The organism is Micromonospora siamensis (assembly GCF_900090305.1).
GTDB lineage: Bacteria > Actinomycetota > Actinomycetes > Mycobacteriales > Micromonosporaceae > Micromonospora > Micromonospora siamensis.
Genome location: NZ_LT607751.1, coordinates 793,512 through 850,523 on the forward strand (window position 1 = coordinate 793,512; position 57,012 = coordinate 850,523).

Consider the following 57,012-nt stretch of genomic DNA (forward strand, 5'->3'; position numbering starts at 1 on the left):
CTCCGGCTGCCCCGCCGCCTGCTGGGCGGCTCCGGCCTGCTCGTGCGGCGGCCCCGGCTGGTGCTGGGCGGCTCCAGCCTGCTGGTACAGAGGTTCGGCGTGGGGTTGGGCGGCCCCGGCCTGCTCGTGCGGCGGCCCGGCCTGGGGGTGGAGAGGTCCGGGCTGTTGGGTCGGCGGCCCGACCTGGTGCTGGGGAGGTCCGGCCTGCGGGTGGGGTGGGGCGAGCTGTGGATGCGGCAGCCCGGCCTGCGGGGGGAGCGGGCCCGGATGCGGTGGCTGCTGTTGCGGCGACCTGGCCTGGGCGGGGCCGGCGTGCGGGGGCGCGGCCTGCGGCCCGTGGACCGGCTCCTCCCCGGGCGGCCCGGCGGTGCCCGGCGGTCCGTCCGCCGGCTCGCCGGTGGTGGTGGCCCGCTGCGGCGGCTGCGCCCAGGGCGACTCACCGGCGTTCCGCGCGCCGTTCGCTGTCGCGCCGGCGACTCCCGGCTGCGCCTCGGCGGCCGACCGGCCGTCGGCCGGAGTCGCCGGGGCCGTCGCCGGGGCCGTCGCCGCGACCGTCGCCGGGGCCGTCGCCGCGACCGTCGCCGGGGCCGTCGCCGGGGCCGGGGCCGGGGCCGGGGCGGGAGCCGGGGTGACCGGGGCCGGGGGTGGCGTCTCCGGCGGGTTCTGGGCGGGTGCGCCGGCAGCCCGGGGCGGCGCCGGGGACTCGGCCACGACCGGCCAGGCCGGTGCCCCGGGCCCGGGCCGGGGCGGCGTGGGCAGCGGCTGGTCCAGGGTGAACGGCTGGTCGAGGTCGACCGGCGCGGGCCCCGGTGGGCCGACCCGGGGGGTGGGCACCGCCGGCGCAGGTGGGCCGAGCGCGGGCTGGGTGGTCATCGCCCACGGCTGCGCCGCGAGGGCGTCAGCAGGGTCAGGTTCCGGGGGCCAGAGCGGCTCGACGTCCCGTTCCGGCACCCCCTGCTGACCCGGCCCGTGGACCCGGTCCGCGTTGTCGTCCACCACGGTTCCTCCCCATTCCTCCCGCCCGAGGATAGGCCGTCCGATCCGGCGGTGGACGGTGACGGGACCGCGACGCTGGGTCAGGCCGTCCAGACCGCCCAGGCGCCGGGCTCGATCCACCACGACCGCTTCCGGCTCAGCTCACCCTCGACGCCGTCGTCGAGGTAGGGCACCTTCTCGTCCCGCGGGACGACGGCGACGGCCCGGCCGCGGGCCCGGCGTACCTCGAACCGGACCTTCTTCCTGCCCAACGCCGAGCGGGTGACCACGGGCACGGCCACCGCCACCTCGACGAGGCCGTCGGCCGGGTCGGGCGCGGTGAGCAGCGGCAGGCCGTCCAGGACGGCGTACCCGCCGGCGTTGCCGACCGCGCAGGCCAGGATCGGGTCCTCGCCGTGCGAGAGCACCGCGTCGTCCACCTCGACCCGGCCGCGCCAGTGCAGCGGCCGACCGGCGTCGTCGGCGGCGCCGAGCAGGGCGCCGTCCAGGGTCACCGAGCCGCCGTCGTTGCGCAGCAGGTCCAGCCGGCGCGGGGCGCCGTCCAGCACCGCGGCGGCCACCGCCGCCGGATCCCGGGGCAGGCCGAGCTGCGCGGCCAGGTCGCGCTGCGTGCCGCCCCGCGCCGGATCGAGCGGGAGCACGCCCACCGGCGGCAGGTCCGGCACGGTTCGGTTGCCGGGCAGGTCGGCGGGACGGCGGCTGGGCGGCGGGGCGTACCGGCGGACCAGCCGGCGCACCACGGCCCGTAGCTGCGCGTCACTGGCCGTGGCGACGACCAGCCGGGTCTTGGAATCCGGGTCGGGCCAGGGGAGACCGTCCGGGCGCGGCGGCCCGTCCAGCCGGGCCAGCACCTCGTCGACCTCGGCATCGGAGCGGGCGGTCACCGTCTCCACCCGGGCACCCCGGGCGGTCAGCGCATCCGCGCAGGCCAGCACCGGTACGCGCGGGGTCTCACAGCGCTCGTCGGTGGTCTTCGGGGCGGCCTCGTCTTCGGTGTTCGGGTTGGTCCCGTCGGCGCCACCGCAGCAGGCTCCGCCGCTGCCGCAACCGCCGCCGGGAGCGTCCCGCTCCGAGCCGAGGGTGAGCAGCACCACGTCGTACACGAAGGAGCCTCCTGCTTCTCGACGAACCCCTGCCGGTCCCGCCGTCACTACTTGTTAGCCTGACACCCCGGGCTCGCTGACCGGTCGCCACCTGGCACCCGAGCCTTCTGGAGGCGAGAAGATGCCAGCGATCGTGCTGCTCGGTGCCCAGTGGGGCGACGAGGGCAAGGGCAAGGTTACCGACCTGCTGGGTGGGCGGGTCGACTACGTCGTGCGCTACTCCGGCGGCAACAACGCCGGGCACACCGTGATCACCCCCGACGGGCAGAAGTACGCGCTGCACCTGATGCCGTCGGGCGCGCTCTCCCCGAGCGCGATGATCGTCATCGGTAACGGCGTGGTGGTCGACCCGAAGGTGCTGCTGGAGGAGATCGACGGCCTCGCCGAGCGCGGCGTCGACGTCTCCCGGCTGCGCATCTCCGGCGACGCGCACCTGATCATGCCGCACCACCGGGCGCTGGACCGGGTGGTCGAGCGCTACCTGGGCAGCTCCCGGATCGGCACCACCGGCCGGGGCATCGGTCCCGCGTACGGCGACAAGGTCGCCCGGATGGGCATCCGGCTCCAGGACCTGCTCGACCCGGGCATCCTGCGCAAGAAGCTGGAGCTGGCGCTCCGCGAGAAGAACCAGCTGCTGTTCAAGATCTACAACCGCAAGGCGATCGACGTCGAGGAGACCGTCGAGGAGTACCTGCGGTACGCCGAGCGGCTGCGGCCGTACATCGCCGAGACCCGGGTCATGCTCTGGGACGCGCTGGACCGCGGCGAGACGGTGCTGCTGGAGGGCGCCCAGGCCACCATGCTCGACATGGACCACGGCACGTACCCCTTCGTCACCTCGTCGAACCCGACGGCAGGCGGGGCGTGCGTGGGCGCGGGCATCCCGCCGACCGCGATCACCAAGGTCATCGCGGTGAGCAAGGCGTACACCACCCGGGTGGGCGCGGGTCCGTTCCCGACCGAGCTCTTCGACGACAACGGCCGGCACCTGGTCAAGATCGGCCACGAGTACGGCACCACCACCGGCCGGGAGCGCCGGGCCGGCTGGTTCGACGCCGTCGTCGCCCGGTACGCCTGCCGCCTCAACGGCGTCACCGACCTGGTGGTCACCAAGCTGGACGTCCTCACCGGCCTGCCGAAGGTCCCGATCTGCGTCGGCTACGAGATCAACGGCGAGCGCTTCGACGACATGCCGATGACCCAGACCGACTTCCACCACGCCAAGCCGATCTACGAAGAGCTCGACGGCTGGTGGGAAGACATCACCAAGGCGAGGACCGAGGACGAGCTCCCCGAGAACGCCAGACGCTACATCGCCAGGATCGAAGAACTCGTCGGCACCCGCGTGAGCGTGGTGGGCGTGGGCCCCGGCCGAGAAGAAAACGTCCTCCGCCACCCCCTCCTCCCCTAACCCCCACCCCCACCCCTACCCCCAGCCTCGTTGATCAAGAAGTTTTGGTCGGGAATGACGCCGAATCCTGACCAGAACTTCTTGATCGACCGCTGCTCTCAGTGGGGCCGGGGTGGAGTTGTCCACAGGGAGGGCGGGGTTTTCCACAGGGGTGGAGCAGGGGTCGGGTTCTCCGCCAGGGTGGGCTGGTGGGTGAACTGCAGGACCTGGCGCGGGCCTTGGTGCCAAGCGGTGGGGTGGTCACGGCGGGGGAGGCGCTGGCTGCGGGTCTGACCCGTGCCCAGATCCGCTCGCTCTACCGGTCCGGTCGTTGGGTCCGGGTGGCCCGCGGTTGCTTCGTAGCGGCTCCCGGCGATGACGTCGCCCGGATGAGGCGGGCTCGGATCGTCGCTGCGGTGGCCAGCCTGGGGCCCTCGGCGGTGGCGGTTCTGGACACTGCCGCCGAGTTGCACCGGATGCAGGGGTTGCGATTGACGTCGGCCATCCACGTCTCGGTCCCTGTGGACAGTCCACGTCCGCAGCGTCTCGGTGACCCCGATCTGGTGGTGCACCAGTTGACCCTGGGCGCGGCGGACGTGTGCACCGTGGCCGGCGTACCGGCGACCACACCGGCGCGCACGGCGGCCGACGTGATCCTTCGGGTCGACCGGTACGCCGCGGTCTGCGTGCTGGACTCCGCGATGAACCGGCGGCTGCTCACGCCGGAGGATCTGGCCGCACTTCCGGAGCGGATCGCCCGACGCCGGGGTGCGGTCGCCGCCAGGAAGTGTCTGGTCGAGGTGGACGGACGGGCGCAATCCCCGCTGGAGACCAGGTCTCGACTTCGCTGCGTGGACGGCGGTGTGCCGCCCGAGGATCTTCAGGTGGAGGTCCGGGACGAGGACGGCTACCTCCTCGGAGTCGGCGATCTTGGCTGGCGGTCCGCTCGGGTGCTCGCCGAGGCCGACGGCCAAGGGCCCCACCGCACGCCGCAGGCGGTCTTCGAGGACCGGATGAGACAGAACCGCCTGGTCAACGCCGGCTGGAAGGTCCTCCGCTTCACCTGGGCCGACACCCTCCGCCCCGACTACATCCCAGAAACCGTCAAGCGCGCCCTACGAACCCCCTAACCCCCCACCCCCCGGCTCCGCCCGGTTGATCAAGAGGTTCTGGTCGTGATCCGGCCGAAAATGAGACGCAAACTCCTTGATCAACGGGGTGGGGGTGGGGGTCAGTAGGATGCGGGGTCGTGCGGGTTCTTTTGGTGGGTGGTGGTGGGCGGGAGCATGCGCTCGCGCTCGGGTTGGCTTCCGACGAGGCCGTTGAGGCGTTGATCGCGGCTCCCGGTAATCCGGGGATCGCCTCCGTGGCGCAGGTGCGGCCCGTCGACGCGGCCGATCCGGCGTCCGTTGCGGCACTCGCCGTGGAGGTCGGCGCGGACCTGGTGGTGGTCGGGCCGGAGGGGCCGCTGGTGGCGGGGGCCGCCGACGCGGTCCGCGCCAAGGGGATCGCCGTGTTCGGGCCGTCCGCCGAGGCGGCCCGGCTGGAGGGGTCCAAGACGTTCGCCAAGGACGTGATGACCGCCGCCGGTGTGCCGACCGCCCGCGCGTACACCTGCACCGACGCGGAGAGCACCGCCCGGGCGCTGGACGAGTTCGGCGCGCCGTACGTGGTGAAGAACGACGGCCTCGCCGCCGGCAAGGGTGTCGTGGTGACCGACGACCGGGCCCGGGCGCTGGAGCACGCCGCCGAGTGCGGCCGGGTGGTGGTCGAGGAGTACCTCGCCGGCCCCGAGGTGTCGCTCTTCGTGGTCACCGACAGCGAGGCGGCCGTGCCGCTGCTGCCGGCGCAGGACTTCAAGCGGGTCGGTGACGGCGACACCGGCCCGAACACCGGCGGCATGGGGGCGTACGCGCCGCTGCCGTGGGCGCCGTCCGGCCTGGTCGACGAGGTGATGCGGGACGTCGTGCACCCCACCCTGGCCGAGATGCGCCGCCGGGGCACCCCGTTCGCCGGCCTGCTCTACGTCGGCCTGGCCATCACAGCCGCCGGACCTCGGGTGATCGAGTTCAACGCCCGCTTCGGCGACCCGGAGACCCAGGTCGTACTCGCGTTGCTGGAGACGCCGCTGGCCGGGCTGCTGCACGCGGCGGCGACCGGCACGCTGGCCGGGCATCCGCCGCTGCGGTGGCGGGACGGTGCGGCGGTGACCGTGGTGGTCGCCGCCGAGGACTACCCGGCGGCGCCGCGCACCGGCGACCCGATCACCGGCGCCGAGCGCCCGGGCGTCATCCACGCGGGCACCCGCCGCGACCCCGACGGCACGTTGCGCTCCGCCGGGGGCCGGGTCCTCTGCGGTACGGCCACCGGCGCCGACCTGACCGCCGCGCGGGACGCCGCCTACGACCTGGTACGCGGCATCGAGCTGGCCGGTTCGCACCACCGCACCGACATCGCCGCCGCCGCGATCGAGGGCCGGATCACCGTCCCCCGCTGAGCCGCTACCGCTGAGCCGCTACCGCTGCTCGGCGGGGTCGCGGGGCCCGGTGGGGATCGACTGCTCGCTCACCGGCAGCTCCGGTTCGGCCGTCTCACCGGGCGGCGCCGGCGGATACAGCGGCTCGGAGTCCAGCTCACGCAGCACCGGCAGCAGTGCGGCGACCACGGCGGCGGCCAGCACCGAACCGGCCAGCCACAGGAACGCCGTCCGGATGCCCAGCGCCTCGACGAGCGGCCCGGCGAGCAGGTAGCCGGCCGGCCCGGCCGCGTACGCGAAGGAGGTCACCACCCCGACCACCCGGCCGCGCAGCCGCTCCGGGGTGCGGGTCTGCATGGCGTAGTTGGAGAGCGGCCCGACCGGCCCGTACGCGATCCCGACCAGCGCCGCGCAGGCGATCATGGCCGGGTACGGCGGCAGGAACGCCAGGCCGAGCAGCGCGCCGCCGGTGGCCACCAGCGCCACCGCGAGGAGGGTACGGCGGCGGATCAGCCGCCCGGCCACGCTGGAGGCGAGCGAGCCGACCACGGTGCCGACGCTCATGGTCATCAGGATCGAGCCCAGCCGCGCCGGCTGGCTCTGCTCGACGAACCAGGCCGGCAGGAGCACCCCCTCGACGGGCAGGTAGAGCGCCACCAGCACCATCATGATCAGCGCGATGGCGCGTAGCAGCGGGTCCCGCCAGACGAACCGCAGGCCCTCCACGGTGCCCGTCCAGAGCCCGGCCGGCGGCTTCTCGGGGCGGCCGGCGCCGGGCAGCCGGACGGCCGCGATGAGCAGCACCGCGATGGCGAAGCCGGCGGCGGTGACCCAGAGCGTATTGCCGGGGCCGACGGCGGCGATGAGCACGCCACCGACGCCGGGCCCGAAGAGGAACGCCAGGCCCCAGACCGCCTTGTGCACCCCGTTGGCCTGTTCGAGGCGCCAGCCGGCGGCGTGCGCGGCGGCGGGGAGCATCGTCTCCCGCGCGGCCAGGCCGGCGGGGTCGAATACGGCGCCGAGGGCGGCCAGCACGACGACCCAGCCGATGTTCAGCCCCAGCAGGGCGTCCACCACCGGGATCAGCGCGACCGAGACGGCGGAGAGCGCGTCGGACACCACCGCCGTACGCCGCCGGCCGATCAGGTCGACGACGGTGCCGGAGAAGAGACTGGAGACCAGCAGGGGCAGCGCCGTGGCGGCGGCCACGACGCCCGCGGCGGTGGCGCTGCCGGTGCGTTCCAGCACCAGCCAGGGCAGCGCCACGGTGGCCACCCCGTTGCCCGCCCCGGAGAGCAGGGTGGCCGCCTCGAGCAGCACGAGCGGGGTGCGGCGACGCGTCCCGTCAGTGGTCATGGTGTTCCCGGCTTCAGGCCTCATCGTCGATCGACCCTAGCCAGAATCCACCAAAGTGGATAGTCCTGCCGGTCAGCCGTAGTAGCGGCGCAGCTCCCGGGCGAGGACCTTGCCGGTGGCATTGCGCGGCAGGTACTTCACGAAGACCACGTCCCGGGGTACGGAGAACCGGGCCAGGTAGTGGCGCACGTACTCGCGGACCGCCTCGGGGTCGAGCGTCTCGCCGGGGTGCAGGGCGAGGAACGCGGCCAGCCGCTGGCCGTACTCGTCGTCGGGGACCCCGATCACGGCCGCCTCGCGTACCTGGGGAAGCTGGGCGATCAGGTCCTCCACCTCGGACGGGAAGACGTTCTCCCCGCCCGAGACGATCATGTCGTCGGCCCGCCCGTCGACGAAGAGCAGCCCGTCGGCGTTGATCCGGCCCAGGTCACCGGTGTCGAGCAGGCCGTCGTGGGTCTCCCGGCGTACGCCGGAGGTGTAGCCCTCGAAGAGCATCTCGTTGCCGACCAGGATCCGCCCGACCCGCCCGTCCGGCACCGGCGCGCCGGTCTCGTCGAGGATCGCCAGCCGGGTGCCGTGCGGTGGCCGGCCGGCGGTGGTGGGCGCCTGCCGCAGGTCGGGCGGGGCGGCGATGGAGGCCCAGGAGACCTCGGTGGAGCCGTACAGGTTGTAGAGGACGTCGCCGAAGGCGTTCATGAACCGGTGGGCCAGCCCGCCGGGCAGCGCGGAACCGCTGACCGCCACCACCTTGAGTGTCGGCCGGGGCTCCGGGATCGGCACCTCCAGCAGTCGTTGCAGCATCACCGGTACGGCGAAGAGCGCGTCGCAACCCTGGTTGCCGAGCGCGGTGAGGGTGGCGCCCGGGTCGAAGCGGCGGTGCAGCACGATGGTGGCCCGCAGCGCGAAGGAGACCTGGAGGGCGGCGTACCCCCAGGTGTGGAAGAGCGGCGCGGCGATCATCACCCGGTCCCGGGCGTGCAGCGGGATCCGGTCGATGATGGAGACCAGCGGGCCGAAGCCGTTGGGGGTGGGCCGGCGGGCGCCCTTGGGCGTGCCGGTGGTGCCGGAGGTGAGCACGATGGTCCGCCCGTCCCGGTCCGGCGGTTGCAGCTCACCGGGGGGCGCGGCGGTCACCAGCTCGGCCAGGCCGCGCTCGTCGATGCGGGGCAGTTCGGCGGGGAGCCCGAGCAGCCGCTCGGTGAAGTCGTCGTCGTGCACCAGCACCCGCAGCGCCTGTTCCTCGGCGACGGTGGCCAGCTGCGCCGCGGAGAGCCCGGTGTTGACCAGCACCGCGTCCGCGCCGAGCAGGGTGGCCGCCACCACCGTCTCGATCAGCCCGTGGTGGTTGCGGCAGAGCACCCCGATCCGGTCGCCGGCCTGTACGCCGAGCCCGGCCCGCAGTGACCGGGCCACCCGCTCGGAGCGGTCGAGCAGCTCCTGGTAGGTCAGTTCGGCGCCGTGCTCGTCGATGACGGCGGGCCGGCCGGGGTCGCGGGCGGCGGCCTGGCGCAGTTCGCCGGCGAGACTCCAGCCCCACTTGCGCAGCGCGCCGAGCTGGGAGGCGACCCGGATGGGTCGGCCGGGGGTGAGCAGCCCGCGACGCGTCAAGGTGGCGACGACGAACGGCAGGTCCATGGCCGTGAGCCTCCTCAGGGGTGCGGGAAGGCCCGGCCGGGGCCCTCCAGGGGCGTCGTCTTCCGATCATGCCCGCTGGCGGCGCGGGGGCGCAGGGCGCCGTGGGCCGTCCCACGTCGTTGGTCACCCTCCGTCGTGGCAGAGGTGACCCAGAGGTGAGATGGGTGGGTCGGGCCGCGGGAAGCCGACGCCGGTCGGTCCGACCGCCGCCGGGCCGGCCGACCGGGATGGCGGGTCAGCGGATCTGGACGCCCGAGATGGCCCGGGAGATGACCAGCCGCTGGATCTCGGAGGTGCCCTCGAAGATGGTGTAGATCTTGGCATCCCGGTACCAGCGTTCCACCGGGTGGTCGCGGAGGAAGCCGGCGCCGCCGAGCAGCTGCACCGCCTTCTCGGTGACCGACACGGCCACCTCGCCGGCCTTCAGCTTGGACATCGAGCCTTCCCCGGCGCTGAACGGCCGGTTGTTGCGCCCCATCCAGGAGGCCCGCCAGACCAGCAGCCGGGCCGCGTCGATCTCCGTCTTCATGTCGGCCAGCGCGAAGGCGACCGCCTGGTTGGTGATGATCGGCCGGCCGAACTGGACGCGCTCCTTGGCGTAGTCCAGGGCGTACTCGTAGGCGGCCCGGGCGACGCCGAGCGCCTGCGCGCCGACGGTCGGCCGGGAGAGCTCGAAGGTCCGCATGGCGGCCTGTCCGGCGGCCCGCTGTCCGGACCGGGCGCGGGCCAGCCGCTCGTCGAGCGCTTCCTTCTCGCCGAGCAGGCAGCGGCCGGGCACCCGGACGTCGTCGAGGAAGACGTCGGCCGTGTGCGAGGCGCGCAGCCCCAGCTTGCGCAGCTTGCGGGTGGCGGTGAGCCCCGGCGTCCCCGGCGGTACGACGAAGGCGGCCTGCCCGCGCGAGCCGAGCGTCGGGTCGACCGAGGCGGTGACCACGTGCACGGCGGCGATCCCGCCGTTGGTGGCGTACGCCTTCTGGCCGCTGAGCACCCACTCGTCGGTGGCCTCGTCGTAGCGGGCCCGGGTGCGCATGGCGCCGACGTCGGAGCCGGCCTCGGGTTCGCTGGTGCAGAACGCGGCGACGGCCGGTTCGTCCACCGTGCCGAAGCACTGCGGCACCCACTCGACGAGCTGGTCGGGGGTGCCGGCGCCGAAGATGGCGGCCACCGCGAGGGAGGTGCCGAAGATGCTCATCCCGATGCCGGCGTCGCCCCAGAAGAGCTCCTCGCTGGCGATCGGGAGGGAGAGGCCGGTGGGGTCGGCCCAGCAGGTGGCGAGGAACTCGAAGCCGTAGAGCCCGACCTTCGCCGCTTCCTGGACGATCGGCCAGGGAGTCTCCTCCCGGGCGTCCCACTCGGCCGCGGCCGGGCGCACGACGTCGGCGGCGAAGCCGTGCACCCAGTCGCGGAGGTCCCGCTGTTCCTCGTTCAGGTCGAGCGAGAACTCGGCCATGGTCAGGCCTTGGGGATGTCGAACAGGTTCGCGATGTTGGCGGCCAGGCCGAGGTCGCCCTTGGCCTTCAGCTTGCCGGTCATGAACATCATCACCGGGTTGGCGCCACCGGAGACGATCTTCAGGAACTCGACCGGGCCCATGGTGAGGCTGAGCTTCGGGTCGCGGGTGGCGCCCTCGTTGACCGTGCAGGTGCCGTTCTCGACGACGACCTCGTAGGTGTCGGTGCCACCGTCGGGGCGGCCGGTGATGTTCCAGTGGATCACCGCGTTGGTGTTGCCGGCCTTCTCCGGGCGGAACAGCGACGGCATCCGGCTGAAGACCTCGCTGAGGATCTTGCCGCGCTGGTCGCCGGACATCACCTGGGCGATCTTGTCGTCCGGGGTGGACTTGACCAGCTGGGCGAACTCCTTGGGCCCGACGTTGGCGAAGTTGGCCGGGTCGAAGTCAGTCATGGGGGAGACACCTTCCGGGGGAGGCGATTTGGTTACTGAAGCGTAACCTTACGCACGAGTAGGTATGCTGGCAAGAGTGTCCAGCGCACCCGCCTACAAGCGCCTGCCCCGCGCCGTACGCGAGCAGCAGATGCTCGACGCGGCGGTCAAGGTCTTCTCCCGTCGCGGCTTCCACGCCGCCAGCATGGACGAGATCGCCGACGACGCCGGCATCTCCAAACCCATGGTCTACGCCTACCTGGGGACCAAGGAGGAGCTCTTCGTCGCCTGCCTGCACCGCGAGGGCACCCGGATGACGGAGGCCATCGCCGGAGCGGCCGCCCCCGACCTCCCCGCCGACGTCCGGCTCTGGCGGGGGCTGCGCGCATTCTTCAGCTTCGTCGGCGCCCACCGGGACGGCTGGGCGGTGCTCTACCGGCAGGCCCGCGGCTCCCAACCGTTCGCCGGTGAGCTGGCCGCCATGCGCGCCCGGCTGGTCGAGGTGGTCGCCGGGATGCTCGGCCACGCGTTGCGCGCCGAGGGGCGCGAGGTGGGCGAGACCGAGCTGGAGGTCGTCGCGTACGCGCTGGTGGGCGCCTCGGAGTCGCTCGCCGACTGGCTCGCCGACCACCCCGAGGCCGATCCGGAGAAGACCGCCACCCGGATGATGAACGCCGCCTGGCTCGGTGCCGGCCAGCTCCTGCGCGGCGCCACCTGGCGGCCACCCCACGCCTAGACCCGCTCAGCGACGCAGGGCGGCGCGGGCCCTGGCCCGGCGGCGGGCCCAGCGGGCCGCCTCGAAGAGACCGGAGACGGCCAACGACAGGCCGACGCCGACGAGGAGCCCCTTCACCGGATCCCGTTCGAAGGCCAGCCCGCCGAAGTAGCCGAGCAGCCCGCAGTAGAGCGCCCACGTCCCGCAGGCGAGCACGTCGTACCCGAGGAAGGAGCGCAGCGGATAGCGGACCGCGCCCATGGTCAGGGTGACCGCGGTCCGGCCGCCGGGGACGTACCGGGCGGTGGTCAGGATCATCCCGCCGCGCCGGTCCACGGCCCGGCGGGCCCACTCCGAGCCCGACCGGCGCCGGCTGTCCGCCGGCAGCCGGGCCAGCCGGTGCGCCCCGCCGCCCCGGCCGATGCCGTAGGAGACGTGGTCGCCGAGCAGCGCGCCGACCGCCGCCGCGACGATCACCCCGGCCAGGTGCGGCTCGCCGCCCGCGGCGAAGACCGCGGCGGTGATCACCACGGTCTCCCCGGGTACGGCGGGGAAGAACGCGTCGACCGCGGTGACCACGATGATCACCAGGTACACCCACGGCGACGTCACCGTCTGGTGCAGCAGGTCGAGCACGTCCCCCATGCCCTCATGCTTCTGCCCCGCGCTGTCGGGAGGGGGCCCTTCCTGCACAAAAGGCGTCAGGCGACGGTGCTTCCCTCGTCCCGGACGGTGCCGGCGAGGTGCGGGCGGCCGTCACGGGCCGCGTGCAGCCCGAAACTCCAGCCGTCGGCCACCGGCGCGGCGTGGAACGCCACCGTCGAGGGCAGCGGCACCGGCAGCTTGAAGGCCACGTCGACCGTGTACGCCTCGGGCAGCCGGTTCTCCAGCGCCGCCAGGCAGCGCGCCTTGCTCCACATGCCGTGCGCGATCGGCCGGGGGAACCCGAACAGCCGGGCGCCGAGCCGGGAGGTGTGGATCGGGTTGTGGTCGCCGGAGACCCGGGCGTAGTCGGTGCCCACCCGCGGGGTGAGCGGCCACCGCGCGCTGTCGGCCGGCGCGGCGGGCCGGTCGCCCCGGTCGCGCCGCCCACCGCCGTCGGGCCGCTTCTCCCGGCTGAGGTACGTCGAGACGCCGCGCCACACCTCCTCCCCGGCCACCGACGCGACCAGCACCACGTCGAGCTGCCGGCCCCGGTCGTGCGGGCGCAGGTTCTCGGCGTACGTGACGAAGTCCAGCGTCTCGCCCGCCTCGACCGGCCGGCGCACCGTGATCCGGTTGGCCACGTGCACGATCCCGGTCAGCGGCACCGGGAAGTCCCGCGCCGTCATCAGCCGCAGCGACAGCGGAAAACCCAGCACGTGCGGGTACGTCCCGGGCAGCCGGTCGGCCAGCCGGAAGCCGCACACCCGGTCGTAGTCCGCCAGGTGGGCCCGGTCGACGGCCACCCCGTGCACGGTCAGCTCGCGAGCGGGGATCCGGTCGCCGCGCCGGCCGCCGAGGCCGGGCAGCGCGCCGAGCAGCGCCCGCCGGTACAGCGCGCCGGGGGCGGGCAGCTGGAGCAGCGCGACCCGTTCCGGTCCGGCCGGCTCGGTCGCCTCGGGGTGCGCCGACAGGTCCTGGGTGGCGTAGACCGAGAGGTCGTGGGTGGCCTCCAGGCTCACGTCGTGCCCGTCCGGCTCGCGGGCCGGGGGCCGGGGCAGGTCGGGACCGGAGATCACCTGGGTGGGGCCGTCGATCAGGTCGTGGACCGACAGCTCCTCGGCGGGACCGTCCTCGGATCGACGCTTCCGGATCGCCATCACGCCCCCAACAGGCTCTGGCCGCAGACCCGTACGACGTTACCGGTGACCGCGCCGGAGGCCGGCCAGGCCAGCCAGCCGATCGCCTCGGCCACGTCGACCGGCAGGCCGCCCTGAGCCATGCTGTTCATCCGGCGACCCGCCTCGCGCAGCGCCAGCGGGATCCGGGCGGTCAGCCGGGTCTCGATGAAGCCGGGGGCGACGGCGTTGACGCTGACCTGCCGCTCGCGCAGGACCGGGGCCAGCGAGTCGACCAGCCCGATCACGCCGGCCTTGCTGGTGGCGTAGTTGGTCTGGCCCCGGTTGCCGGCGATCCCGGCGATCGACGAGACCGCGACGATCCGCCCGCCGGCCGGGATCAGGCCGCGCTCCAGCAGCACGTCGTTGATCCGTTCCTGGCTGGACAGGTTCACGTCGATGACCTGGTCCCACCGGTCGGCGTCCATCCGGCCGAGGGTCTTGTCCCGGGTGATGCCGGCGTTGTGCACCACCACGTCGACCCGGCCCTGCCGGGCGGCCAGGTGCTCGGCGAGCCGGGTGGGGGCGTCCGGGGTGGTCAGGTCGAGCTGCACGGCGGTGCCGCCGATCTCGTTGGCGACCGCGGCGAGTGCGTCCCCGGCCGCCGGGACGTCCAGCGCCACCACCTGCGCGCCGTCGCGGGCGAGCACCTTGGCCAGCGCCGCTCCGATGCCCCGGGCGGCGCCGGTGACCAGGACGACCTGGCCGTCGAGCGGGCGGTTCCAGTCGGCCGGGGCGGTCGCCGTGCCGGCGCCGACCTTGACCACCTGCCCCGAGACGTACGCGGACCGGCCCGAGAGCAGGAAGCGGAGAGTGGACTCCAGGCTGGTCAGGGTGCCGGCGTCGCCGTTCTTCGTCACGTAGACCAGCTGGGCGGTGACGCCCCGGCCGAACTCCTTGCCGATGCTGCGGGTCAGCCCCTCCAGGGCGCGCTGGGCGGTGGCCTCGCGGGGCGTGGCGCACTCGGCCGGCGGGGTGCCCAGCACGATCACCCGGCCGCTGGGCAGCACCGAGCGCGCGTGCGGGTGGAAGAAGTCGTAGAGCTGGCGCAGGCCGGTGGAGTCGGTGATCCCGGTGGCGTCGTAGACCAGCGCGCCGTACCTCTGCGGGGTGCCGTCGGCGGCGGTGGTGCCGGCGACCGGGTCCCGTGGCTCGACCCCGGCGAAGGTCAGGATCTTGGTGACCGGTTCGGCGAGCCGGCCGCCGTCGGCCGCCCCGACCAGGGCGGGACCGGGCAGCAGCGGATCGCCGGGGGTGAACCGGCGCAGCCGAGGTGGATCGGGCAGGCCGAGGCGCTTCACCAGCGCACGGCCGGCCCCCGATTGGACGAAGCTCGCGTACCTGTCGGTCATAGGCGTAGCCTACTGGCGAGTAGGTTCAGGGCAAACCTTTCAGGAGGCGGGATCGTGCAGAACATCCGGCGGGTCGCGGTCATCGGCGGCAACCGCATCCCCTTCGCCCGCTCCAACTCCCGGTACGCCGGCGCGTCCAACGCCGACATGCTCAGCGCCGCCCTCGACGGGCTGGTCGCCCGGTTCGGGCTGGCCGGCCAGCGGGTCGGCGAGCTGGTCGCCGGCGCCGTCCTCAAGCACTCCAAGGACTTCAACCTCGCCCGCGAGGTGGTGCTCGGCTCGAAGCTCGACCCGCACACACCCGCGTACGACATCCAGCAGGCCTGCGGCACCGGGCTGGAGGCCGCCATCCTGGTCGCCAACAAGATCGCCCTCGGGCAGATCGACGTCGGCATCGCGGGCGGCGTCGACACCACCTCCGACGCCCCGCTCGCGGTCAACGAGGACATGCGCCGCACCCTGCTCAAGCTCAACAGCGCCCGTACGGTCGGCGAGCGGCTGAAGATCGCCGCCAAGCTCCGCCCGCACCAGCCGTTCAAGCCGGAGATCCCGCGCAACGCGGAGCCACGTACCGGGCTGTCGATGGGGGAGCACGCCGCCCGCACCGCGCTGCGCTGGGAGATCGACCGGCAGTCCCAGGACGAGCTGGCGCTCCGCTCGCACCAGCGCCTCGCCGCCGCGTACGACAAGGGGTTCTTCGACGACCTGGTCACCCCCTACCTGGGGCTGACCCGCGACCAGAACCTGCGACCGGACACCACCCTGGAGAAGCTCGGCTCGCTCAAGCCCGTCTTCGGCAACCGGGGCGCGGACGCCGGCCGGGCCACCATGACCGCCGGCAACTCCTCCCCGCTCACCGACGGCGCGTCGACCGTGCTGCTGGCCTCCGAGGAGTGGGCGCGCGAGCACCAGCTCCCGGTGCTGGCCTGGTTCTCCTGGTCGGAGAACGCCGCCGTCGACTTCGTGCACGGCGACGAGGGACTGCTGATGGCCCCCGCGTACGCGGCGCCCCGGATGCTGGCCCGCGCCGGGCTGACGCTGCAGGACTTCGACTACTACGAGATCCACGAGGCGTTCGCCTCGCAGGTGCTGGCCACCCTGGCCGCCTGGGAGTCCCCGGAGTTCTGCAAGGACCGGCTCGGCCTGGACGCCCCGCTCGGCGCGATCGACCGGAACAAGCTCAACGTCAACGGCTCCTCGCTGGCGGCCGGGCACCCGTTCGCGGCGACCGGTGGGCGGATCGTGGCGACGCTGGCGAAGCTGCTCGCCGAGAAGGGCAGCGGGCGGGGGCTGATCTCCATCTGCGCGGCAGGTGGGCAGGGCGTGACGGCGATTCTGGAGCGCTGACCCGGACGCGCCGACGCCCGCCCCGCCGGGATGCGGGGCGGGCGTCGGTTGGGGTGTACGTGGGTCAGCCGAGGGTGTACTGGTCCCACGAGGTGATCGCGGTGTGCTTGGTGATCAGCGGGCTGGCGCCGGCGTTGTCGGCGGTGACGTAGCGGCTGTTGCCGACCGAGCGGAGGCTGAGTGAGCCGTCGCTGTTGGTGATCCGGGTGAACTTCTCCCAGGTGCCGGGCACGACGTTGGTGTTGATCAACGGCAGGGTGCCGGCGTTGGTGGCGGTGACGAAGCGGTTGTTGGCGCGGGCGAAGATGGCCCACTGGCTGTTGCCGAGGTCGACCAGGTCGTACTTCTGGGCGACGCCGATCCCGGTGGCGTTGGCGATCAGCGGGCTCGCGGCGGTGTTGGAGGCGGTGACGTAGCGGGCGTTGGCGCGGGCCTTGAGGGTGCGGTTGGAGTCTGTGACGTTGACCAGGTGGAACTGCTCGAACCGGCTGATCGTCGTGCCCTTGGCCTGGAGGATGCCGCCGTAACCGGAGGTGCTGAGGTACGTGTCGGTGCCGGCGCGCAGGCTGATCGAGCCGTCACCGTTGCGGATCGAGGTCAGCTGGCTCTCGGCGGACAGGGACGGGTCCCCCGCATAGACGTCTCCGGACTTCTGGACGTTGACGTACCCCTGGGCGGAGCGGGAGTAGAGCGCGATCTTCCCACCGCCGGCGTCGGCCACGTCGAACTTGTCGACCGAGTCGACGCCGTAGTGGTCGGCGCGCAGTCCGAGGGTCTGGTCGAGCACGGGAGCGACGTACTTCAGGTTGCTGCGGGCCAGCAGGCCGACGGTGCTGATCCGGCGGAGCACGGTGACCCGAAGACCGATTTCGCGGGCGCGGTCGTCGGCGCCGCTGACGCGTACCGTGACCTGGTAGGTGCCCGGGTTGCCGTAGCTGTGGGTGGCCACCGGGGTGGACTGGGTCACCACGGTGCCGTCGCCGAAGTCGAACCGGTAGCTGGTGAGCGGGTACCAGCCGGGCTTCGATCCGGAGGCGTCCGCGGTGACCACGCCCGCACCCAGATCCAGCGACGCGTCCAACTCGGCGACCGGGTAGCCGATGATCTCCCAGTTGCCCCGGTCGGCGTAGGTGACGGGGCCGGCGCCGGCATCCGCCACGTTCGGGTTGTCGGCGCGGGCGGTACCGCTCCGGTCGGTGCTCGGGTAACCCGGGGCAGCCGAGTTGGCCGAGTCCTGCCGGTCCAGGTCGTCCCAGGTGTTGCGGTCGTGGGCGGCCTGGCCGGAGGCGGTACGGAAGGCGGCCAGATCCATCCGCGCGCCGTCCCACGAGTAGGCGCTCGCGTAGGCGTACGTGTTGTTGTAGTCCACGATCGTGTCCTGTCGGGCGTCACCGTAGATCCCGATGGCCACCCCGGCCGGCTCGTCGCAGTCGAGCGCGTCGGGGTCGTACGACTTGTTCACGACGTTGTTCTGGACCGAGACGTCGCTGGAGGCGCCCTCGACCCGGATGCCGTCACCGCACCATGTCTTGACGTCGTTGTTGGTGATCGCGGTGCCGGTGGCGGATCGGTTGACGACGCCGCGGCCCTGGCTGGTCTCGATCTCGTTGTTCACCACGGTCGTGCCCACCGCGCCCGGCCCGATCTCGACGGCGGCGCCGTTGTACTGGCTGATGTCGTTGTCGACGACCTTGGTGCCGGAGCCCGCGATCTTGATGCCCGGGATCGAGGTGGTCTCCCAGCCCGAGAACCTGCTGGAGGTGACGGTCAATCCGGTGGTGGCGGCATCCGCCGTCACGGCCGGACCGATGGTGGACAGGGTGGAGCCGGTGACCTTCGCGTCGGTGGCGCCGCTGAACCGGATGCCGACGCCCGTGGACTTGTAGACCGAGACGCTGTCGAGCAGCACCGCCGAGGAGTTGCGGATGTCGAAGGCTGCCCCGGCTGCGGTCTCCTCGACCCCGACCTTGCGGATGACGACGTCGTGCTGCCCGTCCACGACGAAGCCGGCGGTCGGGCCCCCGAGGTCCGGCAGGTCCGGCGCCGTGGCGCCGATGCCCTCGAAGGTGATCGGACTGTCCTTGGTGCCGGACTGCGTGACGGTCACCTGTTCCGGGTACGTACCCGACGCGATCTTCACCACCGTGCCGGCCGTCGTCGCCTTCGCGGCGGCGCCGATGGTGCAGAACGGTTGTGTCTGGCTACCGGAGCCGGTGTCCGAGCAGGACGATGATGCCCGGTCCACGTACAGCACCGTGGGGTCGGCGGCCTGGGCCGGGGACGCGATCAGTGCGGTGCCGACGACCGCGAGAGCGGTGAGGCCGGTGACGGGTGAGCCGCGCATGGAACTCCTCAGCGAGGGGACAAAGACCGTTCGGTCCGAAGGCCGAGCGGAATTCAAGTCTCCGTCGGGGCGGGGTCGGGTCGTTGACCGGAAACCTGTCGACCATCGGACAGCCGGCCGTTGGACCACGCCGATCCGCCCCTTCGGCCCGGACGCGCCGACGCCCGCCCCAAGGGGTGCGGGGCGGGCGTCGGTTGGGGTGTACGTGGGTCAGCCGAGGGTGTACTGGTCCCACGAGGTGATCGCGGTGTGCTTGGTGATCAGCGGGCTGGCGCCGGCGTTGTCGGCGGTGACGTAGCGGCTGTTGCCGACCGAGCGGAGGCTGAGTGAGCCGTCGCTGTTGGTGATCCGGGCGAACTTCTCCCAGGTGCCGGGCACGACGTTGGTGTTGATCAACGGCAGGGTGCCGGCGTTGGTGGCGGTGACGAAGCGGTTGTTGGCGCGGGCGAAGATGGCCCACTGGCTGTTGCCGAGGTCGACCAGGTCGTACTTCTGGGCGACGCCGATCCCGGTGGCGTTGGCGATCAGCGGGCTCGCGGCGGTGTTGGAGGCGGTGACGTAGCGGGCGTTGGCGCGGGCCTTGAGGGTGCGGTTCGCGTCGGCAACGTTCACGAGGTGGAACTGCTCGAACCTGCTGATCGTGAACTGGTTCGCGTAGACGGTGCCGCCGCTGCCCGAGGTGGACAGGTAGCGGTTGCTGCTCGCCGACCGCAGGCTCACGCTGCCGTCGCTGTTGCGCACCAGAGCGAAGTAGCCGCCATTGTCGGCGTTGGTGTAGGTCAGGTCGACCGGGGTGGTGGCGTCGCTGGTGCTGACGTACCGGTTGGCCGAGCGGGAGTAGAGGGCCACCTGCCCGGAGCCGGAATCCGCGAGGTCGAACCTGTCGACGGAGTCCACGCCGTAGTGGTCGGCGACCAGCCCGTGCGCGGAGGCCGGCGGGGAGACGTACTTGAGGTTGCTGCGGGCCAGCAGGGCGACGGTGCTGATCCGGCGCAGCACGCTCACCGTGCGGAAGGTCGTGCCGGTCCGGGCGTCCGCGCCGCTGACCCACACGCTGATCGAGTAGCGGCCCGGGTTCGCGTAGCGGTGGGTGGCGACCGGGGTCGACTGGGTGACGACCGTTCCGTCGCCGAAGTCGAACCGGTACGTCGTGATCGGATCGAAGCCCGGCACAGATGCGCTGGCGTCCATGGTCGCCGACAGGGTGCCCAGGTCCAGGGTCACATCGGCCTTCGCGACCGGGTTGAGGTACGCCTCGCCCGAACCCCGGTCTGCGTAGGCGACGGGGCCCACGCCGGTGTTCGGCACGTCCGGGTTGTCGACCCGGGCGCCGCCGGTCCGGTCGGTGGTCTGGTAGCCGGGCGCGGCCGAGTTCGCCGAGTCCTGGTTGTTCAGGTTGTAGTCGGTCTCGCGGTCGTGCGCGCCCTGGCCGGCGGTGGCGCGGAAGGCGGCCAGGGTGAGCGGGGTGCCGTCCCAGGAGTACGGGGACAGCGGGTATCCGCCGTGCCAGACGTTGTTGTAGTCGACGATGGTGTCCTGCCGGGCGTCGCCGTACACGCCGATCTCGTAGCCGTCCCGCTGGACGCAGTAGTCCTGAGCCCAGCTGCCGTTGTTGAAGAGCACGTTGTTCTGCACGGAGACGCCCGTCGAGGCGCCCTCGACCCGTACACCGTCGCGGCAGCGGTACTGGACGCTGTTGTTGGTGATCGCCGTGCCGGTGGCGGCCTGGTTGCGGATCCCGTACCCCGGTCCGCCGGTGATCTGGTTGTTCGCCACCACCGTGCCGGTGGCGACCGACTCGACGGCGATCGCGCTGGCGGCGAAGCCACCGACCGTGTTGTTGAGGACCGCGTTGCCGGTGCCGGCGACCTGGACGCCGGTGCCGGAGGTGGCGACCGACGGCGACGAGATGGTCGAGGAGGTCAGCGTCACGCCGCTGGTGGCGGCGTCCAGCGTCACGCCGGTCACCGGGGTGACCACGTGGGCCCGCCGCAGCGAGGAGCGGGTGACCGCCGTGAGTTGCACCGCAGCTCCCGTCGCCGTGCCGGCCCGCACGACGTCGAGCTGGTCGACGGTGACCGTCGACGAGTCGCGGAGGTCGAGGGCGGGTGCCCCGAGGGAGCCGGTGATCCGCAGGCCGCGGAGCACGACGTCGTGCCGCCCCGCCACGACGACACCGGCCGTCGCGCCGGTGAGGGTGGCCCGGCTGGTGCCGTCCCAGCCCGTCTCGAAGACGATCGGGGCGTCCGTCGCGCCGGACCGGGGCAGGGCGACCCGCTCCGGGTAGTCGCCGGAGGCGATCCGGACCGTCTGCCCGGCCTGCGCCGCGGTGGCGGACGCGCCGATCGTGCAGAACGGCTGGGTCGAGCTGCCGAGGCCGGTGTCCGAGCAGGAGGTGGCGGAGCCGTTGACGTAGAGATAGGTGGTTCCGGCGGCCTGCGCCGGAGAGGTGGCGAGCAGGCTGCCGCCGGCCATCGCCAGGACGGTGAGGCCAGCGAGCGGTGAGCTGTGCATAGGCGTCCTCGATTGAGGCATGAGGATCCGGCTCATGCCGAACGGGAGAGGAGTCCATCCTCCGGGACAGCTGGCTGGCGCGGGTGTCCCGGCGCGCATACCGGACATGTCCCCTGGTCCGGCCCCCGGATGCACCGACGCCCGCCCCGCTGGGAGCGGAGCGGGCGTCGGTGGGTGGGGGTTCAGCCGAGGGTGTACTGCTGCCGGGGGCCGATGGTGCCGGCGTTGGCGATCAGTGGTTTGGTGCTGTCGGCGGTGACGTAGCGGCTGTTGCCGGCCGAGCGGAGGCTGACCGAGCCGTCGCTGTTGTGGACGATGACGAACCGCTCCCAGGTGCCCGGGATCGTCTTCGTGTTGATCAGCGGCTGGGTGCCGAGGGAGGCGGTGACGAAGCGGTTGTTGGCGCGGGCGAACAGGGCCCACTGGTAGTTGCCCAGGTTGACCAGGTCGTACTTCTGGGCCACGCCGACACCGGTCGCCGTGGCGGCCAGCGGTGTGGCGGCGGTGTTCGAAGCGGTGACGTAACGGGCGTTGGACCGCGCCTTGAAGGTGCGGTTGGCGTCCGACACCTTCACGTCGTGGAACTGCTCGAACTTGCCGACGGTGGTCTTGCCGGCGACCAGCGTGCCGCCGCTGCCGGAGGTCGAGACGTACCCGGAGTTGGCCGAGATGGTCAGCGAGCCGTCGCTGTTGCGGATGAGGCGCAACCAGCTGAACCCGGAGACGTGCGCGTCGACCAGGGTCAGCTGGTTGGCCTGGTCGGCGGCGAGGTATCGCCGGGCCGACCGGGAGTAGAGGGCGACGCGCCCGTTGCCGGCGTCGACGACATCGAACGTGCTTCCGGCGTCCAGGCCGGCCCGGTCGGCGCGCGCGCCGCCGGAGGTCGACGGACCGACGTAGCGCAGGTTGCTCCGAGCCAGCAGGCCGATCGTGCCGATCCGGGGCAGCAAGGTGACGTCGTCGTACACGGTGCCGGTCCGCTTGTCGCCACCGGTCACGGTGACCGAGACCCGGTAGGTGTCGAGGGTCGCGTACCGGTGCGAGGCGACCGGCGAGGCCTGAGTGACCACCGTGCCGTCGCCGAAGTCGAACCGGTAGGAGGCGATCGGCGTGAGGCCGGCCGTGGAGGTGCTGGCGTCCAGGGTCACCGTGCTCGTCCCGAGGTCGATCGCCGGGTCGAGCCGGGCCACCGGGCTCTGGACGCTCTCGAACGCGCCCCGGTCGGCGTACGTGATCGGGCCGGCGCCGGTGTCGGGGACGTTCGGGTCGTCGGCCCGGGCCAGCCCGCTGTAGTCGATGGTCGGGTAGCCGGGCGCCGCCGAGTTGGCCGAGTCGATGCGGGTGGCCTGGATGCGGCTCTCGCGGTCGTGGGCGGCCTGGCCGGTGGCGGTGCGGAACGCCGCCAACCCGAGCGGGGTGCCCCACGAGTAGAGCTGGGGGGACGACGCGTTGGTGTGGAACACGTCGTTGTAGTCGACCCGGGTGTCGCGGGCGGTGGTCCCGTAGACACCGATCTCCACCCCGCCCGGACCGGTCCGGCCGCAGTTCTGGAGCCCCAGGTAGCCGTTGTCGACCAGCACATTGTTGTGCACGGCGACGCCGGTCGAGGCACCCTCGATCCGGACGCCGTCGCGGCACCGCTGGTGGACGGTGTTGTTGGTGACCGCGGTCCCGGTCGCGCTGTCGTTGCGGATGCCGTCGCCGCCGCCCGCCTGGATGTAGTTGTCGCTCACCACGGTCCCCGAGGCGCCCGGCGCGACCAGGATGCCCGCGGCGGAGAAGCCTTCGATCCGGCTCCGGGTGACCGTGTTGCCGGTGCCGGCGACCCGCACGGCGACACTGCCCATGGGCAGGTCGTACCGGGGGATGGTCGAGAAGGAGCTGGCGGTGAGGGTGACGCCGGTGGTGGCGGCGTCCAGATCGACGGCGGTGACGAGTGTCGCACTGCTGGAGGAGATGCCGCTCAGGGTCGCTCCGGTGACCTTGGAGAGTCGCACGGCGGGCGTGGTGCTCACGGTCTCCGGATAAGCCCCGAAGCTCTCCACGGTGATCGCCGAGGAATTGCGGAGGTCGAGGCCGGGCAGACCCTCCGCCGGGGTGGCCGAGAAGCGGCGGATGACGATGTCGTGCTGGCCGTCGACCACGAAGCCGGAACCGGGGCCCACCAGACCGACTCGAGCGGTGCCGCTGTCGCTGGTGAAGGTGATCGGCTGGTCGGGCGTGCCGGAACGGGGCACGGTGACCCGCTCACGGTAGGCGCCGGCACCGACGCGGACCGTCTGACCGGCCTGCACCACCTGCGCGGCGGCGCCGATCGTGCAGAACGGCTGATCCTGGGTGCCGGGGCCGGTGTCCGAGCAGGTGTCGGAGTAGCCGTGCACCCAGAGCGTGGTGGCGTCGGCCGCCCGCGCCGGGAGGATGGAGAGCAGGGTGCTGCCAGCGACCGCGAGGGCGGTCAGGCCGGCCAGGGAGGTTTTCCGCATGCGTGTCCCTGTGGACGAAGAGGAGCCGGCTCTCGCCGGAAGTCAGTGCGGGCATCATCGTGGATCCGCCGGTTCGCCCGCAGTCCCGCGTGGCATTTCGGACAACCGAGCCCACCAGGGTCCGGACGCGCCGACGCCCGCCGGGCCTGGGTGGCCGGGCGGGCGTCGGTCGGGGGTACGGGGATCAGCCGAGGGTGTACTGCTGCCGGGGGCCGATGGTGCCGGCGTTGGCGATCAGTGGCTTGGTGCTGTCGGCGGTGACGTAGCGGTTGTTGCCGGTCGAGCGGAGGCTGACCGAGCCGTCGCTGTTGTGGACGATGACGAACCGCTCCCAGGTGCCCGGGATCGTCTTCGTGTTGATCAGCGGCTGGGTGCCGAGGGAGGCGGTGACGAAGCGGTTGTTGGCGCGGGCGAACAGGGCCCACTGGTAGTTGCCCAGGTTGACGAGGTCGTACTTCTGGGCCACGCCGACACCGGTCGCCGTGGCGGCCAGCGGTGTGGCGGCGGTGTTCGAAGCGGTGACGTAACGGGCGTTGGACCGCGCCTTGAAGGTGCGGTTGGCGTTGGTCACGTCGACCCGGTGGAACTGCTCGAAGGTGCCGATGCTGCTGTTGTTGGCGCAGACCGCGCCGGATTTGCAGGAGGTGGAGAGGTAGAGGTTCGTGCTGCGCGAGAAGAGGCTGATGGTGCCGTTGGTGTTCGGCACCACGGAGAACCGCCCACCTGACTCGATGTGCGGGTAGACGAGGGTCACCAGCGCACCGGCGCCGGTGGTGCTGACGTAGCGGTTGGCCGAGCGGGAGTAGAGCGCGACCCCGCCGCTGCCGACGTCGGCCAGGTCGAACTTGTCGACCGAGTCGACCCCGTAGTGGTCGGCGCGCAGCGCCTCCCCGGCGGGGGTGGGGGCCACGTACTTGAGGTTGCTGCGGGCCAGCAGGCTGATCGTGCCGATCCGCCGCAGCACGCTCACCATCTGGTTGGTCGCGTTCGTCCGGCCGTCCGAGTCGGTGACGTCGACCATCACGGTGTAGGTGCCCGGGTTCGCGTACTTGTGGGTGGCGACCGGGGTCGACTGGGTGACGACCGTGCCGTCTCCGAAGTCGAACCGGTACGAGGTGATGGCCGAGGTGCCGGGCACCGAGGCGGAGGCGTCGGCGGTGGCCGACACCGTGCCCAGGTCCAGGGTGGCCGAGACGACCGCGGTGGGGTAGCGGAAGTTCTCCACCGCGCCGCGGTCGGCGTACGTCACGGGGCCGACCCCGGTGTTCGGCACTCCCATGTCGTCGGTGCGGGCCACGCCCCCGATGTCGATGGACGGATAGCCCTTCGCCGCCGAGTTCGCGGAGTCGGTGTGGGAGACCACCGTGCTGGACTCGTGGTCGTGCGCGCCCTGACCGGAGGCGGTACGGAAGGAGGTCAGCCCCAGCCGGGCGCCACCGAAGGAGTAGAGCTTCGACGAGCCCAGGGCGGTGTGGAAGACGTCGTTGTAGTCGACCGTGGTGTCCCGGGCGGTGTCGCCGTAGACGCCGATCTCCACCCCGTCCTGCTTGCCGTTGCAGTTGTTCAGGCCCAGCCAGCCGTTGTCGGTCAGGACGTTGTTCCAGACGTCGACGCCGGTGGAGGCGCCCTCGACCCGGATGCCGTCGTTGCACCGCTGCTTCACGGTGTTGTTGGTGATCGTCGTGCCGGTGGCGGAGTCGTTGCGGATGCCGTACCCGCCGCCCGTGGTGAGGAGGTTGTTCACCAGCGTGGTCCCGCTGGCACCCGGTTCGACGGAGATCGCGCCACCAGCGAAGCCGTCCACCCGGGTGCGGGCGACGGTGTTGCCGGTCCCGGCGACCCGCACGGCGACGCTGGTCGCCGCCGTTCCCTCGTAGTAGGGATTGGTCTGGAAGGTGGAGCGCTGGACGGTCACCCCGGAGGTGGTGGCGTCCATGGTCAGGCCGTTCGTCAGCGCCTGCCCGCTGACGACGAGCCGCTGCAGGGTGGACCCGGTGACGCCGGAGAGCCGTACGGCCGGGGCGGTGGCCTTGGAGCCCATGCCGACGATGAAGTTGTCGACCGTGACGGCCGAGGCGTTGCGGAGTTCCAGGGCGGGGACGTCGACCGATCCGCCCACACTGAAGCCCTGGATGACGATGTCGTGCTGGCCGTCGACGACGAACCCGGCCGTCCCCCCGCCCATGGGGATCCGGGTGCCCAGGTTGGACCTGATGGTGATCGGCTGGTCTGGCGTGCCGGAGCGGGGAACGGTGACGCGTTCCCGGTAGACCCCACTGCCGACCGCGACGGTCTGACCGGCCTGCACCACGGCCGCGGCCGCCCCGATGGTGCAGAAGGGCACCAGCGTGTTACCGGGGCCGCTGTCCGAGCAGGAGATGGAGGTCTGGGCCACGTACAGGGTGGTGACGTCCGCAGCCTGAGCCGCGGTGGTGGAGAGGAGGGTGCCGCCGGTGACCGCGAGCGCGGTCAGACCGGCCAGAGTAGGTCTGCGCATCTGTGTCCTCGACTGAGGAGGGGAACCGGCTGCCGCCGGTCTGAGATACGCAGATTATGCGGAGGAGGTTCGCCGTCTGGAGTCCCTCCGGGCATACCAGGCAAACCTCCACGACGGCACCGGCCGTGCGCGAGGCCCGCGCACCCGGGGCCCGGACGACACCGCCCGCCCCACCCGGGGTCGGGCGGGACGGGCGTAGGTGCGGTGGTGTGGGGGTCAGCCGAGCGTGTACTGCTGCCAGGAGCCGATCCGGGTGGTGTTGGCGATCAGTGGCTTGGTGCTCTCGGCGGTGACGTAGCGGCTGTTGCCGGTCGAGCGGAGGCTGACCGAGCCGTCGCTGTTGTGGACGATGACGAACCGCTCCCAGGTCCTGGGCACCGTCGCGGTGTTGATCAGCGGCTGGGTGCCGAGGGAGGCGGCCGTGACGAAGCGGTTGTTGGCGCGGGCGAACAGGGCCCACTGGTAGTTGCCCAGGTTGACCAAGTCGTAGCGCTGAGCCACGCCGACGCCGGTGGCCGTTGCGGCCAGCGGCGAGGCCGCCGTGGTCAAAGCGGTGACGTAGCGGCCGTTGGAGCGGGCCTTGAAGGTGCGGCTCGCGTTGGTCACGTCGACCCGGTGGAACTGCTCGAACTTGCCGATGGTGGTCGCCGTCGCGACGAGCGTGCCGCCGCTGCCCGAGGTGGAGACGTACCGGTCGGTGGACTGCGACCGCAGGCTCACCGAGCCGTCACCGTTGCGGACCAGCAGGAACCGCTCCCACTGCTGGACCTGCGTCGACTGTGCCCGCATCGGTTGGGTACCGACGAACGCGGCCACGTACCGCCGGTTCGAGCGGGAGTAGAGCGCGACGGTCCCGTCACCGGGGTCGGCGAGGTCGAACGTGTCGACGGAGTCGACCCCGTAGTGGTCGGCCCGCAGCTGCAGGCCCGTGCTCGCCGGGGCGACGTAGCGGAGGTTGCTGCGCGCCAGCAGGCTGATCGTCCCCGTCCTGCGGAGCACACTCACCGTGGAGGAGCTGACGCTGGTGCGGTTGTCCGAGCCGGTGACCCGTACCGAGATCTCGTAGTCGCCCGGAGCCGCGTAGCGGTGCGTGGCCCGCGGCGACGCCTGGGTGACCACGACGCCGTCGCCGAAGTCGATGCGGTACGACGTGATCGGCACGAACCCGGGCAGCGAGGTGGAGGCGTCCACGGTCGCCGTGAGGGTGCCCAGGTCCAGTGCGGTGTCGAACCTGGCCATCGGGTTCCGGTAGGTCTCGACCGGGCCTCGGTCGGCGTACGTGACCGGGCCGGCCCCGGTGTTCGGTACCGCCGGGTCGTCCGCGCGGGCCGTCCCGGCCCGGTCGGTGCTCTGGTAGCCCGGGGCCGCCGCGTTCGCCGAGTCGTAGTTGTCCGCCTGGGCCTGGGTGTCCCGGTCGTGCGCGCCCTGCCCGGAGGCGGAGCGGAAGGCGGCCAGGATCATCCGGGTGCCGCCCCACGCGTAGTTGATCGAGGGTGAGCTGCGCTGATAGGCGTTGTTGTAGTCGACGACGGTGCCCTTGACGGCGTCGTCGTAGACGCCGATCTCGACGCCGTTCACACTGCTGTCGCAGTGGTCCGGGCCGGCGTTGCCGTTCAGCAGGAGGACGTTGTTCTGTACGGAGACCCCGGTGGAAGCCCCCTCGATCCGGATGCCGTCGCGACAACGGTTGCGGACCAGGTTGTTGGCGATGGCGGCACCGGTCGCGGTTCGGACGCGGACGCCGTGCCCGCCGCCGCCGTAGACGGCGTTGTTGGCCACCACCGTCTCCGTGGCGCCGGGCTCGATCGAAACGGCCGCCCCGGAGTAACCCCAAAAGTCGTTGCCCAGCAGGGTCGTGCCGGCACCCGCGGTGCGGAGACCGACAGTGTCACCGACCTCGTCGTCGTTCGGCGTGCCGAGGTTCGAGGATTTGACGGTCACGGCGGAGGAGGCGGCGTCCACGTCCAAGGTCACTTCCGGGGCGCTCAGCCCGGCGCCCTCGATCCGTACCCCGGTGACCGCAGCGAGACGGACGGCCGGCACGGTCGCCGCGGGATTCATCCGGACGCTGGTGCGCTGGATCGAGATCGCCGACGCGTTTCGCACGTCGAGCCCGGGACCGTCGAGCGTGCCGCTGATCCGCAGGCCCCGGAGCACGATGTCGTGCTGCCCGTCGACGACGAAACCCGCCCTCGGACCACCCAGCAAGGGCTCGCCGCTGGTCTGGAAGGTGATCGGCAGGTCCAGGGTGCCGGATCGGGGAACGGTCACCCGCTCCAGATAGGTGCCGGGCCCGATCTCGACCACCTGGCCGGCCCGCACCGTCGCCGCGGCGGCCCCGATGGTGCAGAACGGATTGTTCTGGGTGCCGGTCCCGGTGTCCGAGCAGAACTCGGAGGTCTGGCTGACGTACAGGTAGGTGTAGTCGCTGGCCTGCGCCGGCGAGGCGGAGAGGAGGGTGCCGCCGGCGACCGCGAGTGCGGTCAGGCCGGCGAGGTGGTTTCTGCGCATGGGGGTCCTCGATGAAGGAGGAGGATCGGCTGACGCCGGAAGCAACTGCGTCCATGATCCCAGCCCGGTCGGGCGGCGCGGCGCCCCGCCCGGCATAACGGACGCCGCTCCCCCCGGCCAACGCCACCGCCCGCCAGGCGCGCGGCCTGGCGGGCGGTGGTCGGTACGAGGTCAGCAGCAGCCCTAACGGTGGCGCAGGCTGTACTGCTCCCAGGCGCCGATCCGGCCGGCCCGGGCGATCAGCGGCTTCGCGCCGGCGCTTTCGGCGGTGACGTAGCGGCCGTTGCCGACCGAGCGCAGGCTCACCGAGCCGTCGCTGTTGCGGACCAGCACGAACCGCTCCCAGGTGAGCGGGACGACCTTGGTGTTGACCAGCGGCTTCGTGCCGGACGCGTCGGCGGTGACGAACCGGTTGTTGGCCCGGGCGAACAGGGCGTACTGGCCGCCGCCGAAGGCGACCAGGTCGAAGGTCTGACCGACGAGACCCTGCGTGGCGTTGGCGATCAGCGGCGGGGAGGCGGTCTTCGACGCGTTGACGTACCGGCCGTTCGCGCGGGCCACGAACTGCCGGTTGCCGTCGGCGGCGTCGACCCGCTGGAACTGCTCGAAGCGACTGATCGTGGTCTTGTTCGCGAGCACCAGGCCGCCCGAGCCGGAGGTGCTGAGGTACCGGCCGCTGCCGGCCCGCACGCTGTACGAGCCGTCCCGGTTCCGGATCATGGCGAACCGGCCGCCGCGCAGGACGTTCGGCGCGCCCGTCCCGACCTGGCCCGAGCCGTCCACGTCGGCGGTCAGGTAACCGGGCTGGCCGTACCAGTACATCGCGACCTGGCCGTTGCCGGCGTCGGCGAAGTCGACCTTGGCGAGGAACTCGGCGCCGTAGCGGTAGGCCTGGAGCCCGGAGCCCTCGGTGAGCGGGGAGAGGTATCGCAGGTTGCTGCGGGCCAGCAGATAGCCCCGGCTGAGCCAGCGCAGCACGCTGACCGTCCGGGTGGCGCTGTCGCTGCGGCCCTCCGCGTCGGTGGCGGTGAGGCTGACCTGGTATTCGCCCGGTTCGGTGTAGTTGTGGCTGAAGACGGGGGAGTCGGACGTCTCCGCGGTGCCGTCGCCGAACGTGGCCCGGTACGAGGTGATCGGCGCGTCGCCGGGCTGGGAGTGGTAGCCGATGAGACTGACCCGGAGCGACTGGAGATCCATGGTGATGTCCAGGTCCACCTGGGGGCCCGCGGCGTCGGCCAGGGCGCCCCGGGCGGCGGAGTCGACGACGCCGGCCCGGTCCACGGGAGCGGCGGCATGTGCCGGTGTGGCGGCGAGGAGGCTGAGGCCGGCGACCGCGAGCGCGGTGCGGCGGGCAAGGGACGATCTGCGCATGTGGGTCCTCGATCTGATTCGGAGGTGTGGGGGGAGGTCAGCCGAGGGTGTACTGCTCCCAGGAGGTGATGTTGACGGCCCTGGCGATCAGGGGACCGGCGCCGGCGTCGTCGGCCGTGACGAAGCGGCCGTTGACGGCGCTCTGGATGCTGGTCGAGCCGTCGCGGTTGCGGACGAAGTTGAACCGCTCCTCCCAGCGACCGGGTACGACGACCGTGTTGACCAGCGGCTTGGTGCCGAGCGAGGCGGCGGTGACGAAGCGGTTGTTGGCCCGGGCGAACACGCCGTAGTTGCCGTTGCTCAGCTCGACGAGGTCGAAGCGCTGGGCCACCCCGACGCCTGTGGCGCTGGCGATCAGCGGGGTGGCGGCGGTGCTGGAGGCGGTGACGTAGCGGCCGTTGGCGCGGGCCTTCAGGGTGCGGTTGGCGTTGGCCACGTCGACCAGGTGGAACTGCTCGAACCGGCTGATCGTCGTGCCGGCGGCCTGGAGGGTGCCGCCACTGCCGGAGGTGCTGAGGTATCTGCCGCTGCTGGTCCGGACGCTGGTCGAGCCGTCCCGATTACGGATCAGGGTGAGCCGGCGGGCGCCGGTCGCGGCCAGGTCGTCGGCGAGGACCCGGCCGTTGCCGTTGTCGTCGGCCGAGACGTACCGCTGCCGGGACCGGGAGAAGAGGGCGACGGCGCCGTTGCCGGTGTCGGCCACGTCGAACTTGTCGACCGAGTCGACGCCGTAGTGGTCGGCGCGCAGCCCGAGGGACTGATCGAGCAGCGGGGCGACGTACCGCAGGTTGCTGCGGGCCAGCAGGCCGACGGTGCCGACCCGGCGCAGCACGCTCACCGATCGGGCCGTCTCGGCGGTGCTGCCGTCGGTGCCCGCGACGCGCACGGCGACCCGGTAGGTGCCCGGGTCGGCGTAGCGGTGGGTCGCCTTCGGGCTGGACTGGGTGACCACGGTGCCGTCGCCGAAGTCGAAGCGGTAACTGGCGAGGGGGAACCAGCCCGGGGTGGACGCGGCGGCGTCGGCGGTCACCGCGAGGGTGCCGAGGTCCAGCGCGAGGCCCAGTTCCGCCTGGGGACGCACGATCGTCTCGACCGGCCCGCGGTCGGCGTAGGTGACCGGGCCGGTGCCGCTGTTCGGCACGTTCGGGTTGTCCGCCCGGGCCTGCCCGATCTGGTCGGTGGCCGGGTAGCCGGGGGCGGCCGAGTTGGCCGAGTCCTGCCGGTCCACCGGCCGCTGGGTGTGGCGGTCGTGGGCGGCCTGGCCGGAGACGCCCCGGAAGGTGGCCAGGTCCATCGTGGTGTGGTCCCACGAGTAGGTGGGGCCGTTGGCGTACGTGTTGTTGTAGTCGACGGTCGTGACCGGTCGGGCGGCCCCCAGGACGGTGATGGCGACGCCCGGCCCGTCGCAGGCGATGCCCTGCTGGGCGTAGGCCCGCCTGACGACGTTGTTCTGCACGGAGGCGCCGGTGGAGGTGCCCTCGATCCGGATCCCGTCTGCGCAGTAGGTCACGACGTCGTTGTTGCTGATCATCGTGCCGGTGGCGCGGTCGACGACGCCCCGGCCGGACCAGCCCTCGATGGCGTTGTTGACCACGACCGCCCGGGCCGCACCCGACCCGGTCGCCACGGCGGCCTCGCTCCAGTTGTGGAACTCGTTGCCGGCGACGGTGACACCGGAGCCAGCGACCTCGACGCCCGTGCCGGTCCCCGTGTCGGTGTTCTGACCCCAGAACCGGGAGGAGGCGACGGTCACCCCCCTGGTCGCGGCGTCCATGGTCACGGCCGCCAGGTGGGTGGCGAGGTAGGACTGCCGAACGGTCACCCCCGAGGCGCCGGCGAGCCGGATGCCCTGGGCGGCGGACCGGTACGGCACCTCCACCCGTACGCCGTCGAGGAGCACCGTCGAGGCGTTCCGGACGTCGAGGACGGCGCCTGTCGTCGCCTCCCTGACCTGCACGTTGCGGAGGACGATGTCGTGCTGGCCGTCGACGACGAAGCCGGCGGTCGCACCGGCCAGCCAGGGTCGGTCGGCGCCGGCGCCGGTGGCCTCGAAAGTGATCGGCAGGTCCGGGGTGCCGGACCTCGGGACGGTTACCCGTTCCCGGTAGGTGCCGGAGCCGATCCTGACCACCGTCCCGGCCGTCGCCGCGGCCGCGGCGGCCCCGATGGTGCAGTAGGGCTGCTCCTGCGTGCCGGGGCCGGTGTCCGAGCACGACGCGGAGTTCTGCGCGACGTAGCGGTAGGAGGCGGCGGCGTACGCCGGGGGGCCGGTGAGCAGGGTGCCACCGGCGACCGCGAAGGCGGTCAGGCCGGCGAGGGGCGAGCGCCGCATGCGTCTCCTCGACGAGAGCAACGAATCGGACGGTCCGGAATCGGTGCTTCCGATCGTCCCGTCCGAACCGTCGGGTTGCTGTCCCACCGCATGTCGCATACCGGACAGCTGGCGAGGGCGGGGTCGCCCCGTCGCCGCGGTCGCCCGGTCCGGGGCCGCCGCGGCCGGTGCGGGAGAATGCGGTACGTGACGACGATCCCGAACGTGCTCGCCAACCGGTACGCCTCCCCCGAGCTGGCCGCCCTCTGGTCGCCGGAGCAGAAGATCCGCCTGGAACGGCAGCTCTGGCTCGCCGTGCTCAAGGCCCAGCGAGACCTGGGCGTGCCGGTGCCGGACGGGGTGGTCGAGGCGTACGAGCGGGTGGTCGACCAGGTCGACCTGGCGTCGATCGCCGAGCGGGAGCGGGTCACCCGGCACGACGTGAAGGCCCGGATCGAGGAGTTCAGCGCGCTCGCCGGTCACGAGCACGTGCACAAGGGGATGACCTCCCGGGACCTCACCGAGAACGTCGAGCAGCTCCAGGTGCGCCGCTCGCTGGAGCTGATCCGGGACCGGGTGGTGGCCGCTCTCGCCCGGTTGGCCCGGCACGCGACCGAGTACTCCGGCCTGGTGATGGCCGGCCGGTCGCACAACGTCGCCGCGCAGGCCACCACGTTGGGCAAGCGCTTCGCGTCGGCCGCCGAGGAGCTGCTGATCGCGTACGAGCGGCTGGACGACCTGATCGAGCGCTACCCGTTGCGCGGCGTGAAGGGGCCGGTGGGCACCGCCGCCGACCAGCTCGACCTCTTCGACGGCGACGCCGACAAGGTGGCCGAGCTGGAGCGCCGGGTCGCCGGGCACCTGGGCTTCGCGCGGGTGCTGGACAGCGTCGGCCAGGTCTACCCGCGCTCGCTGGACTTCGACGTGCTCTCCGCGCTGGCCCAGGTGGCCGCCGCGCCGTCGTCGCTGGCCACCACGATCCGGCTGATGGTCGGCCAGGAGCTGGCCACCGAGGGCTTCAAGCCCGGCCAGGTGGGCTCCAGCGCCATGCCGCACAAGATGAACACGCGTTCCTCGGAGCGGGTGAACGGCTTCGCGGTGATCATCCGGGGCTACCTGTCGATGGTCGGCGAGCTGGCCGGCGACCAGTGGAACGAGGGTGACGTCTCCTGCTCGGTGGTCCGCCGGGTGGCCCTGCCGGACGCGTTCTTCGCCGCCGACGGGCTCTTCCAGACCTTCCTCACCGTGCTCGACGAGTTCGGGGCGTACCCGGCGGTGATCAACCGGGAGTTGGAGCGCTTCCTGCCGTTCCTGGCCACCACCAAGATCCTGGTCGGTGCGGTGCGCCGGGGCGTCGGCCGGGAGGTCGCCCACGAGGTGATCAAGGAGCACGCGGTCGCCGTGGCGCTGGCCATGCGCGAGAAGGGCGCCCCGGAGAACGACCTCTTCGACCGCCTCGCGGCCGACACCCGGCTGGGCCTGACCCGCGCCGAGATCGACGCCCTGGTCACCGATCGCGCCGCCTTCACCGGCACCGCCGAGGCCCAGGTCGCCCGGGTGACCGCCCGCATCGCGAAGATCGTGGAAACCCACCCCCAGGCCGCCGCCTACACCCCACCCCCCATCCTCTGACCCCCTCTCCGGCCGCCCCGGCCCGTTGATCATGAAGTTGGCGGCGATGTCGATCTGGCGGGGTCAAGGGGTGAGTGCAATCGTTAGGCGGTGATGAGGTGAGCCAGACGCTGGGCTGGGGTGTTCCAGTCCAGCGTCTGTCGGGGGCGGGTGTTGAGTTCGTGGGCGACCTCGTCCAAGCCGTTCTGGTCGATGGTGCGGAAGTCGTAGCTGCTCTTGGGGAAGTACTGGCGTAGCAGCCCGTTGGTGTTTTCGTTGGTGCCGCGTTGCCAGGGGCTGTGGGGGTCGCAGAAGTAGACCGGGCAGCCGGTGGCGACGGTGAACACGGGGTGGGTGGCCATTTCCACGCCTTGGTCCCAGGTCAGCGACCGGCGCAGGTGCGTGGGCATGCGGGTGGCCAGGTTGGTGAGCACACCGATGACGGCTTCGCTGTCGCGGCCGTGGGGTAGGGCGCCGAGCATCACGTAACGGGTGGCTCGTTCCACCAGGGTCACGATCGCTGAGGCGCCGGCCTTGCCGATGACCAGGTCACCTTCCCAGTGCCCGGGCACCGCCCGGTCGGTGACCTCCGCGGGCCGGGTGCTGATGTGCAGGTCTGCGATCCAGGGCCGCCGACGGCGAGCGGCGCCCGCGGCACGTGACTGCGGACGCCGCTGGGTGCGTCCCGACCGTAGCGCTACCTGCCGGGTCAACTCGGCCCTCAGATTGCCTCGCGACTGCACGTAGATCGCCTGGTAGATCGTCTCGTGGGACACCTGCAACTCCGGCCGGTCGGCGAACGTGGTCCGCAACCACGCGGCGATCTGCTTCGGAGACCACCTACGGGCCAGTTTCCCCGCCACCACCTGCCGCAGCCGCGTACCGACCGCCAGCTTCGCCCTCGCCGGCCGCCGCCTGGCCGCGTCAGCCCGCCGCTGCGCCCACTGCGCCTGATAACCCCACCGATACGGGCGGCGCCCCCGCCCATGCGGCAGTGACCGCCCCAGCGGGTTCTTCGTCCCGTGCCGCGCACTGTTGTTCCGCGCCACCTCCCGCGACACCGTGCACACCGGCACCCCGAGAACCCCCGCGATCTGCGAGATCGTCCGACCAACCCCCCACAGATGCTCCAACACCTGCCGATGCCCGAACGTCAACACACCCGGCCTCGCCACCAGCACCTCCAGCCCAACCAAGATCAGTTGCACTGAAGCCTAGAAACCGCCTCTCCAGAACCGCCGCTAACTTCATGATCAACGGCGGTGGGCCCCCGGGTGGGTCAGGAACCGCGGGTGGGGGTGTCGGGGGCGGAGGTGAGGTTCGGGGCGCTCGCCGGCTCGGCGATGCCGCCGGGGGCCTCGGTGAAGCCGGGTTCGTGGGCGGTCTCGGCCGCGATGGCCGGCTGGTCCGGCGGCATGACGTCCGGTGTCTTGGGTACGACGATGACCGCCGTGCCGTACGCGCAGATCTCCATCCACATCTCGCCGCAGTCCCGGCTGTCGAACCGCATGCCGATCACGGCGTTCGCGCCGAGTCGCAGGGCCTCCTCGCCGAGGCGGGCCACCGAGTCGGTCCGCCACCGGGTCAGGTTGTCCGGCGCCAGTGGGTCGTAGGCGCCGCCGCGCAGGTTCTTGACCCCCTCGCGGTAGGGGTTCCGCGTCCTCGCCATCGACGACACCACTTCGCCGAGGATCTGGCGGATCTCGTAGCCGGGCAGTTGATCAGTCGTCACCACCAGCACGCCTCCGATGCTGTCAGGGCCCGCAGGGGCCGTTCCGGCGTGCCTGGCCGGCCCGTCGGATGCTGCGAAACGAGGCGCGCCGGACGCCGGGCACCTGTCGGGCCGTGTCGGCGCAGGGGTGCCGAACGGGCCGGTCGGGGCGGAGCGTCACCGAACGGGTCGCCGGCGGGCCGGACGTGCCGAGAAGCCGCAGTTGCGGGCGCGTGGGGCGGACCGGGGCGAATCCCCGGCTTCCCGGACGCTTGCGGCACTGACCGCCGTCTATCGTATGGCGGGCGCCACCGCTCCCGATCGAGTCGGGCCGATGTAACGATTTGGCTACCTCGTACGCTACGAAAGCCCTGGTCCGGGCACGTTCCGCGCCGGACGGGGCACCCCACGCAGCCGAGTGTGGCCGGTTACGCCGATCACTGCCCGAACCGCGCCCGGCCGGTGCGTCCGGGGCGGTATCTGCCAGGTAGGCTGGCTCCGCTCGCCCGTTGTCGGGCCGGCACCCAACTGCGTACACAGTCAGGAGTGCCCAGTGCCTCGCGTCGTCGTCGACGTCATGCTCAAGCCCGAGATCCTCGATCCTCAGGGCCAGGCCGTCGCAAACGCGCTGCCCCGGCTCGGCGTCGATGACGTCGCCTCGGTTCGGATCGGCAGGCGGATCGAGATCGAGTTCACCGGAGAGCCGGACCTGGACCGGGCCCGGGAGATCGCCGACAAACTGCTCGCCAACCCGGTCATCGAGGACTTCACCGTCCAGCTGGTCGAGGCCGACGAGACCGCGGGCGCGCACCCGTGACCGCCCGGGTCGGTGTGGTCACGTTCCCCGGCTCGCTCGACGACGGGGACGCCGCCCGGGCCGTCCGGATCGTCGGCGCGGAGCCGGTCCGACTCTGGCACGGCGACCCGGACCTGCACGGGGTGGACGCCGTCGTCCTGCCCGGCGGGTTCTCCTACGGCGACTATCTGCGCTGTGGCGCCATCGCCCGGTTCGCCCCGGTGATGGAGACGGTCGTCGACGCCGCCCGCGGTGGCCTGCCGGTGCTCGGCATCTGCAACGGCTTCCAGATCCTCTGCGAGGCGCACCTGCTGCCCGGGGCGCTCACCCGCAACCAGCACCTGCACTTCCGCAACCGTGACCAGGTCCTGCGGATCGAGTCCGCCGGCACCGCCTGGACCAACGCGTTCCAGCCCGGCCAGGAGGTCCTGATCCCGGTGAAGAACGGCGAGGGCTGCTACGTCGCCGACCCGGCCACGCTGGACCAGTTGGAGGCCGAGGGGCGGGTCGTCGCCCGCTACGTCGGCGGCAACCCCAACGGTTCGCAGCGCGACATCGCGGCGATCACCAACCCCGCCGGCAACGTCGTCGGCATCATGCCCCACCCCGAGCACGCCGTGGAGGCGCTCACCGGCCCCTCCCTGGACGGTCTCGGCTTCTTCACCTCGGTGCTCAAGCACCTGGTGGGGGCCCCGGCGTGAGCGAGCGCAGCGAGGAGAGGTCATGACCACCCATCCGGAACAGGCCGTGCGGGAGACCCCGGACGCCGTCCCGGCGGAGCCGCAGGCGACCGCAGTGGTGCCGCAGGCCGGCCCGGTCGACGCCGGGCGGCGCACCGAAGCGGCCCCGGCCGACGACTGGGCCGCGGGCGTGGACACCGTGGGGCGCGCCGACGCCACGCCGGAAGAGCTCCAGCCCTACGCCGAGCTGGGCCTCCGCGACGACGAGTACGACCGGATCCGGCACATCCTCGGCCGTCGTCCCACCCAGGCCGAGCTGGCCATGTACTCGATCATGTGGAGCGAGCACTGCTCCTACAAGTCGAGCAAGGTGCACCTGCGCCAGTTCGGTGAGAAGGCCCCGCCGAGCGACCGGCTGCTCGCCGGCATCGGCGAGAACGCCGGCGTCGTCCAGATCTCCGACGAGCTGGCGGTCACCTTCAAGGTCGAGTCGCACAACCACCCGAGCTTCGTCGAGCCGTACCAGGGCGCGGCGACCGGTGTCGGCGGCATCGTCCGCGACATCCTCGCCATGGGCGCCCGCCCGGTGGCGGTCATGGACCCGCTGCGCTTCGGCGCGGCCGACCACCCGGACACCGCCCGGGTGCTGCCCGGGGTGATCGCCGGTGTCGGCGGCTACGGCAACTGCCTGGGCCTGCCCAACATCGGCGGCGAGGTCGTCTTCGACCCCTGCTACCAGGGCAACCCGCTGGTCAACGCGCTCTGCCTGGGCGTGCTGCCGGTCGACCGGCTGCAGAAGAAGGACGCCACCGGCCCCGGCAACGTCGTGGTGCTGATGGGCGCCCGCACCGGCCGGGACGGCATCGGCGGCGTGTCCGTGCTGGCCAGCGCCACCTTCGACGAGGGCAGCGAGCAGCGCCGCCCGTCGGTGCAGGTGGGCGACCCGTTCATGGAGAAGCTCCTGATCGAGGCATGCCTGGAGCTGTACGACGCCGAGCTGGTCGTCGGCATCCAGGACCTCGGCGGCGCCGGGCTGACCTGCGCGCTGACCGAGACCGCCGCGTCGGCGGGCACCGGCATGCGGGTCTGGCTGGAGCGGGTCCCGCTGCGCGAGGCCTCGATGGAGCCGCACGAGATCCTGGCCAGCGAGTCCCAGGAGCGGATGCTGCTGGTGGTCACCCCGGAGAAGCTGGAGGCGGTGCTCAAGACCGCCGAGAAGTGGGGCGTCTGGGCCACCGCGATCGGTGAGGTCACCGCGCCGTCCGAGGACGGCCAGCCGGGGCGCCTCGTGGTCACCTGGCGCGACCAGCTGGTGGTGGACGTGCCGCCGGGCTCCCTGGTCGACGACGGTCCGGTCTACGCGCGCCCGATGCGCGAGCCGGCCGACCTGATCCTGCTCCAGGCCGACCGGGCGGAGACGCTGCCCCGGCCGGCCAACCCGGACGCGCTGCGGGAGACCCTGCTGCGCATGATCGCGTCGCCGAACCTGGCCGACAAGACCTGGGTCACCGAGCAGTACGACCGGTACGTGCTGGGCAACACCGTGCTGGCGCAGCCGGAGGACTCCGGCGTGATCCGGATCGACGAGCGGACCGGCCTGGGCGTGGCCCTCTCGGTCGACGGCAACGGCCGGTACGCCCGCCTCGACCCGTACCACGGCACCAAGCTGGCGCTGGCCGAGGCGTACCGGAACGTCGCCGTGACCGGCGCGAAGCCGATCGCCGTCACCAACTGCCTGAACTTCGGCTCCCCGGAGGACCCGGGCGTGATGTGGCAGTTCGCCGAGGCCGTGCGCGGTCTCGCGGACGGCTGCCTGGAGCTGGGCATCCCGGTGACCGGTGGCAACGTCAGCTTCTACAACCAGACCGGTGCGGCGGCGATCCACCCCACTCCGGTGGTGGGTGTGCTCGGCGTGCTGGACAACGTGGCCGAGCGGGTGCCGATGGGCTTCGTCCCGCGGGCCGCGGGGGACCACGACCAGATCTTCCTGCTGGGTGAGACGCACGTGGAGCTCTCCGGCTCCGAGTGGGCCTGGGTGACCCACGAGCACCTCGGTGGCGTACCCCCGATGGTGGATCTGGCCCGCGAGCGGCAGCTGGCCGACCTGCTGGCCGAGGCGGCCCGGGTGGGGCACCTCAGCTCGGCGCACGACCTCTCCGACGGTGGCCTGGCGCAGAGCCTGGTGGAGTCGTGCCTGCGGCGGGGCGTCGGCGCGCGGGTGGTGGTGCCGGAGCGGTTCGCCGGCGGCACGATGCCGTTCGTCTACCTGTTCAGCGAGTCCTCGTCCCGGGTGCTGGTCTCGGTGCCGCGTGGCCACGAGAAGGCCTTCACGGCGCTCTGCGCCGAGCGGAACGTGCCGTGGGAGCACATCGGCGTGACCGACCCGGCCGGCGGCGCCCTCGAGGTGTACGGCCAGTTCCGGGTCGGTCTGGACGAGCTGCACACGGCGCACACCTCGACGCTGCCGCAGCTGTTCGGCGGTGCCGAGGCGACCCCGCCGGCCGCGGTCGCGCAGCCGGCCGCCGCCGTCGCGGCGCCGGTGGCCTCCGCGGTCGCGGCCGGTACGGCGCCGGAGACGGTCGACGCGCCGGGAGCGGTGGACGGAGCGGCCACGGTCGACGAGGCCCGCGAATCGGCCGCCCCGGCTGAGGCGGCCGCGCCGGTGACGGTCGACGAACCGGTCGGACCGGTCGGGGGCGACGAGCCCGCCGGGTCGCCCGTGGTCGACGGGCCGGTCGCCGCCGGCGAGCAGCCGGAGTCGCCGGCCGTCGAGCCCGTGGCCGAGGCCGCGGCGGACGGGCCGGACACCGACGAGGCCCCGGCCGGTGAGCCGGGGACGGACGGCACGGTTCCGCCGGCCGAGCGGGACGGCCTGCCGCACGCCAACTCCGGCGACGGCACGGAAGCCGGTGCGCCTCAACAGCGCTGACGCGGTGGCCGCCGCCGTCTACGGCCAGCCCGGCTCCGGCGCCCGGTTCGACTGGGGGCTGGCCGGGGCGGCGGAACTCGGCCGCGTCTGCGCGGTGCTGGTGGTGGTGGACGTGCTGTCGTTCACCACCGCCGTCGAGGTGGCGGTCGCTCGCGGCATGCGGGTGCACCCCTTCCCCTGGGGGGAACAGGCGGCCGAGTACGCCCGCCGGGTAGGCGCGGTGGCGGCGGTCGGCCGGCGCCGGACCACCCCCGAGCAGCCGTGGTCCCTCTCGCCCGCGGCGCTGAGCCGCGCCCCGGTCGTCTCCGACCTGGTGCTGCCCTCCCCGAACGGTTCGGCGATCAGCGCGGCGGCCAGCGCCACCGGCCTTCCGGTGGTCGCCGCCTGCCTGCGCAACGCCCGCGCGGTCGGCCGCTGGCTCCGCCAGCAGGGGTACGGCGCCACCGACACCCCGATCGGGGTGGTCGCCTCCGGCGAGCGTTGGCCCGACGGGTCACTGCGTCCGGCGGTGGAGGACCAGCTCGGTGCGGCCTGCGTCCTGGACGCCGTCTCCGGGGTGCCCGGTGGGCTCTCGGTGGAGGCGGCGATGGCGCTCGCCGCGCTGGCCAGCACCCCGGACGTGCCCGCCGCCGTGCGGGGCTGTGTCTCCGGGCGGGAGCTCGTCGAGGGCGGCTTCGCGCAGGACGTCGAGGTGGCGGTCCAGGTGGGCGTCTCCACCGTGGTGCCGGTGCTGCGTCAGGGCGTCTTCACCGCCGCCTGACCGCTCCACCGCGGGACCAGACAGCGGTGGCCGCCCCGGTCGGGACGGCCACCGCTGTCGTACGTGTCGGCGGGGCTTCGGCCCCGCGTCGGGTCAGTCGTCCAGCCAGTCCAGCCGGCGACCGCCCCGCTCCTGCTGCGGCGGCGGCCCGTCGGCCCGGCCGCGACCGGGCTGCCCCTGCTCGTTGTAGTAGCCGCCGCCCTGCTGCTGGTCGTACGCGGCACCGTCGTAGCCACCGCCGCGCTGCTGCGGGGCCTCGCCGTAGCCACCGGACTGGCCGCCGTAGCCGCCGCGCTGGTCGTAGCCGCCGCGCTGCTGGTCGTACCCGCCGCCCTGACCGGGGTAGGCGTCGCCGCGCTGGTCGTAGCCGCCGCCGTAGCCGGATCCGGACTGCTGGCCGCCGTCGTAGCCGCCGTACCCGCCGCCCTGGCCGCCGCTCTGGCCGGCGCCGTAGCCGCCACCCTGCTCACCCGTCCGGCCGTACGACGCCGGCTCCTGGCCGTAGCCGTGCCCGGGGTCGCCGGTGGGCTGGTAGGTGCTGGTCGGGTACGGGTCCGCCGGCGGCGTGTAGGACTGGGTGCCCTCCCCGGTGTACCGGCCGGTGGGCTCGTCGAAGCGCTCACCGTAGCCGCCGGCGCCCTGGCCGCCGCCGTAGCCGCCGGCCGGCGCGCCGTACCCGCCACCCGAGGCGGGGGCGTTGCCGTAGCCTGCCCCGGAGGCGGGAGCGTTGCCGTAACCGGCACCCGAGGCGGGGGCGTTGCCGTAGCCGGCGCCCGAGGCGGGGGCGTTGCCGTAGCCGCCCTGGGCGCCGTAGCCGCCGCCGGAGGCCGGCGCGTTGCCGTACCCGCCGTCGGGGGCGGCGTTGCCGTAACCGCCGTAGCCGCCCTGGCCGGGTGCCTCCTCGCCGTACCCGTTGCCGGCCCAGCCGCCGGGCTGACCGGCGGCGCCGCCGGCGCCGAAGGCGGGGGGCGGGGGAGCGCCGTACGGGTCCGGCGGTACGTCGTCGACGACGGGACGCTGGAGCATGGTGGGCGCGTCGCTCATCGCGGCGCCGCCGACCATGGTCGGGTCCGGCCCGGCGCCGACCCGGTTCACCACCCGGGTCTGGTCGTCGGCCCCCCGGTACGCCCCACGGGCCGCGGGCACCGCGCCGGCCGCCGCCGCGCCGGCGGGACCGTCGACGTCGCCGTCGTCGTCGGCGTTCTCCTTGCGCTTCATGTAGAGCAGCACGATGGTGCCGACGCCGACCGCCACGAAGAGGCCGCCGAGCAGGATGAGCAGCCAGGACGCCCCGCCGCTGTCCGCCTCGGCCGAGGCGGCCTCGGGCTGCTGGGTCGGGGCGGCCGCCTCGGCCGGAGCCTCGGTGGCGGTGTCCTCGGTGGGTTCCTCGGTCGGGACCGGAGCAGCCGTCGCCGACGCGGAGGCCGAGGCGGAGACGCTGGGCTTGACCTCCACCGGGATCGCCAGGCTGATCCGCTGGCCGGTCAGGCTCTGGCCGGCGCTCGCGTTGATCGACCGGGTGCCGAGGACGGTTTCCTTGCTCGCCCCCAGCTGGATCTGGCCCGGGACGATCGGCTGCGAGGAGGAGCCGACGAAGCGGAAGTTGCCGCTGCCGTCGCTGGTGGTCTGGTAGCGGTGCTGGGCGGAGTCGAGCAGCATCACCGTGGCGTTCGGCACGGCGTCGCCGTTGGCGGTGACGACCACCTTGCCGGAGATCGACTTGACCGTCTTGACCTGCGTCGGCGTGGGCGACGGCTTGGGCTTGCCGACCAGGGTGACCTGGGTCGACGCCTCCTTGGTCTGCTTGTCCGGCCCGTTGGAGTCGGTGGCCTTGATGGTGATCGTGGCAGTGCCGTCGGCGGCGTCGTCGGCCAGCTTGAAGGTGGCCTGGAACGTGCCGTTCTGGTCGACCCGGCCGCGGCTGCAGCCGTCGACGCAGTTGAGCTTGCCCTCGCTGGACGAGACCTGGACGTCGGCGGGGCCGATCGGCTCGGCGAACGACAGCGAGTAGCTGACCTTGACGGTGCCGCCCGCCTCGACGGTGCCGGGCGAGGCCGACACGTTGTTGACGTCGGGGGCGGCCAGGGCGGCTGTGGCGGGGACGGTGAGCAGCGCGCCGGCCACCAGCGCCACGACCACACCGGCCCTAAGCTTCCAGGCACGTCGGTGTGTTGACACGTCCACCGCCTTCCGGTCTGACTTCCCTGGGCCGGCCAGGTGCCGGGCCGCGGATCATCACGGTACGAATACGCCGTCGGCAACTATGCCTTGTCTGACCGGATCGGCGCGACCCAGGGCCGAGGTGCCCCAGGGGCTGCTCAGGTCGTATCGTCCCGTCGTGTCCTCTCCGCACATTAAGTCCGCCGCGGTCGCGGCGGCCCTGGCGGCGCTCGACGAGGGGCGTACGCCCGAACGGCCGGTCCTCCGGGACGCGGTCCGTGCGCTGTTGACCGCCCTGGTGGAGCGCGCCCCCGGCCGATCGGTGGAGGTGCGTGTCCCACCTTACGGTGCAGTTCAGTGCATTCCCGGTCCCCGACACACCCGCGGCACCCCGCCGAACGTGGTGGAGACGGATCCGCAGACCTGGCTGGCGGTGGCGACCGGGCGGCTCGCCTGGGCGGAAGCGGTCAGCGACGGTCGGGTACGGGTGAGCGGCATCCGCGCCGACCTGTCCGATTACCTCCCGGTCCGGACGGACTGACGCGACGCCGCTCGGTGACACCGCGGAGCGGTATCGTGACTTTCTGTATCGACGGGGGTTCGCGTACACTGTCAGTCGACGACAGTGGTCCCGGCCGACCGTGTGGTGCGCCCCCGGCACTCCCGCCAGGCCAGTCCAGACCAGCATGAGGGAGCGGCAGTGCCCCGAGGCGATGGCCGGCTGAGCCACGACCTTGATCCCGAGCGACCCGGCCCCCAGGACGCGTGTGGCGTCTTCGGCGTCTGGGCCCCGGGTGAGGAGGTCGCCAACCTCACCTACTTCGGGCTCTACGCCCTCCAGCACCGTGGCCAGGAGGCGGCCGGCATCGCGGTGAGCGACGGATCGGGCGTGGTGGTCTACAAGGACCTCGGCCTGGTCGCCCAGGTATTCGACGAGCCCACCCTGGCCAGCCTGCGCGGCCACGTCGCGATCGGGCACGCGCGCTACTCCACCACCGGCGGCTCCACCTGGGAGAACGCCCAGCCGACCATCCGTTCGACCAGCTCCGGCACCACGATCGCGCTGGCGCACAACGGCAACCTGGTCAACACCGCCGAGCTGCAGAAGGAGGTCGCCGAGCGGGGCCTGGTCGCCGACATGGCGACCAACGACACCTCGCTGGTGACCATGCTGCTGGCCGGCCGGCCCGACCTCTCCGTCGAGGCCGCCGCGCTGGAGGTGCTGCCGACGCTGCGCGGGGCGTTCAGCTTCGTCTTCATGGACGAGTCGACCCTCTACGCGGCCCGCGACCCGCACGGCGTGCGTCCGCTGGTGCTCGGCCGGCTGGAGCGCGGCTGGGTGGTGGCGAGCGAGACCGCCGCGCTGGACATCGTCGGCGCCAGCGTGGTCCGCGAGGTCGAGCCGGGCGAGCTGATCGCGATCGACGCCGACGGACTCCGGTCCGCCCGGTTCGCCGCGCCGGAGCCCAAGGGCTGCCTCTTCGAGTACGTCTACATCGCCCGCCCGGACGCGACCATCGCCGGGCGCAACGTGCACGCGGCGCGGGTGCAGATCGGCCGGCAGCTGGCCAAGGAGCACCCGGTCGAGGCCGACCTGGTGATCCCGGTGCCCGAGTCGGGCACGCCGGCCGCGATCGGTTACGCGGAGGCGTCCGGCATCACCTACGGCGCCGGCCTGATGAAGAACCCGTACGTCGGCCGTACCTTCATCCAGCCCTCGCAGACCCTGCGCCAGCTCGGCATCCGGCTCAAGCTGAACCCGCTGCGGGAGAACGTCCGGGGCAAGCGGCTGGTGGTGGTCGACGACTCGATCGTGCGCGGCAACACCCAGCGGGCGATCGTGCGGATGCTGCGCGAGGCCGGCGCGCTGGAGGTGCACGTCCGCATCTCCTCCCCGCCGGTCAACTGGCCGTGCTTCTACGGCATCGACTTCGCCACCCGGGCCGAGCTGCTGGCCAACGGGCTGGACAACGAAGGCATCCGGCGCTCCATCGGCGCCGACACGCTGGGCTACGTATCGCTTCCCGGTCTCATCGCGGCGACCGAGCAGCCGAAGACCCGGCTCTGCCGGGCGTGCTTCGATGGGGAGTACCCCATCGAGCTGCCCGCGGGGAACCTGATCGGCAAGCACGTCCTCGAAGGTGTGGGACGCCGGGTCACCAGCCCGGTGCCGGAGGCTCCGGAGCACACCGACCCCGCGCTCGTCGCCACTCCGGGCGGCGCGACCGTACACCGCCCGTAGCACCACCGGCGTCGCCCGGGCACCGCCGGTGCGGCACCGAGAACCACAAAGGGGAGAACCGTGACGCACGTGTCCGAGCGCAGCGGCGCAGGAAGCAGCCCGACCGGAGCCGGTGGCGACCGCCAGCCGTGGACGGCCGGCAGCGGCCGCGCCGGGCGCAAACGCTCGGTCTCGTACGCCGACGCCGGGGTGTCGATCGACGCGGGCGACCGCGCCGTCGAGCTGCTGAAGTCCAAGGTCAAGTCGACCCGGCGGCCCGAGGTCATGGGCGACCTGGGCGGCTTCGCCGGCCTGTTCCGGCTGGACACCCAGAAATACAAGAACCCGATCCTGGCCTCCTCGACCGACGGCGTGGGCACCAAGCTGGTGATCGCCCAGCAGATGGACATCCACGACACGGTCGGCATCGACCTGGTCGCGATGGTCGTCGACGACCTGGTGGCCTGCGGCGCCGAGCCGCTGTTCCTGCTCGACTACATCGCCACCGGCGAGGTCGTGCCAGACAAGGTCGCCGAGATCGGCGCCGGCATCGCCGACGGCTGCCGGTACGCCGGCTGCGCGCTGCTGGGCGGCGAGACCGCCGAGCACCCCGGCGTGCTCCGCCCGGACGAGTACGACATCTCCGCCACCGGTGTCGGTGTGGTCGAGGAGAGCGAGATCCTCAGCTCGGAGCGGGTCGAGGTGGGTGACGTGGTGATCGCCATGCGCTCCTCGGGCCTGCACTCCAACGGCTACTCCCTGGTCCGGCACGTGCTGCTCGGCGCCGGCCGGATGCGGCTGGACGTGGTGATCGACGACTTCGGCCGGCAGCGCACGCTCGGCGAGGAGCTGCTCACCCCGACCAAGATCTACGCCCAGGACTGCCTCAAGCTGATCGCCGAGGCGGAGGTGCGCGCCCTGGCCCACGTCACCGGTGGCGGCATCCCGGGCAACCTGGTCCGGATCCTGCCGGAGCACGTCGACGCGGTGGTCAACCGCTCCACCTGGAAGCCCCAGCCGGTCTTCGACCTGGTCCAGTCCAAGGGCCGGATCGAGGACCCGGAGATGGAGGCGACCTTCAACATGGGTGTCGGCATGTTCGCCATCGTCTCGGCGGAGGACGCCGACCGGGCGCTGGCGACCCTGACCGGCCGTGGCGTGGACGCCTGGCAGGCCGGCGAGATCATCGAGGGTTCCGGCAACGTGCAGATGGTCGGCCAGCACACCCGGGGCTGATGATCACTCTCGGGTGATCATCCGAGCACCTGATCAGGTCTTCACCCGAGTGGCCATCGCCGCCTAGCCTGAAGGTTCGCTCTCAGGCTGGGAAGGAGGGTCGATGGCTGCTCGGGCGGGCATGCGCGGCATTGCCGCCGTGCCGTCGTACGTGGTGATGCAGCCGACGACCCTCTGCAACCTGGACTGCGCCTACTGCTACCTGCCGCTGCGCGGCGAGGACCGGCGGATGCCGGTGGCCGTGGCCGAGGCGGTGGCCCGCGCGGTGAACCCGTGGGCGACCGCCGGCCGGTTCTCGGTGGTCTGGCACGGCGGGGAGCCGCTGGCCGCCGGCCGGGACCACCTCGCCGCGCTGATGGCGCCGTTCGGCCCCGACGTCGAGCATCACGTGCAGACCAACGCCACGCTGCTCGACGACGCGTGGTGCGGGTTCCTCGCCGAGCACCGGGTGCGGGTGAGCGTGAGCGTGGACGGGCCCCGGGAGCGCAACGGCGACCGGGTCACCCGGGGCGGCCGGCCCGCGTACGACCGGATCGTGCGCGGCGTCGAGGCGTTGCGCCGGCACGGGCTGCCCTTCTCCGCGCTGGCCGTGGTGAGCCACCCCGGTCCGGGCCTCGCCGCGGAGCTGTACGACTACTTCCTCGACCTGGGCTGCGACGTCCTCGGCATCAACATCGAGGAGACCGAGGGGGTCAACACCCGGGGGAACGCGCACGACGCGGCGGCGGTGACGGCGTTCTGGGCGGAACTGGTGGCGGCCTGGCGGCGGGACCCGCGGATCCACCTGCGGGAGGTGGAGTGGTCCCTGCGGTACGCGGCGGCGATCCTGGACGGCGCGGCCGACGACCTGCTGCCCCGCCGGCTGGACCCGATCCCGACGGTGGGTCAGGACGGCTCGGTCACCGTGCTCTCTCCGGAGCTGGCCGGCTTCACCGACCCCCGGTACGGCGACTTCAGCAGCGGCAACGTGCTGGTGACGCCGCTGGGGGAGATCCTGGCCGGTGCGGAGGGCACGCCCTGGGTGGGTGAGTTCCTCACCGGGGTGGAGGCGTGCCGGGCGTCCTGCCCGTACTTCGGCTTCTGTGGCGGCGGCCACGCGGCCAACCGTTACTTCGAGCTGGGGCGTTTCGACGGTACGGAGACCGCACACTGCCGCAACAGCAAGATCCACCTATTGGAGGGAGTGTTGCAGCATGCCCGAGACCACTAGTCACCGGCAGCCTGAGCGGGTCGGGGAGGTCGACGGGGATCCGGTCGCCGACCGGGTCCGTGCGGCCGCCAGCGGCCTGACCGCACTCCTGCACGAGGCTGAGGCGGCCCGCCGGTCGCGGGCGGAGGTGGCGGGCGGCGACGGGGCCAGCGCGGTCTGCGCCTGGAACCACTTCGAGAACATCCCGACGTTCTACAACTGGAACAACCGGCCCCGCTGAACGCGGCACACCCTGCGGATCAAGGGACCTGACGGGGGTCGCCGGGCAGCACCGCCCGCTCCGACAGGCCCTTGATCGCCGGTTGGTACGCCGACCTTCCAGTGGACACATGGGTGAGCACGCGGGAGTTACCGCGTGCTCAGCTGTGTCCTTGGATCAGCGGGTCGGACGGGCCCAGGGATCCGGGTCGTCGTCCGCGTCGTGGTCCTCGTCATCGTCGTCGACATACTCTTTGTAGTCGTCGTCGAAGTCGTGGTCCGACTTACCAGCACCCGCCAGTTCGCGCTGCAAGGCGGTGAGGTCGGTGTTCGGGGAGTGGTACTTCAACTCCCGGGCCACCTTCGTCTGCTTGGCCTTAGCACGGCCGCGCCCCATGGCTCGACCCCCTCGCACAGAATTCGGGGCAGCCCGAAGGCGGGCCCCGATGACGTCAGGCATCTCTCGTGGCTCTTACGGTACATGGGGATGCCACCGTTCGGCACCTCGGGTTACCGCTGGCCGGCTCCGCGCGTCGCAGTCACCCGACCGTGACCCAGTGTACCGGGTAAGGAGCGCGTGCTGAGCTGCCCGTGACACCGGTCAGAAGGCCACGAATCATCCCCAAGGCACCTTAGCTTCCAGCCGTCCCGGGGCTCCACCCGGGGACGCCGACTCGCGCCGGGATCCCCGGGTGGCGACGGTCACGACAGGCGGATCGTCCGCAGCCGGCCGATGTCGGCCATCCGCCGCTCGGCGAGCCGGTCCGCGGCCGCCGCCGGCGGGACGCCCTCGGTGTCGGCGAGGCGCAGGATCTCCCGCGTGGTGTCGAAGATCTTCGTGGCGCGCAGCTTGGCCCGGTCGAAGTTGAAGCCCTCGATCTCGTCGGCCACCTGGATCACCCCGCCCGCGTTCACCACGTAGTCGGGCGCGTACAGGATGCCCCGGTCGGCGAGGACCTTCTCGATACCGGCGTGGGCGAGCTGGTTGTTCGCGGCGCCGGCGACCACCTTGGCCCGCAGCGCCGGCACGGTGTCGTCGTTCAGGGCGCCGCCCAGCGCGCACGGGGCGTACACGTCGATGTCGGCGGCGACCAGGGCCGAGGCGTCGTCGACCAGGGTGACCTGCGGGTAGGTCTGCCTGGCCCACTCCAACGCCCGGGGGCTGACGTCGGTGGCCACCACCTCGGCGCCGTCCTCGACGAGGTGCGTGGTGAGGTACTTGCCGACCTTGCCCAGGCCGGCGACGCCGACCCGCCTGCCGGCGAGGGAGGGCGCGCCCCAGACGTGCTCCGCGGCGGCCCGCATGCCCTGGAAGACGCCCCAGGCGGTGAGGATCGAGGAGTCGCCGGCCCCGCCGTGCTCCACGCTGCGGCCGGTGACGTAGCGCGTCTCGCGCGCGATCACGTCCATGTCGGCGACGTAGGTGCCGACGTCGCAGGCGGTGTAGTAACGGCCGCCGAGGGACTCCACGAAGCGGCCGTACGCGCGCAGCAGCGCCTCGCTCTTGAGCTGGTCCGGGTCACCCCAGATGACCGCCTTGCCGCCACCGAGGTCCAGGCCGGCCAGGGCGTTCTTGTACGCCATGCCGCGGGAGAGGTCCAGCACGTCGGCCAGGGCGGCCTCCTCGCTGGCGTACGGGTAGAACCGGGTGCCGCCGAGCGCGGGGCCCAGCGCGGTCGAGTAGATCCCGATGATCGCCTTGAGGCCGGACTGCTTGTCCTGGCAGAACACGACCTGTTCGTGACCGGTCGATCCCGGGTCGTCGGTGCTGGCGAATACGCCCATGGCTGACTCCTGTGACGGCGGGCGCCCTTGTGGGTGCGCGAACCTGATGGACACCGGCGGGGATGCTGCCGGTGGTGCAGAGCCTAATATCGGCCGACGCCGTACTGTCGTCCGCGTCACGCGCGATCCCGACGTGCGGACGGGGGGTGGCTCCAGGATTCGTGGGAGGATCGCGCCGTGCCGTCGCTGTTCGCTTCATACCTGCGGGTGTACGAGCCGCTGTCCGCGTTCGACCGGGAGCGCCAGTCGTACTGGCAGCGGTACGTCGCCGACGGCCGCCCGGTCACCCCGGCGGAGGGCCCCGGCCGGCAGCGGACCGCGGTGATCGAGGCGCTCGGCGCCGGCTGGACCCGGCTGCCGGACCTGCCCGACGAGGCGTACGTGCTGGAGGCCGACGAGGCGCTGCTGGTCTGCCCGTGGAACCTGCGGATCCGGGTGGCCGAGGCGGCGCTCAGCGCCCGCGAGGGCGTGCCGTCGGTGCTCGCGGACGCCTTCGTCCCACCGATCCTCGCCGGTCAGGCCAAGGCGGTGGTGGACGACTGGCGCAGCGGCGCGCGGGTGCTGGAGCACGGGGTGCCGCGGCTGCACGAGCAGATCGCCACCTGGGGTGTCCCGCTGCGCTGGTTCGTGCTCGTCGACGCGACGGAGCGGGAGCTGGTCACCGGGCCGGGACGGCGGTCGCTGCGCTACCGCACGGAGATCTCCAACGCCCGGCGCCGGTCGTCGCGGGCGCTGTCGGTGCTGCGCAAGTCGGTCGGCGAGGCGCCGATCACCGAGGCGGTCGAGGAGGCCGCCCGCTGGCTGGAGGAGTTCCACCCGCGGTCGATGGTGGAGCTGGACTACGGCGGCCTGGTGGACCTGCTGCCGGACGAGACGCTGACCGCCGACGACTCGCCGGAGCTGGTCGCGGCGGGGTTGGCGGCGCTATCGCGCAGCGAGGCCGAGGAGGCCTCGGAGGCGTACGACAAGCTGGTGGCCCGGTGGCGGGCCGTTCAGCTGCTCGAGCGGTGCAACTGACCGCAAAGGCCGCAATCAGGCACGTCAATCCGAGATGATCTCGTAGTTGATGCTTCACGAAGCGTGATCATCAGTCCGAATAAGGCGGTTTCTGCGGTGTAAAAGTCGTAAAAATCGGGCATGGTTCATCCGTCCGTCTAGGGACCTTCATCCGTTCGGCCCATGTCGGACATCGGGGACTAGCCGGACCATGGGAGACGCGTCGGCCGGCGGGACCCCGGCCGATGTCTATACATGTGGAGGAGTGACCGATGGCATCGCGAACGCACGAACCAGAGCCGCTACTCACGCCGGCCGAGGTGGCGTCGATGTTCCGTGTCGACCCGAAGACGGTGACCCGGTGGGCCAAGGCTGGCAAGCTCAGCGCCATCCGGACGTTGGGTGGTCACCGCCGCTACCGCGAGTCCGAGGTTCGGGCCCTGCTGCAGGGGCAGATCCCGCAGCAGCGGCAGGGCGACTGACCGGCCGGTAGCAGACAGAGCGTTCCGATCAGGGGCGGTGGGCGACGAGCCCGCCGCCCCTGATCCGTCTCCGCGACTACTCGTCCAGCACCACCCGCAGCCCCACCGTGCCCGCCTCGCCCCGGCGCAGCCGGCTGCCGAGCAGACTCAGCCGGCCGAGCAGCCGGTACTTCTGCTTCATCAGCTCGCGTACCCGCCGGGTGCCGGCCCGGTCGCAGATGCTGGCCTGCGCCGGCACGGCCGCCCCCCGCGGATTGCCCCGCACGTCGCACGGCGCCACCGTGACCCGGCCGTCGCGCCGGATCCGCTTCACCTTGCCGGAGTCCGAAACCGTCCACACCGCCAACGCGTCACCGTCGCGGACCGCCCACACCGGGGTGGGCACCGCCCTGCCGTCCTTGCGGAAGGTGGTGAGCAGGACGTACTTCTCCGCCGCCAGGCGGTCCAGGTCGGTCACGCCGCCAGGATACGGCCGCGACAGCCGGCGGGCGCCCGGATAGCGTGACCGACATGGTCGGGGAACCCACGGTAGGCGACGTGTTCGGCGAGATGATCCGGGACGCGTACGCCGTCGCCACCGGAATCGGCCCACGTCCGCTGGTCGGCGGGCGGCTGCCCCGACCGGTCATCGAGATCATCGAGCGGGACGACGGCCTGGTCAACGGCGCCCCCACCGAGCACTACCTGGCCGGTCCCGCCGACTGGCAGCCGTACGACCACCGGGCGGTGGACCGGGTCCGTGGGCGCACCCTCGACATCGGGGTGGGTGGCGGCCGGATCGCCCTGCACCTCCAGGAGCGCGGGGTCCAGGTGACCGGGCTGGACACCTCGCTCGGCGCGCTGCGGGTCTGCCGGCACCGCGGCCTGCGCGACCTGGTCCACGGCACCGTCGACCAGCACGTCGCCGACGGTCACCGCTACGACACCTTCCTGCTGCTCGGCAACAACCTCGGCCTGATCGAGGGGCGGGACCGGGCGCCGGCCCTCCTCGCCGCGCTGGCGGCGCTGGCCCGGCCCGGCGCGCAGGTCATCGCGCACGGCACCGACCCGTACGGCACCACCGACCCGGTGCACACCGGCTACCACGAACTCAACCGCCAACGGGGCCGGCTCGGTGGGCAGCTGCGGCTGCGGTTGCGTTACCGGCAGCTCGGCACCGAGTGGTTCGACTACCTGGTCTGCTCGGTCGAGGAGCTGGCCGAGCTGGTGCACGGCACGCCGTGGCGACTCACCGACGTGGACACCGCCGACGCGCCCTACTACCTGGCCACCCTGACGCTGGCCCGCTGAGCCCGGAAGGCCCCTGTCGCCGCGACAGGGGCCTTCCGCTCGCTCAGACCTGGACGGTCGGGGGGAGCTGCTCGGGCGGCAGGCCGCCGTCGCCGTCGACCACCTCGTCCGGGGTGCCGTCCTCGTCGATGTCGACCATGGTGATGTCCACCTTGCCGTCACCGTCGGTGTCGAACTGGAACAGGTCGGCCTTGCCGTCGCCGTCCGTGTCCACCACCCAGACGTCGGTCTTGCCGTCGTTGTTGGTGTCGGCGCGCAGCAGGTCCACGCGCTCGTCGCCACGGGTCTCCACCGTCGCGGTGGCCTCCGCCGTGGCGGTGGTGTCGACGCTCTCCGGTGCCTGGCTCATGTCCACTGTTCCTTCCCTCGGTTGACGGCCGTCAGTACCCGATCCGGCCGGCCCCCACGCATGCCGCCCGGCGGGCTGCTGCATAGGGTCGCACCCATGAGCGAGCGGCCCCGCGCGACGGAGACCCCGTGCGCCGCCGTCCGCAGCGGAGGAGCGTCATGAGTGGTCGATTTGTCGTCGTCGGGGCCGGCACCATGGGGCTCGGCATCGCGTACGTGGCGGCCGGCGCGGGCTACCGCGTCGAGCTGGTCGAGGTGGACCCGGCGCGCGGCGCCGCCGCCGTGGCGCGCCTCGGCGAGCTGTGGGAACGGGGGGTCGCGCGGGGCAAGCTGACCGCCGTCGAGGCGGCGGCCAACCGGGAACGGCTCACCCTGCGGGGCGGTCTCGCCGAGGTCGCCGACCGGCCCGACGTGATCGTCGAGGCGGTGCCGGAACGGCTGGACCTCAAGCGGGCGGTGCTCCGCGAGGCCGAGGGCCGGCAGCCGGTGCTGCTGGGCAGCAACACCTCCAGCATCCCGATCGCCGAGCTGGCCGAGGGGCTGGACCGGCCCGCCGCCTTCCTCGGGCTGCACTTCTTCAACCCGGTCTGGGCGATGGCGCTGCTGGAGGTCGTGGTGGGCCCGGCCACCGCCCGGGAGACCACCGACGCGGCCGTCGCGCTCGCCGGCCGGCTGGGCAAGGACCCCGTCGTCGTACGCGACATGCCCGGCTTCGCCACCTCCCGCCTCGGGGTCACCCTCGGGCTGGAGGCGATCCGGATGGTCGCCGACGGGGTGGCCGCCCCGGCCGACATCGACAAGGCGATGGTGCTCGGTTACCGGCACCCCGTCGGCCCGCTGGAGCTCACCGACCTGGTCGGGCTGGACGTGCGGCTGGACATCGCCCGCACCCTCCAGGCCGCGTACGGGGACCGGTTCGCCCCGCCGCCGCTGCTGGTGGAGATGGTGGCGGCCGGGAAGCTGGGCAAGAAGTCCGGCCAGGGCTTCTACACCTGGAAGGACGGTGCCCGCTCATGACCGGGCTGCGGATCGAGGAGCGGCCGGACCGGCTGGTGGTCACCCTGGACCGGCCGGAGAAGCGCAACGCCATCGACGCGGACCTGATCGGCGAGCTGCACGCGGTCTGCGCCGAGCTGGAGACGAACCCCCGCCTCCTGCTGCTCACCGGCGGGGCGGAGGGCATCTTCGCCGGCGGGGCGGACATCGCCCAGCTGCGGGACCGCGGCCGGCTGGACGCGCTCGCCGCCATCAACCAGGCCGCCTTCGCCCGGATCCGGGCGCTGCCGATGCCGACCGTGGCCGCCGTGGACGGCCCGGCGCTGGGCGGCGGCGCCGAGCTGGCGTACGCGTGCGATCTGCGGGTCTGCACGGGCCGGGCCGTGTTCGGGCAGCCCGAGGTGCGGCTCGGCATCCTGGCCGGCGCGGGCGCGACCTACCGTCTGCCGGCGCTGATCGGTGAGGCCCGGGCCAAGGAGCTGCTCTTCACCGGCCGGCGGGTCGACGCCGAGGAGGCGCTGCGGATCGGCCTGGTCAACCGGGTGGTGGCCGAGCCGTCGGAGCTGCTGCCGACCGCGCACGCCCTGCTCGACGAGATCGCCAAGGGTTCCGCGCTGGCGCTGCGGCTGACCAAGCTGGCGGTGGACTCGCCACCGGCCGCCCACCCGCAGCTGGACCTGCTCAGCCAGGCGGTGCTCTTCGAGGACGAGGAGAAGCACCGCCGGATGACCGAGTTCCTGGACCGTCGTCGCTCCCGCTGACCCGGACATGACGAGGGCCGCACCGGGCGTACCGGTGCGGCCCTCGTCGTCGGTCCGTTCAGTGCCGGATCGGCACTCCGGCGTCGGCCAGCGCGCCGATCACCCCGGCCGACTCGGCGAAGCCGATCAGCAGCACGGCGTCCGCCCGGAAGCTCTTGATCTCGGCGGCGCCGGCGGTGAAGTCGACCGTCTTTCCCTTGGCCGGCGGCTCGTAGGTCATCAGCTTCACCTGGTCGGCGCCGATACCGGCCCGCTCCAGCTCGGCGCGGACGCTCTCCTGGAGGCCCTCACCGTAGGAGTCCTTCCGGGCCACCAGGACGATCTTGTGCGGACCGTCGCGCAGGATCACGTCGGCCAGGGCGCGGCCCTGGAGGCTGTCCGGCGGGGCGGTACGGAAGTAGAGGCCCTTGTCGTCCACCGTGGTCAGGCCGGCGTCGGTGTTGGACGGTGAGAAGAGCACCCGACCGGCGGCCACCACCTGCGGCAGCACCGCCCGGGAGACGCCGGACGCGCCGGCGCCGATGATGACCTGTACGCCCGCCGCGACGTGCTTGCGGACGGTGGCCCCGGCGACGTCCGGGTTGGTGCCGTCGTCGCCCGGGATCCAGGTCACCGGCTTGCCGAGCACCCCGCCGGCGGCGTTGACGTCCCGCAGCGCGAGGGCGGCGCCGGCGGCCAGCGGAGGATTGGCCAGCGCCAGGTCACCGGTCTGCGGCAGCAGCCCGCCCAGGATCAGCGGGCCGCCCTTGCCGGCGCTCGGCTTCTTCGGCTTCGGCGGCGCCTTCGTGCTGGCAGCGGACTCGTCGCCCGCGCCAACGAACTCGGTCTTGCCGTCGTTGATCTTCTGGCCGTCGAAGTGCAGGGTGGCGTAGCTGGCCGTGGCCGGCTCCCCGGCGTCGGTGAACCCGGCCCGGGTCAGCGACACGCTCCGGTACTCGATGTCCCGGCCCTCCCGGGCCAACCGCAGGCAGAGCGCCACCGTCTCGCAGCGCTGCCCGTTGTTGGTGACCCCGACGATCTGCCGGGCGATCGCCCGAGGGTCGGTGCTCCCGGCGAGCTGGGCGGCGAGCGAGCTGATCGCCACCGCGTCGTACGCCTCGGCCGAGTAGAGGAAGTCGGTCAGGTCCGGGTCGACGGACAGTAGCCGCTTCTTGAAGTCGTCGGGCAACGGCGTGAGCGGGGTGGTGCCCTTCATGCCGTCGACCAGATCGGCCCGCTCCTTCAACTCCGCGGGGAAGGAGTTGAGCATGTTGCCGTCGGTGCCGTAGAGGCGCACCTGGGTGGCCCCGGGCGCCTCTTCGGGCTTGTCGTTCCCGCACGCGCTGGTGGCAAGCAGGAGCGTCGCGCAGGCCACCAGGGCCTTGGCGCGCGAACCGCGTGAAACGAGCATGGTCGTCCTTCCTCCGGCGAAGGTCCGCTGCGCACATTAGCGTGCCGCCGCGGTCCGGAGAATCGTGGAGGCCGGTCAGTCGGTTGCTCGACAGGGTGCCGTGACGCGGTGTGACCGGCAGCTTCGCCAGGGTCACCGCTTGACCGGCCGTCCTACTGTTCGGCAGGTGACCGACCTGCCAGAGCAGACCCTCGACGACGCCGCGGCCGTGCTCCGTTCCGCGCTGGACGGCGACGGCGACGGCGTCGTCGGCACCTTCGACGCGGTGGTCGACCGGTCCGGTCTCGCCGGGGCGTACGGCGTGGCCTGGTGCCTGGCCGCGACCATGGTCGGGGACGCGCCGGCCACCACCGGGGCGGCCCTCGACTTCCCCGGCATCGACCAGGCCGGCTACGACACCCGCTGGGTGGCCCGGTTCGTCAGCGCGTACGCCAACCACGACGCGGACACCGGGGAGGCGCTCTTCGGCGCGGCCGTCGCCGACGGCCTGCTGCCGGACTGCCTGCTCACCCTCGCCGGCTCGACGGTGGCGACACTGCGCAGCCGCGACACCCCATGACGTCGCGGCGCCCGGTCCTGGGGAGCGGGCGCCGCGACCCCGACGATCAGAACGCGTGGTACGCGACCAGCGGCTCGTACTGGTAGCTCTGGTTGGAGAAGCGGACCCGGAAGTTCACCCCGTCCCGCACGTCGGTGGCCACCGCCTTCCAGTCGGACTTCGCCGGCAGCCAGGTCCAGCGGTTGCAGCCGTCGGTCTTGTCGACGAAGACCACGCAGGCGTACGTGCCGAAGGCGCTGGCGTTGCGGACGTTGATGTCCCGGCAGCGGCTGGTGGTGCGGTAGGTGCCCGCGTCACCGCCCCAGCTGCCCGTCTCGAAGTACGAGCGGACGGCGCCGCCGTAACAGGTCGTGGCGATGCCGACCGGGCCGTCGTCCGGCTCGGCGGCCGACGCGGGTGACCCGACGGCGAGCAGGGGGAACGCCGCGGTGACGGCGAACAGGCGGGCGACCGGATGTGCCATGGGTGCCTCCAGGGGGTGGGACGGACCCTGTGTTGCGGACAGGGAGCTGAGCGTGGTGATGGTACCCGTCGATGTCTGCCACCGGCTGCGGCTGTGGTAGCTCTGATGTCATGTCCGAGGCCATGCTCAGCAAGGTGCGCAAGCTGCTCGCCCAGGCCGAGGACCCGGCCTGCACGCCGCAGGAGTCCGCCGCCTTCACCGCCAAGGCCACCGAGTTGATCGCCCGCTACGGCGTCGACCGGGCGCTGCTCGCCGCCCGCGACCCGGCCACCGACCCGGTCGGCGACCGGCAGGTCGAGGTCCTCGCCCCGTACGCCCGCGACAA

At 72.6% G+C, this 57,012-nt stretch carries 46 protein-coding genes and 2 pseudogenes (2 of these 48 running past the window's edge); 23 read left to right on the forward strand and 25 right to left on the reverse strand.

Annotation, left to right across the window (positions count from 1 at the left end):
• Positions 1-996, reverse strand: partial view of a chromosome partitioning protein gene (locus GA0074704_RS03680; protein ID WP_408632005.1) — the beginning only. 1,155 nt of this gene lie to the left of the window's left edge; only the first 996 of its 2,151 coding nucleotides appear in the window; its start codon is at positions 994-996; its stop codon lies off the left edge, out of view.
• An 80-nt stretch (positions 997-1,076) separates the two neighbouring features.
• Entirely contained in the window at positions 1,077-2,099 is a 1,023-nt protein-coding gene (locus GA0074704_RS03685; protein WP_088969188.1) for a diacylglycerol kinase family protein, read from the reverse strand.
• A 121-nt stretch (positions 2,100-2,220) separates the two neighbouring features.
• On the opposite strand from GA0074704_RS03685, the gene GA0074704_RS03690 reads away from it, so the two are divergent.
• The 4 genes and pseudogenes from GA0074704_RS03690 (at position 2,221) to purD (ending at position 5,986) form a co-directional block, all read left to right on the forward strand.
• A complete protein-coding gene (locus tag GA0074704_RS03690; protein ID WP_088969189.1) occupies positions 2,221-3,510 on the forward strand; it encodes an adenylosuccinate synthase in 1,290 nt (429 codons plus the stop codon).
• A gap of 236 nt (positions 3,511-3,746) precedes the next feature.
• Positions 3,747-3,839 (forward strand): annotated as a pseudogene (locus tag GA0074704_RS29630) (type IV toxin-antitoxin system AbiEi family antitoxin domain-containing protein); the annotation flags it as partial.
• Positions 3,840-4,010: 171 nt separating this feature from the next.
• A complete protein-coding gene (locus GA0074704_RS03695) occupies positions 4,011-4,619 on the forward strand; it encodes an endonuclease domain-containing protein (RefSeq protein WP_231926869.1) in 609 nt (202 codons plus the stop codon).
• Positions 4,620-4,738: 119 nt separating this feature from the next.
• Positions 4,739-5,986, forward strand: coding sequence for a phosphoribosylamine--glycine ligase (gene purD, locus GA0074704_RS03700; RefSeq protein ID WP_088969191.1), 1,248 nt, complete (start codon positions 4,739-4,741; stop codon positions 5,984-5,986).
• 18 nt (positions 5,987-6,004) lie between these two features.
• Here purD and GA0074704_RS03705 read toward each other — a convergent pair whose 3' ends face one another.
• From GA0074704_RS03705 to GA0074704_RS03720, 4 genes are all read right to left on the reverse strand, one after another.
• Positions 6,005-7,345, reverse strand: coding sequence for an MFS transporter (locus tag GA0074704_RS03705; RefSeq protein ID WP_088969192.1), 1,341 nt, complete (start codon positions 7,343-7,345; stop codon positions 6,005-6,007).
• 48 nt (positions 7,346-7,393) lie between these two features.
• Positions 7,394-8,956, reverse strand: coding sequence for an AMP-binding protein (locus GA0074704_RS03710; protein WP_088969193.1), 1,563 nt, complete (start codon positions 8,954-8,956; stop codon positions 7,394-7,396).
• A gap of 235 nt (positions 8,957-9,191) precedes the next feature.
• Positions 9,192-10,406, reverse strand: coding sequence for an acyl-CoA dehydrogenase family protein (locus GA0074704_RS03715; protein WP_088969194.1), 1,215 nt, complete (start codon positions 10,404-10,406; stop codon positions 9,192-9,194).
• A gap of 2 nt (positions 10,407-10,408) precedes the next feature.
• On the reverse strand, positions 10,409-10,861 hold the full coding sequence (locus tag GA0074704_RS03720) for an SCP2 sterol-binding domain-containing protein (protein ID WP_088969195.1): 453 nt from the start codon (positions 10,859-10,861) through the stop codon (positions 10,409-10,411).
• Between the two features lie 76 nt (positions 10,862-10,937).
• Here GA0074704_RS03720 and GA0074704_RS03725 point away from each other — a divergent pair, with 76 nt between their 5' ends.
• The gene (locus GA0074704_RS03725; protein WP_172880382.1) at positions 10,938-11,576 is read left to right on the forward strand and encodes a TetR/AcrR family transcriptional regulator; all 639 of its coding nucleotides are present in this window, start codon (positions 10,938-10,940) and stop codon (positions 11,574-11,576) included.
• A gap of 6 nt (positions 11,577-11,582) precedes the next feature.
• On the opposite strand, the gene GA0074704_RS03730 is transcribed toward GA0074704_RS03725, so the two are convergent.
• From GA0074704_RS03730 to GA0074704_RS03740, 3 genes are read right to left on the reverse strand one after another with little or no spacing between them, the layout of a single operon-like run.
• Entirely contained in the window at positions 11,583-12,200 is a 618-nt protein-coding gene (locus GA0074704_RS03730) for a DedA family protein (protein WP_088969197.1), read from the reverse strand.
• 56 nt (positions 12,201-12,256) lie between these two features.
• Positions 12,257-13,357, reverse strand: a complete 1,101-nt coding sequence (locus GA0074704_RS03735) for a MaoC/PaaZ C-terminal domain-containing protein (protein WP_088969198.1) — start codon at positions 13,355-13,357, stop codon at positions 12,257-12,259.
• Entirely contained in the window at positions 13,357-14,727 is a 1,371-nt protein-coding gene (locus GA0074704_RS03740; protein ID WP_088969199.1) for a 3-oxoacyl-ACP reductase, read from the reverse strand. The genes GA0074704_RS03735 and GA0074704_RS03740 overlap by 1 nt, the downstream gene beginning before the upstream one ends.
• 54 nt (positions 14,728-14,781) lie before the next feature.
• On the opposite strand from GA0074704_RS03740, the gene GA0074704_RS03745 reads away from it, so the two are divergent.
• Positions 14,782-16,074, forward strand: a complete 1,293-nt coding sequence (locus GA0074704_RS03745; RefSeq protein ID WP_088969200.1) for an acetyl-CoA C-acetyltransferase — start codon at positions 14,782-14,784, stop codon at positions 16,072-16,074.
• Between the two features lie 64 nt (positions 16,075-16,138).
• Here GA0074704_RS03745 and GA0074704_RS03750 read toward each other — a convergent pair whose 3' ends face one another.
• The 7 genes from GA0074704_RS03750 to GA0074704_RS03780 all read right to left on the reverse strand — a co-directional run bounded on the left by GA0074704_RS03750 (position 16,139) and on the right by GA0074704_RS03780 (position 32,126).
• A complete protein-coding gene (locus GA0074704_RS03750) occupies positions 16,139-18,418 on the reverse strand; it encodes a right-handed parallel beta-helix repeat-containing protein (protein ID WP_088969201.1) in 2,280 nt (759 codons plus the stop codon).
• Positions 18,419-18,628: 210 nt separating this feature from the next.
• On the reverse strand, positions 18,629-20,932 hold the full coding sequence (locus tag GA0074704_RS03755; RefSeq protein WP_172880388.1) for a right-handed parallel beta-helix repeat-containing protein: 2,304 nt from the start codon (positions 20,930-20,932) through the stop codon (positions 18,629-18,631).
• A 182-nt stretch (positions 20,933-21,114) separates the two neighbouring features.
• Positions 21,115-23,415: a right-handed parallel beta-helix repeat-containing protein gene (locus GA0074704_RS03760; RefSeq protein WP_088969203.1), complete on the reverse strand. Its 2,301-nt coding sequence runs from the start codon at positions 23,413-23,415 to the stop codon at positions 21,115-21,117.
• A gap of 184 nt (positions 23,416-23,599) precedes the next feature.
• On the reverse strand, positions 23,600-25,912 hold the full coding sequence (locus GA0074704_RS03765) for a PKD domain-containing protein (RefSeq protein ID WP_088969204.1): 2,313 nt from the start codon (positions 25,910-25,912) through the stop codon (positions 23,600-23,602).
• Between the two features lie 216 nt (positions 25,913-26,128).
• On the reverse strand, positions 26,129-28,423 hold the full coding sequence (locus GA0074704_RS03770) for a right-handed parallel beta-helix repeat-containing protein (protein WP_172880391.1): 2,295 nt from the start codon (positions 28,421-28,423) through the stop codon (positions 26,129-26,131).
• Positions 28,424-28,606: 183 nt separating this feature from the next.
• Positions 28,607-29,794, reverse strand: a complete 1,188-nt coding sequence (locus GA0074704_RS03775; protein WP_088969206.1) for a PKD domain-containing protein — start codon at positions 29,792-29,794, stop codon at positions 28,607-28,609.
• 37 nt (positions 29,795-29,831) lie between these two features.
• Positions 29,832-32,126 carry a right-handed parallel beta-helix repeat-containing protein gene (locus GA0074704_RS03780; RefSeq protein WP_172880393.1) on the reverse strand — a complete coding sequence of 765 codons (2,295 nt, stop codon included), beginning with the start codon at positions 32,124-32,126 and terminating at the stop codon, positions 29,832-29,834.
• A 186-nt stretch (positions 32,127-32,312) separates the two neighbouring features.
• Between GA0074704_RS03780 and purB the strand changes: the two genes are divergently transcribed.
• Positions 32,313-33,737 carry an adenylosuccinate lyase gene (purB, locus tag GA0074704_RS03785; protein WP_088973426.1) on the forward strand — a complete coding sequence of 475 codons (1,425 nt, stop codon included), beginning with the start codon at positions 32,313-32,315 and terminating at the stop codon, positions 33,735-33,737.
• An 83-nt stretch (positions 33,738-33,820) separates the two neighbouring features.
• On the opposite strand, the gene GA0074704_RS03790 is transcribed toward purB, so the two are convergent.
• Positions 33,821-34,924: an IS30 family transposase gene (locus GA0074704_RS03790; RefSeq protein WP_088968606.1), complete on the reverse strand. Its 1,104-nt coding sequence runs from the start codon at positions 34,922-34,924 to the stop codon at positions 33,821-33,823.
• Positions 34,925-34,995: 71 nt separating this feature from the next.
• Positions 34,996-35,608 (reverse strand): annotated as a pseudogene (locus GA0074704_RS03795) (YbjQ family protein).
• A gap of 372 nt (positions 35,609-35,980) precedes the next feature.
• On the opposite strand from GA0074704_RS03795, the gene purS reads away from it, so the two are divergent.
• From purS to GA0074704_RS03815, 4 genes are read left to right on the forward strand one after another with little or no spacing between them, the layout of a single operon-like run.
• Positions 35,981-36,244 (forward strand): phosphoribosylformylglycinamidine synthase subunit PurS, encoded by a 264-nt coding sequence (gene purS, locus GA0074704_RS03800; RefSeq protein WP_088969208.1) that lies wholly within the window; start codon positions 35,981-35,983, stop codon positions 36,242-36,244.
• Complete coding sequence (gene purQ / locus GA0074704_RS03805) at positions 36,241-36,924, forward strand: phosphoribosylformylglycinamidine synthase subunit PurQ (RefSeq protein ID WP_088969209.1); 684 nt, start codon at positions 36,241-36,243, stop codon at positions 36,922-36,924. Before purS ends, purQ begins: the two co-directional genes overlap by 4 nt.
• A gap of 22 nt (positions 36,925-36,946) precedes the next feature.
• Positions 36,947-39,832 (forward strand): phosphoribosylformylglycinamidine synthase subunit PurL, encoded by a 2,886-nt coding sequence (gene purL, locus GA0074704_RS03810; RefSeq protein ID WP_088969210.1) that lies wholly within the window; start codon positions 36,947-36,949, stop codon positions 39,830-39,832.
• Positions 39,813-40,592: a 2-phosphosulfolactate phosphatase gene (locus GA0074704_RS03815; RefSeq protein ID WP_377471059.1), complete on the forward strand. Its 780-nt coding sequence runs from the start codon at positions 39,813-39,815 to the stop codon at positions 40,590-40,592. Before purL ends, GA0074704_RS03815 begins: the two co-directional genes overlap by 20 nt.
• A 93-nt stretch (positions 40,593-40,685) precedes the next feature.
• On the opposite strand, the gene GA0074704_RS03820 is transcribed toward GA0074704_RS03815, so the two are convergent.
• Positions 40,686-42,770, reverse strand: a complete 2,085-nt coding sequence (locus GA0074704_RS03820; RefSeq protein WP_157743587.1) for a carboxypeptidase-like regulatory domain-containing protein — start codon at positions 42,768-42,770, stop codon at positions 40,686-40,688.
• A gap of 160 nt (positions 42,771-42,930) precedes the next feature.
• On the opposite strand from GA0074704_RS03820, the gene GA0074704_RS03825 reads away from it, so the two are divergent.
• The 5 genes from GA0074704_RS03825 to amcA all read left to right on the forward strand — a co-directional run bounded on the left by GA0074704_RS03825 (position 42,931) and on the right by amcA (position 47,639).
• Complete coding sequence (locus GA0074704_RS03825) at positions 42,931-43,293, forward strand: sterol carrier family protein (protein ID WP_088973429.1); 363 nt, start codon at positions 42,931-42,933, stop codon at positions 43,291-43,293.
• A 159-nt stretch (positions 43,294-43,452) separates the two neighbouring features.
• The gene (gene purF, locus GA0074704_RS03830; protein ID WP_088969212.1) at positions 43,453-44,994 is read left to right on the forward strand and encodes an amidophosphoribosyltransferase; all 1,542 of its coding nucleotides are present in this window, start codon (positions 43,453-43,455) and stop codon (positions 44,992-44,994) included.
• Positions 44,995-45,054: 60 nt separating this feature from the next.
• On the forward strand, positions 45,055-46,209 hold the full coding sequence (purM, locus tag GA0074704_RS03835) for a phosphoribosylformylglycinamidine cyclo-ligase (protein ID WP_088969213.1): 1,155 nt from the start codon (positions 45,055-45,057) through the stop codon (positions 46,207-46,209).
• Between the two features lie 121 nt (positions 46,210-46,330).
• Entirely contained in the window at positions 46,331-47,419 is a 1,089-nt protein-coding gene (gene amcB, locus GA0074704_RS03840) for a cyclophane-forming radical SAM peptide maturase AmcB (protein WP_331716653.1), read from the forward strand.
• Complete coding sequence (gene amcA / locus GA0074704_RS03845; RefSeq protein ID WP_088969215.1) at positions 47,403-47,639, forward strand: multiple cyclophane-containing RiPP AmcA; 237 nt, start codon at positions 47,403-47,405, stop codon at positions 47,637-47,639. The genes amcB and amcA overlap by 17 nt, the downstream gene beginning before the upstream one ends.
• Positions 47,640-47,795: 156 nt before the next feature.
• On the opposite strand, the gene GA0074704_RS03850 is transcribed toward amcA, so the two are convergent.
• Together GA0074704_RS03850 and GA0074704_RS03855 are read right to left on the reverse strand one after the other, a co-directional pair.
• On the reverse strand, positions 47,796-48,014 hold the full coding sequence (locus GA0074704_RS03850; protein WP_088969216.1) for a DUF3073 domain-containing protein: 219 nt from the start codon (positions 48,012-48,014) through the stop codon (positions 47,796-47,798).
• A 305-nt stretch (positions 48,015-48,319) separates the two neighbouring features.
• Complete coding sequence (locus GA0074704_RS03855) at positions 48,320-49,402, reverse strand: Glu/Leu/Phe/Val family dehydrogenase (RefSeq protein WP_088969217.1); 1,083 nt, start codon at positions 49,400-49,402, stop codon at positions 48,320-48,322.
• A 177-nt stretch (positions 49,403-49,579) separates the two neighbouring features.
• Here GA0074704_RS03855 and GA0074704_RS03860 point away from each other — a divergent pair, with 177 nt between their 5' ends.
• Together GA0074704_RS03860 and GA0074704_RS03865 are read left to right on the forward strand one after the other, a co-directional pair.
• The gene (locus tag GA0074704_RS03860; protein ID WP_088969218.1) at positions 49,580-50,419 is read left to right on the forward strand and encodes a hypothetical protein; all 840 of its coding nucleotides are present in this window, start codon (positions 49,580-49,582) and stop codon (positions 50,417-50,419) included.
• Positions 50,420-50,670: 251 nt separating this feature from the next.
• Complete coding sequence (locus tag GA0074704_RS03865) at positions 50,671-50,880, forward strand: BldC family transcriptional regulator (RefSeq protein ID WP_007073996.1); 210 nt, start codon at positions 50,671-50,673, stop codon at positions 50,878-50,880.
• 76 nt (positions 50,881-50,956) lie between these two features.
• On the opposite strand, the gene GA0074704_RS03870 is transcribed toward GA0074704_RS03865, so the two are convergent.
• Positions 50,957-51,337: a PPOX class F420-dependent oxidoreductase gene (locus GA0074704_RS03870; RefSeq protein ID WP_088969219.1), complete on the reverse strand. Its 381-nt coding sequence runs from the start codon at positions 51,335-51,337 to the stop codon at positions 50,957-50,959.
• 53 nt (positions 51,338-51,390) lie between these two features.
• Here GA0074704_RS03870 and GA0074704_RS03875 point away from each other — a divergent pair, with 53 nt between their 5' ends.
• Complete coding sequence (locus GA0074704_RS03875) at positions 51,391-52,170, forward strand: class I SAM-dependent methyltransferase (RefSeq protein WP_088969220.1); 780 nt, start codon at positions 51,391-51,393, stop codon at positions 52,168-52,170.
• Positions 52,171-52,213: 43 nt separating this feature from the next.
• On the opposite strand, the gene GA0074704_RS03880 is transcribed toward GA0074704_RS03875, so the two are convergent.
• Positions 52,214-52,519 (reverse strand): hypothetical protein, encoded by a 306-nt coding sequence (locus GA0074704_RS03880; protein ID WP_088969221.1) that lies wholly within the window; start codon positions 52,517-52,519, stop codon positions 52,214-52,216.
• 158 nt (positions 52,520-52,677) lie between these two features.
• On the opposite strand from GA0074704_RS03880, the gene GA0074704_RS03885 reads away from it, so the two are divergent.
• On the forward strand, positions 52,678-53,535 hold the full coding sequence (locus tag GA0074704_RS03885; protein WP_088969222.1) for a 3-hydroxyacyl-CoA dehydrogenase family protein: 858 nt from the start codon (positions 52,678-52,680) through the stop codon (positions 53,533-53,535).
• On the forward strand, positions 53,532-54,275 hold the full coding sequence (locus tag GA0074704_RS03890) for an enoyl-CoA hydratase/isomerase family protein (protein WP_088969223.1): 744 nt from the start codon (positions 53,532-53,534) through the stop codon (positions 54,273-54,275). The genes GA0074704_RS03885 and GA0074704_RS03890 overlap by 4 nt, the downstream gene beginning before the upstream one ends.
• Before the next feature lie 58 nt (positions 54,276-54,333).
• Here the strand turns inward: GA0074704_RS03890 and GA0074704_RS03895 are convergent, their stop codons facing one another.
• Positions 54,334-55,665 carry an ABC transporter substrate-binding protein gene (locus GA0074704_RS03895; protein WP_088969224.1) on the reverse strand — a complete coding sequence of 444 codons (1,332 nt, stop codon included), beginning with the start codon at positions 55,663-55,665 and terminating at the stop codon, positions 54,334-54,336.
• Positions 55,666-55,831: 166 nt separating this feature from the next.
• On the opposite strand from GA0074704_RS03895, the gene GA0074704_RS03900 reads away from it, so the two are divergent.
• Positions 55,832-56,224 (forward strand): hypothetical protein, encoded by a 393-nt coding sequence (locus GA0074704_RS03900; RefSeq protein ID WP_088969225.1) that lies wholly within the window; start codon positions 55,832-55,834, stop codon positions 56,222-56,224.
• A gap of 46 nt (positions 56,225-56,270) precedes the next feature.
• Here GA0074704_RS03900 and GA0074704_RS03905 read toward each other — a convergent pair whose 3' ends face one another.
• Complete coding sequence (locus tag GA0074704_RS03905) at positions 56,271-56,687, reverse strand: hypothetical protein (protein WP_088969226.1); 417 nt, start codon at positions 56,685-56,687, stop codon at positions 56,271-56,273.
• Positions 56,688-56,797: 110 nt separating this feature from the next.
• Here GA0074704_RS03905 and GA0074704_RS03910 point away from each other — a divergent pair, with 110 nt between their 5' ends.
• Positions 56,798-57,012 carry the beginning of a DUF2786 domain-containing protein gene (locus tag GA0074704_RS03910; protein ID WP_088969227.1) on the forward strand. Its footprint extends 490 nt past the window's final position, so 215 of the gene's 705 nt are visible here — the first part of the coding sequence; the start codon lies at positions 56,798-56,800; its stop codon lies off the right edge, out of view.

Bases quoted from the DNA above. Each gene is read 5' to 3' on its own strand.
- GA0074704_RS03690 (WP_088969189.1), top strand. From the start codon at position 2,221: ATGCCAGCGATCGTGCTGCTCGGTGCCCAGTGGGGCGACGAGGGCAAG.
- GA0074704_RS03705 (WP_088969192.1), bottom strand. From the start codon at position 7,345: ATGAGGCCTGAAGCCGGGAACACCATGACCACTGACGGGACGCGTCGC.
- GA0074704_RS03710 (WP_088969193.1), bottom strand. From the start codon at position 8,956: ATGGACCTGCCGTTCGTCGTCGCCACCTTGACGCGTCGCGGGCTGCTC.
- GA0074704_RS03715 (WP_088969194.1), bottom strand. From the start codon at position 10,406: ATGGCCGAGTTCTCGCTCGACCTGAACGAGGAACAGCGGGACCTCCGC.
- GA0074704_RS03720 (WP_088969195.1), bottom strand. From the start codon at position 10,861: ATGACTGACTTCGACCCGGCCAACTTCGCCAACGTCGGGCCCAAGGAG.
- GA0074704_RS03730 (WP_088969197.1), bottom strand. From the start codon at position 12,200: ATGGGGGACGTGCTCGACCTGCTGCACCAGACGGTGACGTCGCCGTGG.
- GA0074704_RS03735 (WP_088969198.1), bottom strand. From the start codon at position 13,357: ATGGCGATCCGGAAGCGTCGATCCGAGGACGGTCCCGCCGAGGAGCTG.
- GA0074704_RS03740 (WP_088969199.1), bottom strand. From the start codon at position 14,727: ATGACCGACAGGTACGCGAGCTTCGTCCAATCGGGGGCCGGCCGTGCG.
- GA0074704_RS03750 (WP_088969201.1), bottom strand. From the start codon at position 18,418: ATGCGCGGCTCACCCGTCACCGGCCTCACCGCTCTCGCGGTCGTCGGC.
- GA0074704_RS03755 (WP_172880388.1), bottom strand. From the start codon at position 20,932: ATGCACAGCTCACCGCTCGCTGGCCTCACCGTCCTGGCGATGGCCGGC.
- GA0074704_RS03760 (WP_088969203.1), bottom strand. From the start codon at position 23,415: ATGCGGAAAACCTCCCTGGCCGGCCTGACCGCCCTCGCGGTCGCTGGC.
- GA0074704_RS03765 (WP_088969204.1), bottom strand. From the start codon at position 25,912: ATGCGCAGACCTACTCTGGCCGGTCTGACCGCGCTCGCGGTCACCGGC.
- GA0074704_RS03770 (WP_172880391.1), bottom strand. From the start codon at position 28,423: ATGCGCAGAAACCACCTCGCCGGCCTGACCGCACTCGCGGTCGCCGGC.
- GA0074704_RS03775 (WP_088969206.1), bottom strand. From the start codon at position 29,794: ATGCGCAGATCGTCCCTTGCCCGCCGCACCGCGCTCGCGGTCGCCGGC.
- GA0074704_RS03780 (WP_172880393.1), bottom strand. From the start codon at position 32,126: ATGCGGCGCTCGCCCCTCGCCGGCCTGACCGCCTTCGCGGTCGCCGGT.
- purL (WP_088969210.1), top strand. From the start codon at position 36,947: ATGACCACCCATCCGGAACAGGCCGTGCGGGAGACCCCGGACGCCGTC.
- amcB (WP_331716653.1), top strand. From the start codon at position 46,331: ATGCGCGGCATTGCCGCCGTGCCGTCGTACGTGGTGATGCAGCCGACG.
- amcA (WP_088969215.1), top strand. From the start codon at position 47,403: ATGCCCGAGACCACTAGTCACCGGCAGCCTGAGCGGGTCGGGGAGGTC.
- GA0074704_RS03850 (WP_088969216.1), bottom strand. From the start codon at position 48,014: ATGGGGCGCGGCCGTGCTAAGGCCAAGCAGACGAAGGTGGCCCGGGAG.
- GA0074704_RS03855 (WP_088969217.1), bottom strand. From the start codon at position 49,402: ATGGGCGTATTCGCCAGCACCGACGACCCGGGATCGACCGGTCACGAA.
- GA0074704_RS03865 (WP_007073996.1), top strand. From the start codon at position 50,671: ATGGCATCGCGAACGCACGAACCAGAGCCGCTACTCACGCCGGCCGAG.
- GA0074704_RS03875 (WP_088969220.1), top strand. From the start codon at position 51,391: ATGGTCGGGGAACCCACGGTAGGCGACGTGTTCGGCGAGATGATCCGG.
- GA0074704_RS03880 (WP_088969221.1), bottom strand. From the start codon at position 52,519: ATGAGCCAGGCACCGGAGAGCGTCGACACCACCGCCACGGCGGAGGCC.
- GA0074704_RS03885 (WP_088969222.1), top strand. From the start codon at position 52,678: ATGAGTGGTCGATTTGTCGTCGTCGGGGCCGGCACCATGGGGCTCGGC.
- GA0074704_RS03890 (WP_088969223.1), top strand. From the start codon at position 53,532: ATGACCGGGCTGCGGATCGAGGAGCGGCCGGACCGGCTGGTGGTCACC.
- GA0074704_RS03895 (WP_088969224.1), bottom strand. From the start codon at position 55,665: ATGCTCGTTTCACGCGGTTCGCGCGCCAAGGCCCTGGTGGCCTGCGCG.
- GA0074704_RS03905 (WP_088969226.1), bottom strand. From the start codon at position 56,687: ATGGCACATCCGGTCGCCCGCCTGTTCGCCGTCACCGCGGCGTTCCCC.